Origin of the sequence: Lentzea sp. NBRC 102530 (assembly GCF_030269365.1) — a bacterium.
Lineage (GTDB): Bacteria > Actinomycetota > Actinomycetes > Mycobacteriales > Pseudonocardiaceae > Lentzea.
The window spans coordinates 675,504-731,360 of sequence record NZ_BSTF01000003.1; the positions used below are offsets into that span (position 1 = coordinate 675,504).

Here is a 55,857-nt window from a genome sequence, read left to right on the forward strand (position 1 = left end):
GCGCCCGGGACCGACGACGGCGAAGTTCCTGATCACCGCCCAGATATACCAACAGCCCCGGTAGCCCCGCAGCCCCTTCGCTAGGGTGGGCGACGTGCCAGCGAAGCCCGTCGACCCGGCCGAGATGCGAGCCGCCGTGCAGGCCGTCCTCCCGTGGCTGCACGGCGAGGCCGACCAGCCGGAACGCCCGGTCCTGGCCGCCGCCGTCCGCCTGAGCCTGCGCACCCTGGAACACATCGCCCCAGGCCGCAGCGTCGAGGTCCGCGTCCCGCCCTTCGCCGCCGTCCAGTGCGTGGAAGGTCCCCGCCACACCAGGGGAACACCCCCGAACGTGGTGGAAACCGACCCCCGCACCTGGCTCGAACTGGCGGTGGGCGCGCTGACCTGGCCGGACGCCCTGGACGAGGCCCGGGTCACCGCCTCCGGCACCCGAGCCGACCTGTCCGCGCTGCTGCCGGTCGTGAAGTTCTAGCGTTCTAGAACCACGACCCGATCGTCTTCACCGCGCCACCGACACCCTCGACGACATCGCGCCCGAGCTCGACCGCGTTGCCCACGGTGTCCACCACGACGTCCCCGGCGTCACTGGCCAGCTCACCGACGGTGCCCAGGGCGTTCCGCCCGGCATCCCCCCACCGCCCGTTGGCGATGTCGTCCACGACCTGCCCGCCACCGCGCCAGACGTCCTCGCCCATGTCGACGACCTCCTTGCCGGTGTTGACCCCCCAGTCGATGACGGGGCCCACCCCGGGCAGGTCGGAACCGGGCACCTCGACGGGCACCGGCGAGTCCTGCCAGCGCTGCTCGCTGACCGAACCGCCCTGGCCGGTGGCGATCTTGGCGAGGTTGTCCAGCGACTCGGAGCCCTTGTCGTAGTAGGCCGAGTGCGCGTGCCCGATCCAGCTCTCGCCGGACGTGCCGAACTGCGTCGCACCGAACGAGGAGTCGTACGGCCCGGTCGACGAGCCGTCCTTGGTGAACCAGTCGCCGCTGGTCCCCTGGATCACCGGGTCGTGCTCGGTGCCACCGACGTACACGTGGCCCGCGCCCGGTCCGAGCTGGTTCACGTTGGACGCGCCGACACCCGGCGACCCGACGAACGCGATGTCGTCCGCCTTCAGGCCGTTGTCCATCGCGGAATAGCCGACGACCGTGCTGCCGTAGCTGTGGCCGATCACCGTGACGTGCGCGTTGGGGTTCGCGACGCGGTAGCCCTCGACGTCCGCGGCCAGGATGCGGCCGCCCTCGATGGCCTGCGCCGGGTCGTTGACCTGGCCGAGCGCGGCGGCCGGTGCGTCGTAGCCGAGCCACTGGATCGCGGCGCCGTCCGGACCCATGGCCTGACTGAGGTTCGCGGCCTGCGACATGCTGAAGCCCTTGAGGTCCGATGTCGTGCCGGGGACGGCGACAGCGAGGTGCTTGGCGGTGTCGGGGTTGCCGAACGCCACCGCCATCGTGCCTTCCTTGTTGCCGGGACCGTCCGGGCTCCAGTGCAGGAGGTACACCGGCTTCCCGCCCGACACCTCGGGGGTTTCCGCCTCCCGGAGCCGGGCGGCGGCGTCGTTCGAGTTCTCGAGCCGGCGAGCCGCTTCGGCGTGCTGCTCCATGAGCTGTGACCCCTGCGGGTCGTTGCGCAAGGCTCGCTCGGCTTCTGCGGTCCGCGGCGTGACGCCGAGTTCGCGAGCGCGGGCGTCGAGCTGCGCCTGGAGGTCCTTCTCCTGTTGCCCGAACCGCCCGATGTCGTCGGTGATGCGCTTGCGGTTCGCGTCGTTCAACACGTCGGCGGGGAGGCCGCGGAGCTGGCCGAGCTCCTGGAACTTGGTGTTCTTGAGCGCGTCCTGCTGTTCCTTGCTCAGGGACTTCCACCAGTCGGCGACCGCCTTGGGGTCGCTGCCCGGTGGTGGCACCGGAGGAAGCGCGCCGCCGAGGGCACCGAGCTGGACGGCCTTGCTCCAGCCGCTGTCCGAGCGTGCCGACTCCTCGAAGCCCGGTGGGATCTTCGTGAGAGCACTCGCGTAGGAGCGCAAGACGTTGTCGTAGCCCGACTTCACCTTGTTGAGCTGCTCGTTGACCTGGTTCGCGAGCTGACGCGTCTGCTGCTCGTCCAAGCCGGGGGGACGGCCGCGCCACACGCCGATCGCCTGGTCTGCCGCGCCGCGCATCTGGCCGTAAGCGCGCGACGCAGCCTGCACGATGTCGACGCCCGCGCCCAGTCGTTCGACGGCGGCCTTCGCGGCGGTGGCGGACAGTTCAGCACGCGCCGTGAACCTCGCGGCGGCGTCGCCGGTCCAGTTGCTGACCGCGGTCTTGCCGCCGTTGGCGACCAACTCGCCCGCACGCCCGACCGCGCTGATCGCGCCGGTGATGGGGTCGGCGGCGGAGGCGATCCGGCCGACGTCACCCGAGGCGAGCCTGCCGTACAGGCCTTCCGGATCGGTGTAGCTCACTGTCCGCCCCCAAATCCGGAGAAGAGCTTCTTCAGCGACGTCGCGTGGTCCTCGTCGGTGCGCTGGTAGGCCTCGGCGTTCGACACGAGACCCTCCGCCGCGTCGGTCATCCAGGCGGATCCGCGCTGGAGGTCCTGGGAGTGGGTACCGACGAACTTCGCCAGCGCGTCCGCGAACTCGCCGGCGGCGTCCACCTCGCCGAGCGCGCTCGCGTCGAGCCTCAGCATCGAGATCATCTCCGCCGCCTCGCGCACCGCGTCGGAGCCGTTGCCGAACTCCTTGGACGCGTTGCGCAGCAACTCTGGCTCAACGCCGAACATCGCCACCCCCCTGTAGGTCCTCAGCCACTGCGACGCGAATACATCATCGCCGGTTCCCCACTCGCCGGTGGACGGTTTCGGGCACGATGTCGTTCATGGTGCAGACGGGGTGGACGGCTCAGCGGTGGACCGCTGTGTTCATCGAGCAGGCGGAGTTGTTCCGCAGGGCAGTGGCGGAGGCGGACCCGGCGGCCGAGGTGCCGACCCGCCCTGGGTGGACCGTTCAGGACCTGGTCATCCACGTCGGCAGGTTCCTGGAGACCTCCACCGAGTACCTGCGCACCGGCAGCCGCAACCCGATCAAGCCGACGCCCCCGCAGAGCGGTTTGTCGCCGCTCGAGTACCTCGACCTCCAGTTGGTCGGCGCGGCCGAGGTTCTGACCGCAGTGCCGGGGAACCGACCGGTGTGGACGTTCTCGCCGTCCGCCCCTGATCTGGCGTGGGTGTGGCATCGGCGCATCGCGCACGAGACGGTGCTGCGTCGCTACGACGCGCAGACGGTCGTCCGTCAGGTAGGTGCCACAGACCCTGACCTCTGCGTCGACGGCATCGACGAGGTGCTGACGACGATCGTCGCGGCGAAGCTCGACGGCGACAGCCCGCACGACGTGACTGGCTCTGCCCTGGTCCGGTCGACCGACGTACCGGAGTCCTGGCTGATCTCGCTGACCGCCGGAGAGGTGCCGGAGGTCCGTTCCGCCGCGCCTGGCGAGGAGGGCGACGCGCAGGTGGTCGGGGAAGCCGAGCTCGTCTACTTCTGGCTCTGGAACCGGATGAACCTCAAGGAGATGGCCGGCGACAAGCAGGTGCTGGACGTTCTTCGGGTCGGACGGGGGCACTGATGCGCAAGCTCGCTGCGGTCGTGCTCGGCTGCCTGCTGCTCACCGGATGTGCGGCGAACTGGCAGCAGGAGGTTCGCTACAAGATCGTCTCCATTCACCAGGGCAATCCGACCGAGTACTTCAACCTGGAGTTGGTGGGTGAGGCGCCATCAGGAGCGCTGGCGCCCGAGAAGCTGAAGAACATGATCAAGGAGACGGCGACGCTCGAAGGCGCTCAGATCGGCGACGAGGTGATTTGTGTCGTGGAACAGAGGAAGCGCAGCGCCATCGAGGACTCGAACGTGGTGACCGACCTGACGAGCTGCAAGAAGGCGTGATGCGCAAGGTTGTCGCAGTCCTCGCGTTCGGCTGCCTCGCACTGACCGCCTGTGGCAACGGGCGATTCGAAGGCGACGTCAAGTTCAAGGTCACCGAGAAGGACGCCCTGGGGTACGAGCTCGTCCTGGCGCAGAAACAGCCCGTCGACATGGTCAGCGACTGGTACTCGGGCCGCGTCAACATCAAGGACTTCACGGAGACCGTGGAGGTCGGCGACGAGGTCGTGTGCCACGTCGTGCAGCAACGCGTCAACGAGAAGCACATCGCTACCCGCAGCGAGACCACGAACTGTAAAAAGGCGTAGTGCGGAAGACCGTCCTGGCCTCACTGGCCCTGTTAGTCCTGTCCGGCTGCGCCTCCACCTGGCAGTCCGAGATGACCTTCAAGGTCACCGAGTTCTACGTCCACGAGGCCGGCGGCGGTACCGAACAGCGGGTCCGCCTCGAACCCGTCGGCGACCTCCCAGAGGACGCGGGCCAGGAGGACCTGAAGGGCGTGTCGATCCTGGAGACCGACATGCCCGGCAACGTCGGGCTCAACGACGGTGTGGTCTGCACCGCGCGCCACGACTCCGGCACCACCACGCTCAGCGGGTGCAAGAGGGCCTGAAACACCGCCAATGGCATGAGTTTCATCACCTCACCAGGGGTCGGAGGGGGGTCTACCACGGGGTGCTCCACTTACACTCGGGGTGCAGCCAGCCCCATCGTGAGGGAGCCAATTCGGTGGTCGACGACCATTCCCAGTCCGAACAGGAACCCCGTGAGGAGTGCGGCGTCTTCGGCGTCTGGGCTCCCGGTGAAGACGTCTCCAAGCTGACCTACTACGGCCTCTACGCCCTGCAGCACCGCGGGCAGGAGGCGGCGGGCATCTCCGTCGGCGACGGTTCCCAGGTCGTCGTGTTCAAGGACCTCGGGCTCGTCAGCCAGGTCTTCGACGAGCAGGTCCTGCAGAGCCTCAAGGGACACGTCGCCGTCGGGCACTGCCGTTACTCCACGACGGGATCCACGACCTGGGAGAACGCACAGCCGACGTTCCGGACGACGGCGGCCGGCAGCGGGTTGAGCCTCGGCCACAACGGCAACCTGGTGAACACCGCCGAGTTGCAGGAGAAGGCGAAGGCGCTGGGCATCACCAGCCGCAACGGCGCCACCACCGACTCGGACATCCTCACCGCGCTGCTCGCCCACGCGGCGGCGGACAAGGGCATCGAGCAGGCCGCCCTGGAGCTGCTGCCGACCGTCAAGGGTGCTTACTGCCTCACGTTCTCCGACGAGTCGACGCTGTACGCGGCGCGCGACCCGCACGGTGTGCGGCCGTTGGTGCTGGGCCGGCTCGAACGCGGCTGGGTCGTGGCGAGCGAGACGGCGGCGCTGGACATCGTCGGCGCGAGCTTCGTGCGCGAGGTGGAGCCCGGTGAGCTGATCGCGATCGACGAGGACGGCCTGCGGTCGACCCGGTTCGCGACGCCCGAGCCCAAGGGCTGCATCTTCGAGTACGTCTACCTGGCGCGGCCGGACACCACGATCTCCGGGCGCGGCGTGCACGCCACGCGCGTCGAGATCGGGCGCCGCCTCGCCAAGGAACACCCGGTCGAGGCCGACCTGGTCATCCCGGTGCCGGAGTCCGGCACGCCGGCGGCGATCGGGTACGCGCAGGCCAGCGGCATTCCGTACGGGTCGGGCCTGGTCAAGAACGCCTACGTCGGCCGGACGTTCATCCAGCCGTCGCAGACCATCCGCCAGCTCGGCATCCGGCTCAAGCTGAACCCGTTGCGCGACGTCATCCGCGGCAAGCGGCTGGTCGTCGTGGACGACTCGATCGTGCGCGGCAACACCCAGCGCGCGCTCGTCCGCATGCTGCGCGAGGCCGGTGCCCTCGAGGTGCACGTCCGGATCGCGTCGCCGCCCGTGAAGTGGCCGTGCTTCTACGGCATCGACTTCGCCTCGCGCGCGGAGCTCATCGCGAACGGCCTGGACGACGACGGCATCCGGCGTTCGGTCGGTGCCGACTCGCTCGGGTACGTGTCGCTGGAGCAGCTCGTCGCGGCCACCGAACAGCCCAAGACGCGGCTGTGCTCGGCGTGCTTCGACGGCGAATACCCCATCGAACTGCCGCAGGACGCGCTCATCGGCAAGCACCTGCTCGAAGGCCTCAAGGGCGTGTCGGGCTCGGCGGCTCCCGTCCTGCCGAACGGCTATGGTGCCGAAGACGCCCTGCGTCGTCCCTAGGCACCCAGATCCAAGTGGAAGAAGTTGACGTGACCGACAGCGCCAAGGCCACCTACGCCGCCGCCGGAGTCAGTATCGCCGCAGGTGACGAGGCGGTGGAGAAGCTCAAGCCGTGGGCGGCCAAGGCGCACCGGCCCGAGGTGCTCGGTGGCATCGGCGGGTTCGCCGGCCTGTTCCAGCTCAAGCTCGACCGCTGGAAGGAGCCGGTCCTCGCCTCCTCCACGGACGGCGTCGGCACCAAGATCGCGATCGCGCAGGCGCTCGACAAGCACGACACCGTCGGCATCGACCTGGTCGCCATGATCGTGGACGACCTGGTCGTCTGCGGTGCCGAGCCGCTGTTCGTGCAGGACTACATCGCGGTCGGCAAGGTCGTGCCGGACCGGATCGCGTCGCTGGTCAAGGGCATCGCCGAGGGCTGCGTCCAGGCCGGCTGCGCGCTGCTCGGCGGCGAGACCGCGGAGCACCCCGGCCTGATGGGCGACGACGACTACGACATCTCCGGCACGGGCGTCGGCGTGGTCGAGCAGTCCAAGCTGCTCGGCCCGGACCGCGTCCGCGACGGCGACGTCGTGATCGCGATGGGTTCGTCCGGCCTGCACTCCAACGGCTACTCGCTCGCGCGGCACGTGCTGCTGGAGATCGCGCGGATGCCGCTCGAGGGCCACGTCGAGGAGTTCGGCCGCACCCTCGGCGAGGAGATGCTGGAGCCGACCAAGATCTACGCCAAGGACTGCCTGGCGCTGATCGCCGAGACCGAGGTCCGCGGGTTCTCCCACGTCACCGGTGGTGGCCTGGCCGCGAACCTGGCCCGCGTGCTGCCGGAGGGCCTGCACGCGAAGCTCGACCGCGGCACCTGGACCCCGGCGCCGGTCTTCCAGCTCATCGCCCAGCGCGGCCGCGTGGAGCGCGAGGAGATGGAGAAGGCGTTCAACATGGGTGTCGGCATGGTCGCCGTCGTCGCGCCCGAGGACGTCGACCGCGCGCTCGCGGTGCTGACGGCCCGCCACGTCCCGGCGTGGGTGCTGGGTGAGATCACCAAGTCCGAAGAGGGCGGCGCGGCTCTCGTCGGCGATCACCCCCGCTTCTGAGGCAACCTCCTGAGCCGGTCGCCGCGTACTAAGCGGCGACCGAGGAGGGGGCACTTGGACCGCGATCGCGAGTTCGGGGAGTTCGTCGACGCACGCGCGCTCGTCATGCGCCGCACGGCCTACCTGCTGTGCGGCGACTGGCACCGCGCCGAGGACATAGTCCAGCAGGCGTTGATCAAGATGTACGTCGCGTGGTCGCGCGTGCGCAAGGACAGCGTCGACGCCTACGCCCGCAAGGTGCTGGTGCGCACCGCCATCGACGAGACCCGGCGCGGGTTCTTCCAGCGCGAACGCACCGTGGACGCCGTACCGGAGAGCGCGGTCACGGACGCCACCACGGACCTCGACCTGCGCGGCGCCCTCGACGCCCTGCCCGCCGGGCAACGCGCCGTCGTCGTGCTGCGGTACTGGGAGGACCTGAGCATCACCGAGACCGCCCGCATCCTCGGCAGGACGGAGGGCACGGTGAAGAGCCAGGCCGCCAAGGGACTCGCCGCGTTGCGCGACCTGCTGGAGAACGAGCCGGTGTCGCGGATCTACACCTCCGAGGTGATCCGCAAGGGCAGGACCAGGCTGGTCCGCCGGCGCACGGCGATCGCGGGCGCGCTGGCGTTCGTGCTGCTGGTGGGGGCCGGCACGGTCGGGTACCTGGCGGCGCCGCACAAGACCGCAGACAACGCGGCGGCCTCGGCGGGTGGCAACGTCGACCGCAACGCCCAGCTCACCGCGATCCTGCGCGACGCCGACCTGATCCCGGCCGGAGTCACCGTGCAGGACGCTCAGGGAGTCCCGGCAGGCGCACTGCAGTTCTTCGACCTCATCGGCACCCGCCGTGCAGTGGCGCTGGTGACGGACGCTCAGGGCACCAGCGCGCTGACGATCGAACTCCACCGCGACAACGCCACGGACTTCAGCACGTGCTTCGAGCCCGAGGTGGCGCCCTGCGAGCTGCGCGAGATCGACGGCATCAAGGTCAGGTCCAGCATCGCGGGTAGGCAGGACGGCGTCCACATCTACCAGGTCGAGGCGCTGCGCACCGACGGCACGTACGTCAAGGCCAGCAGCTTCAACGTCGGCGGGTTCCGCACCAACGCGGTCGGCACCCCGGACCTGGAGGGCCCGAAGAGCCGTCCGGCGCCGCTGCCCGACCGCGAGACGCTGATAAAGATCGCGACACTTCCGGGTCTGACCTTCTAACCTGGAGGCATGAACGACGTGACCGTGACTCGGACGCTGGTGCTGCCGGCGTCCGAGTTGCGCGAGCGTTTTTCCAGGTCAGGTGGGCCGGGCGGGCAGGGGGTGAACACGGCGGACAGCCGTGTGGAGCTCTCGTTCGACCTGGCTGCCTCGCCGAGCGTCCCCGAGCACCTCAAGGCCAGGATGCTCGAACGGCTGGCCGGTCGCCTGGTCGACGGCGTGATCACGATCGCCGCCTCCGAGCACCGCGCGCAGCTGCAGAACCGGGCCGCGGCGCGGGAACGGCTCGCGGCGATCCTGCGGGCAGCCGCCGCTGCGCCGCCTCCGGTGCGCCGGGCCACCAAGCCCACCAGGGGTTCCAAGGAACGCCGCATCGCGGGCAAGAAGCGGCGCGCCGAGACCAAGCGCGGCCGTTCAGGCTCCTGGGACTAAGCCGTAGATCCGTTCCGGGCGACCGGTTCCGCCGTACCGCAGCCGCACCTCGGCCCGTCCCGTCGACACGAAGTGCTCCAGGTACCGGCGTGCGCTGACGCGAGCCACCCCCGTCGAGGAAGCGCACTCCGACGCCGACAGGCCGTCCGGGTGCGACCTCAGGGCGTTCTCCACGAGCCGCGCGGTTTCCGGCGTCAACCCCTTGGGTAGCAAGGGTTTCGAGGTCGGCCGCGCGCCGAACACCTGGTCCACGTCGGCCTGCCCGGCCGAGTCGAGCCGGTGCAGCTTCTCCCGCAACGACGCGAAGTGCGCGAGCTGGTCGCGCAGCGCCGGGTAGTCGAACGGCTTGATCAGGTAGTGCAGCACGCCACCGCGCATCGCACCGCGCACGGTCTCGACGTCGGTCGCCGCCGTGATCACGATGACGTCCACGTCCTCGTTGGCGCGCAACGACTTCAGCACTTCGAGCCCGCTGACGTCCGGCAGGTAGACGTCGAGCAGCACCAGGTCGGGCTTCAACGACGCGACCAGCTTCAGCGCGTCCCCGCCGGTGTGCGCCACCCCGGCGACCTCGAACCCGTCCGTGCGTGCGACGTATCCACTGTGGACCTTCGCGACCATGAAGTCGTCGTCGACGACCAGCACCCGGATCACCGCGGCAGCCTTGCCGTGAAGACCGACCCGGACACGCTGACCGCCCCGCCGCGCCGCAGGCACGCCCGCCTGATCAGCGCGAGCCCGATGCCTCGTTCGCCGTGCGATGCCGCCTTGGTCGTGAACCCGTGCCGGAACACCTCTTCGGCGAGTTCCGGCGCCACCCCGGGACCGGAGTCGCGCACCACGACCTGGACCTCGTCGTCCCTCTGCACCACACCCACCTCGATCCACTTGCCGCCACCGTTGGTGCCGCTCAACGAGCTGAGCGCGTCCAACGCGTTGTCGACCAGGTTGCCCAGCACCATCACCAGGTCCGCGGACAACGCCTCGTCGGCCCTGCCCAGCACGCTGTCCGGGGCCATCCGCAACGCCGTGCCGCGTTCGGCGGCGAGCGACGCCTTGGCGATCAGCAGCGCGGCCACGGCGGGGTCGCCGATCGACGAGCCGACCTCGGCCCGCCACTGGTCCTGCGCCGAGCTGATCTGGTGAATGTAGTGGGTGACCTCGTCGTACTCCTTGAGCGAGATCAGCCCGGCGATCGTGTGCAGCCGGTTCGCGAACTCGTGCGCCTGCGCCCGCAAGGTGTCCGTCGCGTGCTGCGAGGCGTCGAGTTCGTGTTGCAGCGCAAGGAGTTCCGTGCGGTCCCGCAACGTGACGACCGCGCCCTCGCCGCCCTCGATCGGCATCCGGTTCAACGTCAGCACGACGCCCTGGCGCAGCACCAGCTGGTCGACACCGGTCGCGCGGCCGGTCAGCACGTCGCGCAGGCGGTCGTTGAGCTCCAGTTCCTCGACGGACCGGCCGACGGCGTCCTCCGGCAACGCCAGCAGGTCGCTCGCGTGGTCGTTGACCAGCGTGATCCGGTTCTGCCCGTCGAGACCGACGACGCCCTCGCGGATGCCGTGCAGCAACGCCTCGCGGTTCTCGACCAGCGCGGTGATCTCGTGCGGCTCCAGCCCGAGCGTCTGGTTCTTCACCCTGCGCGCCAGCAGCAACGACCCGGTGACGCCGATGATCAGCGCGATCGCCAGGTAGCGCAGCACGTCGACGGGTTGCTCCAGGGCGCCCGCGAAGATGCCGGGGTCCTCGGCGCCCGCGATCACCATGCCGTTGACCTGGCGGCTCGTCGGGTCGAACACCGGCACGTGCGCCTCGATCGAGTCACCGGTGCTGCCCGTCCACGACCTGCCTTCGAGAGCGGTGGAGCGGGTGTCCACAGTGGTCCCGATCTGCGCCGGGTCCGGTGAGGCGATCACGAGCCGCTTGTCGTTGAGGATCAGCACGTAGGAGGCGCCGGAGAGGCTGCGCGCGGTCTCGGCGGGCGCGGACAGCAGCCGCCAGTTGCCCATCTCCTCCTGGACCAGCGTGTTCGCCGCCACCGTCTCGGCGACCGAGAGCATCCGGCGTTCCTCGTTGGAGCGAAAGTTGTTGCCCGTCTGGACGACCGTCAGCGCGCCGACTGCGCAAAGTAGCAGCGTGACGACTACGAGTTGCCAAGCGAGGAGCTGACTGGCCAGGGAACGGCGGCGACGCATGAGACCTCCCGTGACCAGAAAGACCGAAAGAAACCTTAGAAGCGCAAGAGCGACATCAAGGTTTACACCAGAGCAACATGTTCAACCACGCGGATGAGAGGCGGGGATCACAGTGCCGGTGAAGGTGTGGGTGTCGGTGGCGACGGCGTTGCTCGCCGTCCTGCTGGTGCCGCCGCTGCTGTCGCCCGGTGCGGACAGCGGTGAGAGCAGTCAGGTGCGGTCGCTGCGCGTGCTCGTGCCGAACGCGCCCGGCGGCGGTTACGACATCACCGCCCGCACGGCGGCGAAGGCCATGGAGGACGCCGACCTGCTGCGCAACGCCGAGGTGTTCAACCTCCCCGGCGCGGGCGGCACGGTCGGGCTCGGCCGCACGGTCGGTGAGCGCGGCAACGGCAAGCTGATCATGTCGATGGGTCTCGGCGTCGTGGGCGCGGTGTACACGAACAAGTCGCCGAACTCGCTGCTCGACACCACGCCGATCGCGAAGCTGATCGAGGAACCGGACATCGTCGTGGTCGCGAAGGACTCGCCGTTCACGTCGATGCAACAACTCGTCGACGCGTGGAAGGCGAACCCCGGCACGGTGACCGTCGGCGGCGGCTCGGCTCCCGGCGGCCCCGACCACCTGGCGCCGATGCTGATGGCGAAGGCCGTCGGCCTGCAGCCCAAGACCGTCAACTACATCCCGTTCGACGGCGGCGGCGAACTGCTGGCGTCCGTGCTGGGCGGCAAGGTCGCGTTCGGCGTCTCCGGCGTCGGCGAGTACCGCGACCAGATCCAGGCCGGCACGTTGCGCGTGCTCGCGGTGACCAGCAAGAACCGCATCGAGGGCATCGACGCGCCGACGTTGCGGCAGTCCGGTGTGGACGTCGAGTTCACCAACTGGCGCGGCATCGTCGCGCCGCCCGGCATCTCGCCGACCGACAAGGCGAAGCTGGTCGAGGTGTTCCAGAACCTCCAGAGGACGCCGCAGTGGGCGGAAGCCCTGCAGCGCAACGGCTGGACGGACGCCTTCGCGCCGGGAGACGAGTTCAGGACCTTCCTGGAGAACGAGAACAAGCGGGTGGCAACGGTGCTCAAGGACTTGGGGCTGGCATGACGACCGTGACCGAGCCGGAACAGCGCAAGGGCTGGTTCCGCGAACACTCCGAGCTGGGCATCTGCGTCCTGCTGGTCGTGCTCGGCGTGCTGGTGCTCACCGACGCCGTGCAGATCCCGACCGACTTCGCCCAGCGCGGCCCCGTGGGCCCGAAGGCGGTGCCGATCCTGGTCGGCTCGCTGCTGCTGGTCGTCGCCGCCCTGCTGGCCCGCGACGTGCTGCGCGGTGGCAAGGGCGAGGCCGAGGGCGGTGAGGACGTCGACCTGTCCGCACCGGCCGACTGGAAGACCGTTCTGCTGCTGTGCGGGGCCTTCCTCGCGAACGCCGCGCTCATCGGCGTGGTCGGGTTCCCGATCTCCGGCGCGATCCTCTTCTGGGGGTCCGCCTACGCGCTCGGCAGCCGCAACCTGGTCCGCGACCCGTTGATCGCGGCAGGTCTGTCGATCTTCACCTTCGTCATGTTCAACAACCTGCTCGGCGTCCCGCTCCCCGGTGGCCCGTTGATGGAGGTGTTCTAGGTGGAACAACTGCTCGACGGTTTCGCGACCGCGCTGACGCCGACGCACCTGCTGCTCGCCGCGGTCGGCGTGCTGCTGGGCACCGCGATCGGTGTCCTGCCGGGCATCGGCCCGGCCATGGCGGTCGCCCTGCTGCTGCCCGTCACCTACGGCATGGAGCCGACCGGCGCGTTCATCATGTTCGCGGGCATCTACTACGGCGGCATGTTCGGCGGTTCCACCACGTCGATCCTGCTGAACACACCCGGCGAGAGCGCTGCCGTCGTAGCCGCGTTCGAAGGCAATCCCATGGCCCGCAAGGGACGGGGAGCGCAAGCGCTTGCCGCCGCCGCCATCGGTCACTTCACCGGCGGCATCATCGGCACGATCCTGATCGTCCTGCTGGCCCCGTTCGTGGCCAAGCACGCCGTCGACATCGGCGCACCCGACCTGTTCGCCGTCATGGTGCTGGCGTTCATCGCCGTCACCTCGGTGCTCGGCGCCTCCCGCATCCGCGGGTTCGCGTCGCTGCTCATCGGCCTGACGCTCGGCCTGGTCGGCCTGGACGAGATGACCGGTCAGCAACGCCTGACGTTCGGCTCGCTGCACCTGGCCGACGGCATCGACATCGTCGTGGTCGCGGTCGCCCTGTTCGCGGTCGGCGAGGCCCTGTGGGTAGCGGCCCACCTGCGCCGCAAGCCGTTCGAGCCGATCCCGGTCGGCCGTCCGTGGCTGTCCCGCGCGGACCTGAAGCGCACCTGGAAGCCGTGGCTGCGCGGCCCGGTGATCGGCTTCCCGTTCGGCGCGATCCCGGCAGGCGGCGCGGAGATTCCGACGTTCCTGTCGTACGTGACGGAGAAGCGCCTCTCCAAGCACAAGGACGAGTTCGGCAAGGGCGCCATCGAGGGAGTCGCGGGCCCGGAGTCCACGGCCTCCGCCTCGGCCGCCGGCACCCTCGTCACGATGCTGACCCTCGGCCTGCCGACCACGGCCGTCGCGGCCGTCATGCTCGCCGCGTTCCAGCAGTACGGCATCCAGCCGGGCCCGCTGCTGTTCCAGCGCGAGTCGAGCCTGGTCTGGGCCCTGATCGCGTCGCTGTTCATCGGCCTGACCCTGCTGCTGGTGCTCAACCTGCCGCTGGCCCCGCTGTGGGCGAAGCTGCTGCGCATCCCGCGGCCGTACCTGTACGCGGGCATCCTGTTCTTCGCCTCGGTCGGTGCCTACGCGGTCAACGCGGACATCTTCGACCTGCTGCTGATGTTCGTGATCGGCCTGCTGGGCTTCGGCATGCGCCGCTACGGCCTGCCGGTGCTGCCCGCGATCATCGGCGTGATCCTCGGTCCGGCCGCGGAACAGCAGATGCGCCGGTCGTTGCAGCTCTCCGACGGCTCGCTGACGGGCCTGGTGAACAGCCCGATGGCCGTTGTGGTGTACGTGGTCATCCTGCTGATCCTGTTCTTCCCGCTCATCAAGCGGTTCCTGCCGAAGCCGGCGCCTCCTGCTGCGGCGGCGGAGGAACGCGAGAAGGTCGACGCCTGATCGCGGCTTGCGACGAGGAAGCCCCCGCTCTCCCGGCGGGGGTTCCTCGTTGGCTCAGCCGTGGGGAAGCCCAGGTTCACGGCTGAGCCGATGCGGATCCAGCAGGTTATGAAGCGCGCGACCCCAGGATGTTTGACCAGCGAACCCGCGGTGCGTAGTCCTCGTGGAACTTGCCGTGCAGCTCGACGTTCGTCACCCAAGCGCCACAGATAGGACACTCTGTGCCGGTCGATGGGCTGGTTGGTGATTCGGACTGAGGGTCTGCACCCTGACTTCGTGTCCGGCGTCGAATGGGATCTTTGAGACTCTTGATCTCGGCCCAGCGAGGCAGCCAGTCCTCGGCGATGGTGCTCTCGCTGACCCCGAAGGCGTTCAGCAATGCCGCGACCACTCGCCACTCCGGAAGCGTGGTGGTGCTCTTGAGTGCACGGTGGATGGTTGAGACCGAGTAACCAATCCTGCGCTCGAGGCTTCGGTACGACTCAGCACCCGAGTAGCGATGCAGATGGCAGAGGTCACTGGTGAACTGGCCACTGTCGACCATGTACTGCGGCAGATTCAGATGATCTTGTGGGACGCCCATGGCGACCTTTCAGATGAGGTGTCGGGGCGCCTGGGCGTACGGCGCTGACGCCCCGACACGTGAGATCGGTGATCAGGAAGGCAGGGCCTGCGGGCCGCCGAGGCCCCGGCCGTCGTCGCCACCGAAGTAGCGGTGAACGAACTCCAGCAGGAACGTACAGATCGCTGCTGCGGCGACAGCTGCCTCGTTCGTGCTGATGTTCATGTCAGCCAGTGCGTACATGATCAGGGGGAAGTATCCCAAGATCAACAACTGCGCCAACCGGCGCTCGTCCATTCGAAAGTTCCCTTCGGATACTGACCTGTGGCGTGGGTGAGGCAAATTCGGATCAACAAACTGCGGCTTGGACGTGTCCGCAGCAAAGAGGTATCACGACAGTGATCGTCTCGGCAAGGTTTGCCCTTGTTTCATTGCTTTTCTCGCCATGCAACGGCTGCGTCGGCGAGTTGATCACACAATACCCCATGGTTCGCGGATCTACCTGTACAAGACTTGCTGAAACTGGTTAGCGAAGCGCACAAAGTCGCGAGTCTGGTCCAGCGGATCGAGATGGGATTGCTCGGCCACGCCAGGTGGTCTGTGCTTGGAAAGCCCAACGGCGCGCCCGGTTGGAATAAATGGATCGCTGCGGTCTCGCTACTATTTCCATTCCGATTGGAATGTTGGTTTGATGGACTACGGACTGCTATGCCTGTGGCGCTCGGTGGTCTATGCCAATATCGGGCGTATCGATGATGAAGCGTGATTCCATGTCCGCATGGAATCACGCTTCGCTCAGTGATGGTGATCTTCTACCTGTTCTGATTAGCAAGAAAGGCCCTCCGGTGTCCAAGCCGGAGGGCCTTCCCTATTAACCCGAATGCCTCACCCACGCCAATAGGTAAGTGTCCGGGAGTCTTCTGTTATGGAGACACGAGTTGATCAGGAGATTCTGTCTTGTGGCAACTTCAAGTGTCCGCTGTGACTCTCGCTCGTCGCCGCTGTCTCCAGTTGTCCTGCATCGTAACGCTCGGAGGCGGCAGAAAATCAAGTCCTAGGGAAGAGCTCGCATGCTGACCTGCGGTTATCCCTATGTTCACCCGCGGTGACGGCGCGGCTTGCTGCCATGCTCGCTCACCTGGAGGGCGCAATCCGCGCGCGGGTACTCGAGATCGATTCACATTTCAGCGCGGTTTCAGGCCGGCTTTTTTGCGAAGGTGGTCAAGTCGCGTTGCTGGTTGGCGACATTCAATCGCCTCGTTGATCGCCGTCGCGCCCGTTGGGGAAAAAGTGCCGTGAACAGGAGATGAATTATCTCGACCGGTCACAGGGATTGTCGCGTGCAGTATCCGGTGTTGCGTAGTGCTTGCCTGTCCCGCCGTCTTGGAATTTGATGCGACCGGCAATGGAAGGAGTATGAATGATTGGAGTCTGCAAAAGTATTGATGCGCTTTGCATGCGGGTTTCGTCGGGTGTGCGTGGTTTCGGGACTTTGTGGTGGTGCTTGGCCATTTGCAAGAAGAGGCGGGAACAAGAAAAAAGACCGACGGAACCTTTAAGATTTGCCGTATTCGGTTGATGAAAAGTTTGAACTGAAGCTCTGAAGCTACAAATATTCGATTTATTGGAGCAATCTCGAAGAGTCTTGCGGTATATGTGCGACGGCGTGTGAAAGAAGATGCAACTAGCCTCAGTCTTGCGAATGCAAGCGCAAGAGCAGATTTTGGCATTGGCTTCACCTCTTTCGGTACAATCGCTGCGACAACTAGAAAGTTGGACCCGGATTGGGTGTTGTGAGTGCAACAGAGCTATCGGGCTGGGTCAACCGGATGTTGATGCCGTGAAACGATATGACTGCAAAGTGGCACGATCTGACCACTGCTTGGTACGGTCTGACTATAAAGTTCTCGGGCGACAGCGAGTGATCATATTCCTCGCGGGCAAGAATGAGCTTCGTTGGGGTTGATTGTCGCAGTCTTTGTATTGGCCTGCTATGGACTCTAGTGTGCCGGAATTTAATTCCGGCCAGTGCGGTTGTGTCAGGGAGGTGCTGTGGCGGGGCATCTCTTTTGGAAAATACCTTTTCGTTGTGAACGTGTTGCTGCATGCGTGTGCTGTTTTGATATCTGGTTGCGGTGATGCCTTGATTAATGGCGGCCACCCCTGGGGGTAGCCGCCTTCGCAAGGTTGTTTCAGCCGTGGGTCGGGAAGCCGAGGTTCACGCCGTGCTGCTGCGGCCACCGCGCCGTCACGGCCTTGGCCCGCGTGTAGAACTTCACGCCCTCAGCCCCGTGCACGTGCGTGTCCCCGAACAGCGAGTCCTTCCACCCGCCGAACGAGTAGTAGGCCATCGGTACGGGGATCGGCACGTTGATGCCGACCATGCCGACCTGCACGCGCCGCTGGAACTCCCGCGCCGCCAGCCCGTCGCCGGTGTAGATGGCCGTGCCGTTGCCGTACTGGTTGGCGTTCACCAGCTGCAGCGCGTCCTCGAACGTGTCGACGCGCACCACAGACAGCACCGGCCCGAAGATCTCGTCGGTGTAGATCGTCATGTCCCGCGTCACGTGGTCGAACAACGTCGGCGCCAGCCAGAACCCGTTCTCGGCCCCGGCAGGCGCATGCCCACGGCCGTCGACCACCAACGAGGCACCGGCGGCCTCACCCGCGTCCACATAGGACTGGACGCGGTCCCGGTGCACGCCGGTGACCAGCGGTCCCATCTGCGCGGACGGGTCGGTGCCGGGCAGCACGGACGGGTGCAGGTCGCGGGTGCGAGAAGCGATCTTCGCAACCAGCTCGTCTCCGGTGTCGCCCACGGCAACGACGACCGAGATGGCCATGCAGCGCTCGCCCGCGGAGCCGTAGCCGGCCGACACGGCGGCGTCGGCGGCCACGTCGAGGTCGGCGTCGGGCAGCACGACCATGTGGTTCTTGGCGCCGCCGAGGGCCTGCACGCGCTTGCCCGCCGCCGTGCCGCGCGCGTAGACGTGCCGGGCGATCGGGGTCGAGCCGACGAACGAGGCGGCCGAGACGTCCGGGTGGTCCAGCAGGGCGTTGACCGCGAAGGCGTCGCCCTGCAGGACGTTGAGCACGCCGTCGGGCAGCCCGGCCTCCTGGAAGAGCTCGGCCAACAGCAGCGAAGCCGACGGGTCGCGCTCGGAAGGCTTCAGCACGAACGTGTTCCCGCATGCGATGGCGACGGGGAACATCCACATCGGCACCATCACGGGGAAGTTGAACGGCGTGATGCCCGCGACGACTCCGAGCGGTTGCCTCAACGAATAGGCGTCGACACCTCGCGAGACCTGCTCTGAGTGCTCGCCCTTCAGGAGCTGCGGGATGCCGCACGCGAACTCGACGACCTCCAGCCCGCGCTGCACCTCGCCGGCCGCGTCCGACAGCACCTTGCCGTGCTCGGACGTGATGATCGCGGCCAGTTCGTCGCGGTGCATGTGCAGCAGGTGGCGGTACTCGAAGAGGATGCGCGAGCGCGTCGACAGAGACGACTCCGACCACGACTGCGCTGCCTTCAGAGAAGAAGACACGGCGAGGTCGACGTCGGCCTGCTCGGCCAGCACGACCTGGGCGGCGACCGCACCGCTGGCCGGGTTGAAGACGTCAGAGGTCCGGGACGACACCCCGGTGGTGCGGGCGCCGTCGATCCAGTGGGGGATGGTGCTCAACGCAAGCCTCCTGGCGGTGCGGTGGTGTTGCGAACAACGAGCGAGGGGGTGAGGAGATGGCGCACGGGCTCGGTGCGCTCCGAACGGACGCGCTGCAGAAGCGCGTCCGCGGCCAACCGGCCGAACTCGGCACGGGGCTGGTCGATCGTGGTCAGGGAGACGTGCCGCAACGCGGCCAACGAGGTGTTGTCGTACCCCACGACGGAAACGTCCGAAGGAACGCGCAGCCCGGCGTCTTCGAGAGCCGAGATCGCGCCAACGGCGTTGAAGTCGTTGCAGGACAGGATCGCGGTGGGCAACGCGTCCTCAGCGATCAGCGAACGAACCGCCCGCGCACCAGCGGCGTCGGTGTACTCGGAGGGAACGACCTGAGGCGCGAGCCCGAAGGACTCCATCGCCGCGACGTACCCGCGCCGACGCGGGCCAGCCTGAGTGCCTTCACCGCCGTCCAAATGCGCAATGCGCTGATGCCCCAGCGAAACCAGGTGCTCAACGGCCAGCCGCGCACCGACCTCGCCGTCGTCGTTCACGGTGTCCACAGAGGACACACGGGACGAGCGGGCGACCAGGACGATCGGAAGTTGTTCCGCCGCCTTGCCGATCGCGCCACCGGGAACGACCGGTGACAGCAGGACCAGGCCCGCGGGCCGGAAGGAGAGCAGCGACTCCAAGGCACGGCGTTCGCGGGCGGGTGAGCGGCCGCCGGTGTTGATGATGATGTCGAAGCCCTGCTCGCGCGCCACCTCGTCGATGCCGTCCACGACCTCCGCGAAGAACGCGTTGTGCAGATCGGACACCATCACGCCCAGCACGGTCGACGTGCGCGAGGCCAGTGAACGGGCCATGGCGTGCGGCGAGTACCCCAGCTCCTCCGCGGCCTTCAGCACCGCGCTGCGTCGCATCTCGCTCACCTTGGGTGAACCGCGCATCACCAGGGACACCAGTGCACGGGACACCCCGGCGCGCAGTGCGACGTCCTCCATCGTCGGTCTGACCACTTGAAACACCTCCCCTCGCGTTACGGGCAGGAAACGGACCCTTGACACCCGTGTGGCCGAAGTTACAGCATTGGAGCGCTCCAACCAATAGAGCGCTCTAACAGTTCAAGGCGATGAACAGGGGAAACCTGCGATGCGGATCGGAGTAGCGGGTGTCGGCAGGATCGGCACCATGCATGCGACCAACCTCGCCGCACTGGATCGGGTCGACGAGGTGCTCCTCTTCGACCCGGTGCCCGGCAGGGCAGCGCAGGCGTCGGCCGAGCTGAGCGGCACCAAGGCGGTCGACGATCTCGACACGTTGCTGGGCAACGTCGACGGCGTCCTGCTCGCCACGCCGACGAACACCCACCCCGAGATGCTGCGCGCGGCCATCGCCAAGGGCGTGCCCACGCTCTGCGAGAAGCCGATCGCGAGCGACGTCGCCGAGATGGCCGCGCTGATCGAGGACGTCGAAAAGTCCGGTGTCGAGGTGCTGGTGGGCTTCCAGCGCCGCTTCGACCCGGCCATCTACGAGCTCAACCGCCGCATCAGGGCCGGCGAGGTCGGGGACGTCTACCTGGTCAGGGCCGTCGGCAACGACGCGAACCCGCCGGACTTCTCCTACCTGCCCGCCTCCGGTGGCATCTTCCGCGACCTGCTGATCCACGACCTCGACTGCGTGCCGTGGCTCGTCGGCGAGCCGGTCGTCGAGGTCTACGCGAGCGGGTCCGTGCTGGTGCACCAGGCGTTCGCGGACGCCGACGACGTCGACAACGCCGTCGTGATGCTGAAGTTCGCCGGTGGCGCGCACGCCACGCTCGCCGGCGGCCGGCACGACCCGGTCGGCTACGACCACCGCATCGAGGTGCTGGGCAGCAAGGACTCGCTGGTCGCGGGCGTCGACCCGAAGACCCCGCTCAACTCGCTGGAACCCGGCGGCCACGTCGCCGGACCGGACGCCTACCCCGGCTTCCCGGAGCGCTTCCACCGCGCGTACGTCAACGAGATGAACCTGTTCACGCAGGTCATCAAGGGCGAGGTCGCGAACCCGTCCCCGGCGCGGGAGAGTTTGATCAGCCTGCGCCTGGCCGAAGCATGTGAGCAGTCGCGTCGCACCGGCGCGCCGGTGAAGATCGAGGAACCGCGTCGGTCGTCCGGTCACCCGCTCTCACCGAATTCGGCGGAGCCCAATTCGGTGAGAGCGAGTCGGCCGGACGACCGACTGGAAGGCGGTTCCTCCGCGACGCCGGAGGCGGCGCAGTTCAACACAGAGGGGAACTGAGGGCATGGCGAAGATCGCGGGAGCACCCATCTCCTGGGGCGTGTGCGAGGTGCCGGGCTGGGGCGACGTCCTCCCGTCCGAGACGGTGCTGAGCGAAATGCACTCCCTCGGCCTCATCGCCACCGAACTCGGCCCGCCGGACTACCTCCCGGCCGACCCCGAGCAGCTCAAAGCGCTCCTCAGCGGCCACGAGCTCACCCTCGTCGGCGGTTTCCTCGCCGTGACGCTGCACACCGACGTCCAGTCCACTCTGGACGAAGCCGACCGCGTGGCCGCGATCCTCAAGGCGGGCGGGGCCGAAGTGCTCGTGCTCGCCGCGGCCACCGGCCTCGACGGCTACGACGAGACGCCGAAGCTCAGCGACGACGAGTGGAACACGCTCGTCGACACCTGCGCGAAGATCCGCGAGATCGCCGCCGGGCACGGGCTCAGGACCGTGCTGCACCCGCACGTGGGCACCCACGTCGAGCGGGAGGCGGAGGTCGACAGGTTCCTCGCGGACTCCGATCTCCAGCTCTGCCTGGACACGGGCCACCTCCTCATCGGTGGCACGGACCCGGTCGAGCTGGCGCGCCGCTACCCGGACCGCATCGGTCACGTGCACCTCAAGGACGTGCGTGACGAGATCGCGGCGAAGGTGCGCAGCGGCGAACTCAGTTACACCGATGCCGTGGAACAGGGCATCTACGTGCCGCTCGGGGACGGCGACGTGGACGTCGAAGCGCTGGTGCAGCTCGTTCAAGAGGCGGGTTACACCGGTTGGTTCGTGCTTGAGCAGGACACCCAGCTCAAGGATGGAAGTCCCGTGGACAAGCCACTTCAGGACACCGCGCGCAGCCTTGCGCACCTCAGCAAGATCCTCTGAAGGGACTGGAGACGATGAAGTCTCGTCTGGTTCTCCGTGCGGGCGTCGCGCTCGCCGGGGTTGCTCTGCTCGCCGCCTGTAGCGGTCCCACCGGTACGAACACGCAGAACACCGGCAGCAACAACAGCTCGCAGGCCTCGGGCGACCTCAAGGTCTCCGTCATCACCCACGGCACCGCGGGCGACGCGTTCTGGAGCGTCGTGAAGGTCGGCGCCGAGGACGCGGGTAAGCAGCTCGGCGTCGGCGTCACCTACAACTCCGACGGCGACCCCGGCGCCCAGGCCAAGCTGATCGACAACGCCGTGTCGCAGAAGGTCGGCGGCATCGTGGTGTCGATGGCGAACCCGGACGCGCTCAAGACGTCCATCGAGAACGCCGTGAAGGCGGGCATCCCGGTCATCACCATCAACTCCGGCAGCGCGAAGAGCGCGGAGTTCGGTGCCATGGCGCACGTCGGCCAGGAGGAGACGATCGCCGGTGAGGAAGCCGGCAAGAAGCTCAAGGCCGCGGGCAAGACGAAGCTGCTCTGCGTGATCCACGAGGCCGGCAACTCGGGCCTCAACCAGCGCTGCGACGGTGCCCGCTCCGGCTTCGGCGGCGCGGTGGAGAACCTCCAGGTCGACATCTCCAACCCGACCGACATCGAGGCCCGCATCAAGGCGAAGCTGCAGTCCGACGCCGCCGTCGACGGCGTGCTGGCGCTGAACCCGCAGGTCGCCGTGAACGCGGCCGCCGCCATCAAGGGCGCGAGCTCGAAGGCCCAGGTCGCGACGTTCGACCTGAACGCCGACGTGGTCACCGCGATCAAGGCCGGCGAGGTCCTCTTCGCCGTCGACCAGCAGCAGTACCAGCAGGGCTACCTGCCGATCGTGATGCTGAAGCTCTTCAAGGACAACGCCAACACCCTCGGTGGCGGCAAGCCCGTCCTCACCGGCCCCGGCTTCGTCGACAAGGACAACGTGGACAAGGTCGCGGAGTACGCCAAGAACGGCAAGAGGTAAGGAGGAGGCGGGGAGATGACCGTGACAGCCACAGCTCCACCGGCTGCCGACGAACGGCTGGGCAAGCCGAGGGCGATGGATCAGCTGATCAAGCGCCCCGAGATCGGCGCGATGCTCGGCGCACTGCTCGTGTTCCTGTTCTTCTCCGTGGTCACCGAGCAGTTCCTGAGCGTGGGCGGCGCGGCCACCTGGCTGGACGACGCCTCCATGCTCGGGATCATGGCGGTCGCGGTGGCACTGCTCATGATCGGCGGCGAGTTCGACCTGTCCGCCGGCGTCATGACCGCGTCGACCGCGCTCGTCACGGCTCTCCTCGCCACCCAGCTCGGACTGAACGTCTGGCTGGCGTTGCTGGTGTCGCTCGCCTTCGCGCTGTCGGTGGGCGCGCTGAACGGCTGGCTCGTGATGCGCACGGGCCTGCCGAGCTTCATCGTGACGCTGGGCAGCTTCCTCGCGCTGCAGGGCCTGAACCTCGGCATCACGCGCCTGGTCACCGGCAGCGTGCAGGTCTCGGGCATGCGGGAGACCGCCGGCTACGAGTCGGCGGGCTTCCTGTTCGCCTCGACGTTCCAGATCGGCGGCACGAGCTTCTACGTGTCGATCATCTGGTGGGTGCTGTTCACCGTGGTCGCGTCGACGTTGTTGATGCGCACCAGGTTCGGCAACTGGATCTTCGCGATCGGTGGCGCCGCGCAGAGTTCGCGCGCGGTCGGCGTGCCGGTCGTGCGGTCCAAGATCCTGCTGTTCATGACCACGGCGTTCGCCGCGTGGCTGGTCGGCTCGATCAACATCCTGCGATACGCGAGCGTGCAGGCGAACCAGGGCATCGGCCTCGAGTTCCAGTACATCATCGCGGCGGTCATCGGCGGCTGCCTGCTCACCGGTGGCTTCGGTTCCGCGGTCGGTGCGGCGATCGGCGCGCTGATCTTCGGCATGGCCCGGCAGGGCATCGTCTACGCGGGCTGGAACAGCGACTGGTTCCAGCTGTTCCTCGGCGTGATGCTGCTGGCCGCCGTGCTGGTGAACAACATGCTGCGCCGCCGCGCGGAAAGGGTCAGGCGATGACGTCACTCATCGAGACCGAGAACATCGGCAAGACCTACGGCAGCGTCATCGCGCTCAGCGACGTGTCCACCGTGGTCAACGCGGGTGAGGTCACCTGCGTGCTCGGCGACAACGGCGCCGGGAAGTCGACCCTGATCAAGATCCTGGCCGGTGTCCACCAGCACGACCAGGGCTCGTTCCGGGTCGAGGGCGAGGAGATCCGCTTCTCGTCGCCGCGCGAGGCCCTGGACCACGGCATCGCGACCGTCTACCAGGACCTCGCGGTGGTGCCGCTGATGTCGGTGTGGCGCAACTTCTTCCTGGGCTCGGAACCCACCACGAAGTTCGGGTTCCTGGACCGCAAGAAGGGCAAGGAGATCACCAAGAAGGCGTTGTCCGACATGGGCATCGACCTCCGCGACGTCGAACAGCCCGTCGGCACGCTCTCCGGCGGTGAACGGCAGTGCGTCGCCATCGCCCGCGCCGTGCACTTCGGCGCCAAGGTGCTGATCCTCGACGAACCGACCGCGGCGCTCGGCGTGAAGCAGGCCGGTGTGGTGCTGAAGTACGTGGCCCAGGCCCGTGATCGTGGCCTCGGCGTCGTGCTGATCACCCACAACCCGCACCACGCCTACCCGGTCGGCAACCGGTTCCTGCTGCTCAAGCGGGGCCGCGCGCTGGGCTCGTACGAGAAGTCCGAGATCGACATCAACGAGCTGACCAAGCAGATGGCCGGCGGTGCCGAACTCGAGGCGCTGGAGCACGAGCTGCGGGGTGTCGAGGCGTGACGTCCCTGGAAGTGCTGACCGTCGGCCGGGTCGGGGTGGACCTCTACCCCGAGCAGTCCGGGGTCCCGCTGGCCCGGGTCAGCACCTTCGCCAAATCGCTCGGCGGCACCGCGACCAACGTCGCGGTCGCCGCCGCGCGCCTCGGCCGCCGGGCCGGTGTGCTCACCAAGGTCGGCCCGGACGGGTTCGGCACGTACGTCCGCGAGGCGCTGGAGAGCTTCGGCGTCTCGTCGCAGCACGTCGGCACCTCGCCGGACCTCCTGACGCCGGTGGTGTTCTGCGAGCTCAACCCGCCCGCCGACCCGCCGTTGCTGTTCTACCGGCTGCCGATCGCGCCCGACCTCACGATCTCCGAGGACGACGTGCCGTGGTCGGTGGTGCGGGACGTCCCGTTGTTGTGGGTCACCGGCACGGGCGTCTCCGCCGAGCCTTCCCGTGGCTCGCAACGGATGATGCTGGCTTCACGGGCCCGCCACGGCCACACCGTGCTGGACCTGGACTACCGGCCGATGTTCTGGCCCGACGTCGAGACCGCGCGCGCCGAGATCGGCTGGATGCTCGACCACGTCACGGTCGCCGTCGGCAACCGGACCGAGTGCGAGGTCGCGGTCGGCACGTCCGACCCCGACGAGGCCGCGGACCGGTTGCTGGCACGTGGGATCTCGTTGGCGCTGGTGAAGAAGGGCGCTGACGGCGTGCTCGTGGCCACGCCGGAGGGACGCTGGACGGTCGCCCCGAACCCGGTCGAGGTGGTGTGCGGACTCGGTGCCGGCGACGCGTTCGGCGGGTCGTTGGTGCACGGCCTGCTCTCCGGCTGGGACCCGGTCAAGATCGCCCGCTACGCCAACGCGGCCGGCGCGATCGTGGCGTCCCGGCTGGCCTGCGCCGACGCGATGCCGGACCAGGAAGAGATCGAGGAACTGCTGTGATCACCGATGGCCAGTGGCGCGAGTTGTTGTGGCGGCGGGCGGAGGACCCCGGCTCGATCCGGCGGGCCTACCAGTCCCGCAAGCGCCGGCACTCCTTGCTGAACGGCAAGTCCACGCTGTTCCTGGTCGCCGCGGACCACCCGGCCCGCGGCGCGCTGGGCGTCGGCGGCGACCCGCTCGCGATGGCCGACCGCCGCTCGTTGCTGTCCAGGCTGCTCACGGCGCTGGCCAACCCCGACGTCGACGGGGTGCTCGGCACGCCGGACGTGATCGAGGACCTGCTGCTGCTGGACGGCCTGAACGACCGCGTGGTCATCGGTTCGATGAACCGCGGCGGCCTCGCCGGGGCGGACTGGGAGATCGACGACAGGTTCACCGCGTACGACGCGGCGTCCATCGCGACGTTCGGCCTCGACGGCGGCAAGATGCTGCTGCGCCTGGTCGACTCGGACCCCGGCACGATCCCGACCCTGGAAGGCTGCGCGCGGGCCGTCACCGAACTCGCCGAGCACGGCCTGATGGCGATGGTCGAGCCGTTGCCGTACAAGCGCGACCACAACGACAAGCTGGTGCTGCAGAAGGATTCCGCGGCTCTCTCGCGGGCTTCGGCCGTGGCCGCCGGGCTGGGCGCGACCTCCGCGTACACCTGGCTGAAGCTGCCCGCGCCGGAGGAACCCGAGGTCGTGCTGGACACCACGGCGTTGCCCGCGCTGGTGCTCGGCGGCGTTCCGTCCGAACGGCCGGAGGACGACCTCGAGTCGTGGGGACGCTCGCTCAAGCACCCGACCGTGCGCGGGCTGGTCGTCGGTCGCGCGCTGCTCTACCCGCCGGACGGTGACGTCGCCGCCGCGGTCGCCGCCGCCGCCGAAATCCTCCGCACCGCGAAGGGACCCACGGAATGACGCTGCACCGTCCACACGGGACTCTCTCGACCGACACCGACGTCGTGTGGCTGACGCCGGAGGACGCGGAGTGGACCTACACCGGTCTGCGCGTGCTGCGGATCGAGCCCGGCTGGGTGCGCACCGTCGAGACCGGCGAGTTCGAGGCGTTCGTGCTGCCGCTGGCCGGATCGCTGACGGTCGAGGTCGACGACGAGCGGTTCGAGCTGCAGGGCCGTGACTCGGTGTTCACCCGCGTCACGGACTTCGCCTACGTGCCGCGCGACGCCTCCGTCCGACTGTCCTCAGAGGACGGCTGCGAGATCGCGCTGCCGATGGCGCGCTGTGAGAACCGCCTGACGCCGAAGTACGGTCCGGCCGAGGGCGTCCCGGTCGAGGTGCGCGGCTCCGGCAACGCCACCCGCCAGGTCACGAACTTCGGCGTCCCCGGTGTCTGGGACCACGCGGACAAGCTCAACGCGTGCGAGCTGATCACCCCGGACGGCAACTGGTCCTCGTACCCGCCGCACAAGCACGACGAGTCCGAGCCGTGCGAGGTGAACAACGAGGAGATCTACTACTTCCGGATCGCCGACCGCGACGGCGTCACGCCGTCCAGGACAGGATTCGGGTTCCACCGCACCTACACCGACGACGGCACGATCGACGAGGACGTGACCGTGCGCGACGGCGACGTCTTCCTGATCCCGCGCGGCTACCACGGTCCGTGCGTCGCGGCGCCGGGCTACCCCATGTACTACCTGAACGTTCTCGCCGGTCCGGGCACCGAACGCTCGATGGCGTTCTGCGACGACCCGGCCCACACCTGGATCAGGGACAGCTGGGCGACCCAGGAACTCGACCCGCGCTGCCCGGTCACGACTGCCGAGGGGCGGACCAAGTGAGGCTCACGACCGCGCAGGCGCTGGTCCGCTGGATGCTGGCGCAGCGCACCGAACTGCAGGACGGCACCACCGCACCGCTGTTCCCCGGGGTGTTCGCGATCTTCGGCCACGGCAACGTGCTCGGCCTCGGCAACGCCCTGGAGGAGGTCCGCGACCGCCTCCCGGTGTGGCGCGGCCAGAACGAGCAGGGCATGGCGCTCGCGGCCGTCGGCATCGGCAAGGCCACGCACCGTCGCCAGGTCGGCGTCGCCACGTCGTCCATCGGCCCCGGCGCGCTGAACATGGTCACCGCGGCCGGCGTCGCGCACGCCAACCGCCTGCCGCTCCTGCTGCTGCCCGGCGACACGTTCACCGGCCGCGCGCCCGACCCCGTCCTCCAGCAGGTCGAGCACTTCCACGACCCGACCGCGACGGTCAACGACGCGTTCCGCGCGGTCAGCCGCTACTTCGACCGGATCACCAGGCCCGAGCAGCTGCTCTCGACGTTGCCGCAGGTCGCGCGCGTCCTGACCGACCCCGCCGACTGCGGCCCGGTCACGCTCGCGCTGCCGCAGGACGTCCAGGCCGAGTCCTGCGACTTCCCCGACGCCCTGTTCGCGCCGGTCGTGCACCGCCCGTTGCGGCAACGCCCGGACCTGACCGCACTGACCGAGGCCGCGACCGCGATCCGCAACGCCACCAAGCCACTCCTGGTCCTCGGCGGCGGCGTCCGCTACTCGGGCGCGGCGGGCCGGGCTCTGCGGTTCGCCGAGCAGCACAACATCCCCGTCGTCGAGACCACGGCGGGCCGCACGCTCGTCCCGCACGAGCACCCGCTGCACGCCGGTCCGCTCGGCATCACCGGCTCGACCTCGGCCAACGTCCTCGCGGGCGAGGCCGACGTGGTGATCGCCGTCGGCACCCGCCTGCAGGACTTCACCACCGCGTCCTGGACCGTCTTCTCCCCGGACGCGCACCTCGTCTCGCTGAACGCGGCCCGCTTCGACGCCGTGAAGCACGGCTCGTTCGCCCTGGTCGCCGACGCCGACGAGGGCCTGCGCGAACTGACCGACGCCCTCGCCGACTGGCAGGCCCCGGCGACCTGGTCCGCCCGTGCCGAAGCCGAACGCACGAAGTGGGACGCCCACATCACGTCCCTGCGCACCCCTGGCGCCGGCCTCCCGACGTACGCGCAGGTCGTCGGTGTCGTGAACGACGTCAGCGAGCCCACCGACTACGTCATGACGGCGTCCGGCGGCCTCCCCGGCGAACTGATCGGCGGCTGGCGCGCGACCGGCGAGTCCACGATGGACGTCGAGTACGGCTTCTCCTGCATGGGCTACGAACTCGCCGGTGCCTGGGGCGCCGCGATCGCCCACACCCGGGGCGTCGTCACCACGCTGCTCGGCGACGGCAGCTACCTGATGCTGAACTCCGAACTGTTCAGCGCGGCCTTCGCGGGCCACGGCTTCGTCGCCGTCGTCTGCGACAACGACGGCTTCGCGGTGATCCACCGCCTCCAGACGGGCCAGGGCGGCGCGGGCTTCAACAACCTGTACGCCGACTGCACCACCTCCCACGCCGAACCGCCGCGCACGGACTTCGCGGCGCACGCGGCGGCGCTGGGGTGCGCGGTGTTCGCCGTGGACTCGCTCGCCGACCTGGAAGGCGCTTACCGCAAGGCCCGCGAGGTGGCCGTGGCCGAGCACCGCCCCGCCGTGGTCGTGATCCGCACGCACCCGTCGTCGTGGACGGAGGCCGGGGCGTGGTGGGAGGTCGGTGTGCCGGAGGTCTCACACCGCGCGGAGATCGCCCAGGCCCGTGAGGACGTGCTCGGAGGCAAGGCCAAGCAGGTCCGCTATCTGAGCTGAACTCCAACAGCGGATACCGCGACACCGAGGACTGTGGCGAAGATGGCCTGCAGTGAACAAGCGGATGTTCCGGCTCGGGGCCGTCGCCCTGGTCGTACTCGGTGTCGCCCTGGTGGTGCCGCAGGCCTCTCCGCGATCGATGGTCTTCGGTGGACTGCTGGTCGTCGCGGGGGCCGCGCTGGCCTGGCGCCAGGTCAGGGACGGCCAGTTCGTCGACCGCTACCGCAGGGCGATCGAGCTCCTCGGCAGTGAGCTCACCGAGGACCGGATCGAGGGACTGGGCCTGCTCGACCAGATCGCGAAGGACTCGGCGCGCAGCCGTCCGCTGGTGGACGACACGGTGTCCGACTTCCTGCGCGACCGCTCACCCTGGCCGACCGAGGAACCGCCGTCCGGTGACCGCCCGGACGTCGAGGCCGCCCTCGCGCTCCTCACCCGCTGGCCCGCCGTGGGGCTCGACCTGTCGCACGTCGACCTGCGCGGCGCCGAACTGGGCAAGCTCGAACTCGCGGGTGCGGTGATCCGCCGGTCCAACCTCACCGGCGCGCGGCTGCTCGGCACGTGCCTCGACGGGTGTGTGCTCGACGCCAGCGAACTGCGGGACGCGGACCTGCGCGGAGCCTCGTTGCGCAACGCCTCGCTGCGGGTCGCGTGCCTCGAGGGAGCAGACCTCCGGGCCGCTGACCTCACCGACGCCGACCTGCGCGGCGCCGACATGCGGGCAGTCAACCTGGACAAGGCGGCGCTGGCGGGCGCCAGGGTCAACCGCGGGACGCTGTGGCCGCCCAACTTCACGCCGGCCCGCGTCTCCGCGTCGCTGTTCACTGACTGAGACGCCCCACACGCCGGGAACAACCCGCCTGCGCCGTCCCTTGAACGATTCGTCAGGACTCGAACGTTCTCAAGGGAGCCCCGAAGTGAGCCAGCTCTTCTCCCCGTTGACCCTGCGCTCGGTCACGTTGCCCAACCGCATCGCGGTCAGCCCGATGTGCCAGTACTCGGTGTCGAAGGAAGACGGCGTGCCCACCACCTGGCACCTCGTGCACCTGGGTTCCCGGGCGGTCGGCGGAGCGGGTCTCGTCATCGCCGAGGCCACCTCCGTCGAGCCGCGCGGCCGGATCTCGCCGCAGGACACCGGCATCTGGAACGACGAGCAGGTCGAGGCGTGGAAGCCGATCGTGGCGTTCATCAAGGAGCACGGCGCGGTGCCCGCGATCCAGCTCGCGCACGCCGGTCGCAAGGCCATCGGCGACTGGGTGCCGGTGTCGTCCACGACCGAGTCGTTCCCCGGCGGCAACCAGCCGGAGAAGCTGACCGGCACGTCCGAGATCGTCAAGGCGTTCGTCGACGGCGCGCTGCGGGCGCGTGAGGCGGGCTTCGAGGTCATCGAGATCCACGCCGCCCACGGCTACCTGCTGCACCAGTTCTACTCGCCGCTCACGAACGAGGGCAGCCTGGAAGAACGCATCGCCCTGAGCGTCGAGGTCACCGCGGCCGTCCGCGCGGCCGTCGGTCCCGAGGTGCCGCTGTTCGTCCGGATCACCGGCAGCGACTGGGTCGAGGGCGCGTGGACGTCCGACGACAGCGTCGTGCTGGCACAGGCGCTCAAGGCCGCGGGCGCGGACCTGATCGACGTGTCCAGCGGCGGCATCGTGGCGCACGCGGACATCCCCGTCGGCCCCGGCTACCAGGTGCCGCTCGCCGAGGCGGTGCGACGCAAGGCAGACGTGCCCACGGGTGCGGTCGGCCTGATCACCGAGGCGGTTCAGGCCGAGAAGATCGTGACGGACGGCTCCGCCGACCTGGTCCTGCTCGCGCGCGAACTGCTCCGCGACCCGTACTGGCCGCTGCACGCGGCACAGCAGCTGGGTGTGGAGGTCAGGGCGCCGAAGCAGTACGCCAGGGCGTTCTGAAAAAGCCCTCAGAGTTCAAGGGCTGGGCGCCGGGGTTACCGGATGCCCAACCCTTGAACTCCGAAGGCTGAATTCAGCGACGGTAATCGTCGTAGTCGTCGTACGGGTCGTCGTGTGGCTCGTCGCCACCACCACTCCCGTTCGCCGACCTTTCATCAGTCGACAGCTCGCGCTGCAACGCAGCGAAGTCGGTCTCATGAGAGCTGTATTTGAGCTCCCTGGCGACCTTCGTCTGCTTGGCCTTCGCTCGGCCGCGCCCCATGGCTCGACCCCCTCGCACAGGGACGGGGGCGGCCGGGGGAACGGCGGCCCCACTCGTCTCGACAACTGATTCCTGGTAACTACCGTACCGTGCCGATGGGGTTCCTCGCGACGCGGTAGGCATGAGACGTACCGCCGAATCTCGCGGTGGCCCCCGAGTGGAAGGATGCACAGGTGCCAAGACCGTTCGTCGCCTACCTACGGGTGTACGAACCGTTATCTGTGTTGGACGCACCGCTAGCCTCCAAGGTGGAAAAAGCCCTGGAAGCAGGCCCCGTCCCCCGCTCGGAGGCAGGCGAGAGGGAACGGGAGCTGTGGTTGCGATCACAGTTGGGACAAAAGCTGCTCCCGGGCGAGTCGTTCGACGTGATGACGATCAGTCCGGCCGAGGTGCCGACCTCGGAGGCCGCGCGCGTCGGGCCCGGTCCGCTCGTCTGTCCCCTCGACCTCCGGGCGCGCTCCGCCGCCGCTCTGGTCGGCTTCCTGGCCACCGCGCCGCCGATCCTGCAGGACGCCGCCCTCGACCTGAGCGCCGAAACGGTCCGGGCGCGCGCGTCCGCCGTGATGGCCGAACTCTCCGGTGGTGCGGTCCACGTGATCTCCACGACCTGGACGGTCCCGCTGCCGTGGTTCGCCCTCGTCGACCCCGCCCAGCGCCGCGTCGTGCTGGCGAGCGCCCAGGACGACCCGGAACGGCAGGTGTCGTGGCGCGTGGCGATGGCGGACGCCCGGCGCAGGGTGGCGAGGGCGCACAAGATCGTCAAGGGCTCCCTGGGCGACGAGGGGCCCGCCAAGATCCTCGCCGACACGGGCCGCTGGCTCGAGCACTTCCACCCGCACTCCGCCGTCGAACTCGACTACGGCGGCCTCGTGCAGCTGATGCAGGACAAGGACCTGCTGGAGGACAGCTCGGCGGCCGACGTCAACGCCATCGTCGACGCCCTCGAAGCGGACGACGCCGAGGAGGTCGCGCTGCGCTACGAGGCGTTGCGCGAGTTCTGGGCGGAGCTCGCCCGCAGGGAACGCCACGGCTGAAGCAGCACCCTCGCGGTCACGGCCGCGATGGCCGCCAGCGCCATCGCCGCCGGCCAGCCCACCGTCACCGCCACGAAGCTCGCGACGAACGGGGTGACCGCCGCGCTGAGGTAGTTCGCTGAGTTCTGCATGGCGATGGCGGTGGCGCTGCGGCCCTCCGGCGCGAGCTCACCGGCTTCGGTGACCGCGAGCCCGTTCCAGCACAGCGCGAGCAGCGAGGTCGGCACCAGCGTCGCGACCAGCACCGGCAACGGCGCCTGGTCCAGCGCCGCGACCAGCACGAACCCCACCGCGGTGAGCAGCGAGACGATCTTCAGCGGTCCGACCCGGCTGCGCGCGCGGTCCGACCACACCCCGGCCGCCAGCCGTCCGGCTCCGCCGAGCACCTGGGCCACGGCGAAGACCGCAGCGGCCGCCGTCACGCTCATGCCGCGGTGTTCGTGCAGCAGCGGCACGGTCAGGGCCGTGGCGGTGAACTGGGGCACCACCAGCAGCCCACTGGCGAGCGACAGCCGGAGCAGCCGGGGGTCCCTGAGCACCAGCCCGTGGTCCGACCCCGCCCGGACCGCGCCGGGTGGTTCCCGGACCAGCAGGGCCACCGCGAGCGCCACGAACGCCGTCACCCCCGCCAGCACGACGAACGCGACCGGCACGCCCGACGAGATGGCGATGCCGGGCAGGACGGCCGCGGTGAACGCCGCCCCGAGCGGGGTCGCCGTCTGCCGGACGCCCATCGCGAGCCCGCGCGACTCCTTGCTGAACCACGACATCACCGCGCGCCCGCTGGCCGCGTTGACGCTGGCCCCGAACAGGCCGGCGCCGAGCAGGGCGAGCCCGGCGATCCAGGCGTTGCCGAGCGCGACCGACAACAGGCACGCGGCGGCCCCGACACCACCGATGGTCATCACGAGCCGTTCGCCACGCCGGTCCGCGACGACCCCCCACGGCACAAGAGCGATCATCGTGCCGAGGTTGACGGCGCCGAGCAGCAGCCCGACCTGGGGCAACGTCAGCGAGAAGTGCTGCTGGAGCTGCGGGCTGATGGCGGGCAGACCGAGGAAGACGGCCGCGTTCGTGCCCTGCGCCAGAGCCCCGATGCACAGAACGACCCAGCGGTACCCCATGAGGGCACGCTAGGTCGCCTGTTCAGAAAGTGGAACTTCCGTCTTATCTCTTGGGACGGTGGTGGCCGCGCTCCGCAGCCAGCAGCTCGTCCACCGAGGCACTCCCGCGCTGGTAGCGCGAGGCGATCTCGGCGTTGAGCTTGTCCACCACCACCTGCACCTCACGCCGGCGCACCGACACGGACGCTTCCTCCGAGATGAGCGTCTCCAGCACCTCGCCGAGCTTGGGATCGGCCAGCGAGCTCACGTCGGAGAGGTCCACGTCGGAGATGAGCGCCTCGACGTGCCGTTGATGCGCATCAGCCCGTGACGGCTCATGGGTCTGGTAGCGACCGAGACCGGTCGCGGGACCCACGGCGTTCGTGGAGAGAATCGTGGCCAGCTGCTCTACGACGGCCGAGCCACCGGAGCTGCGACGCTCCTGCTCCGCGCGCACGATGTCGATGCGCGCGTGCAACAGCCGTCGCAGGTAGGACAGATCTGTCTCTTCCTGCGCAGCCTCGTCGCGGAGTTCGCGCACCTCGACGAGCGGGCGCTGCTCGACGCCCTCCGTGTAGTCGGGGGCGAGCACCCTGTCGATTCGGCGGCGCCCGCCAGGACGCACCTCGATCACGTGTCCATCCTGCGGTAGATCCTCCTCACCCGCCAACACATCCCATGCACCAAACTTGTCTCAAATGTGCACGCCCAGGAGCTTTCGCGCCTCGTCCGGTGTCAGAGCGGGTCGCTGGGCGATCTTGGACAAGCCCGCGGCACGTGCCACGAGCTGTGCGTTGTCCCGCACCGGCACCCCCCGCGAGTAGCTCACGGTGTCTTCCATACCCACTCGGAGGTGCCCACCCGCACCCAAAGCGGTGAACATCACGGGCAGGGTCGTCCTGCCGATCCCCGTGGCGGAGAACGTCGCGCCGTCCGGCAGCGCGTTCACGGCGGCGACCAGCGTCGCCGCGTCACCGGGCATGCCGCCGGGCACACCCATCACGAAGTCGACGTGCACGTGCCCGCCGGCGGGCAGGCCGTGCTGGTCCAGCAGGCGCTTGAGCGACGCGAGCTGCCCGATGTCGAAGATCTCGTACTCGGGCACGATGCCGCGTTCCTGCATGCCCTTGTGCAGGGAGACGATGAACTCCCAGCGGTTCATGAACACGTCGTCGCCGAAGTTGACGGTGCCCATCGTGCAGGAGGCCGAGTCCGGTGCCGCCTCCAGCACGCGCAGCCGATCGGCCTCGGGGTCGTGCACCGAACCGCCGGTCGACAGCTGCACGACGAGGTTGGTCTCGCTGCGCAGGGCGTCGACGGTGGCCTTCAACCGGCCGAGGTCCAGCGACGGCTTGGTGTCCTCGCCACGGATGTGGACGTGGATCATCGCCGCGCCGACCTGCTCGCAGCTCTGCGCCGTCGAGACCAGCTCTTCCAGGGTCACCGGAAGCTGCGGGACGTCGGCTTTCGCGTGCTCCGCTCCTGTTGGAGCGACAGTGATGAGCGTGCCCAGGGACATGTCCCGGGACTTTAGCGGTCCGCCGGGGTCATCCCCTCAGGTTGCGCACCGCTTCGCGGCCCAGTCCGGGGGTGTCCGCGGGCACCGAGTCGGGGTCGATTCGTGCCGGAACCTCCCGTTCGGGGGCTCCCGCGAGCAGTTCGGCGTCGACCGGCACGGACCGCTTGACCAGCGCCAACGCGATCGGACCCAGCTCGTGGTGCTGCACCACACTGCCCACTCGGCCCACCGCGCGGCCGTCCAGCGTGACCGGGTCACCGGTCTCCGGAGTGCCGTCCGCAGAACCATCCAGGTGGAGTAGGAGCATCCGCCTGGGCGGGCGTCCCACGTTGTGGACCTTGGCGACCGTCTCCTGGCCGCGGTAGCACCCCTTGTTCAGGTGCACGGCCGGGTCGATCAGGCCGACCTCGTGCGGGATCGTGCGTTCGTCGGTGTCGACGCCTTGGCGTGCGCGCAGCGACTCGACCCGCAGCGCCTCGAAGGCGAAGCTGCCGGCCGGGCGCGCGCCCGCGTCCGTGATCCGCTGCCACCACGCCGCCTTCTCGGCGCGCGGGACGAGCAGGTCGAACGAGTGCTGACCGGGCCACGACGTGCGGCGCACGAAGCCCTCGCCGAGCACGTCGGCGTCGGCCGGCACCGGGACACCGAGCTTCTCCAGCACCGCGGGTGCGTCGGGTCCGGTGATCGTCAGCAGCGCGAACTCCGCCGTCGCGTCGCGCGGCTCGACCTTCGACCAGAAGACCATCTTCTTCAGGTACGCGAGCAGGTCGTCGACCTTCTCCACGTCCAGGAACACGGTGCCGCCGACGTTCGCGACGACCATGTGGTGCTCCAGGCGGCCCTGCGCGTCCAGGATCAGCGCCTCGGTCGCCGCGCCCTCGCCCAGCTGCTCGAAGTGCTGGCTGGTGAGCTGGTGCAGCCACGTGAGCCGGTCCACGCCCGGGATCGCGATGACACCGCGGTTCGAGCGGTCCACCACGACCACCGAACGGGCGGCCGAGCGCTGTTCGGCGAACGGGTCCCCGTAGTGCCAGGCGACGCCGGCGTCGGTCGTGTCGTCGGGCGGCGGGACGGCTCCGGGGAGAGTCACTCGGTCTCCTGGTTCAAGCAGTCGCGGCACGTGCCGGACAGGGCGAGGTGGGTTGCATCAAGTTCGAACCCGTCTCGCGCCCGCAATGTTCCGACCAACGGGTCGAGAAGCTCACACGGGATCTCCTCCACCGAGCCGCACACGTGGCACACGAGGTGCACGTGCTGGTGGTCGTCGACCGAGTAGCTCGGCGCACCGTGGCCCAGGTGCGTGTGCCGGACCAGCCCGAGCCGGTCGAGGAGGTCGAGCGTCCGGTAGATCGTCGTGATGTTGACCGTCGGCGCCGTCTCCTGGACGCGCTGACAGATCTGCTCGGGCGTCGCGTGTTCCAGCGACCTGACCGCGTCCAGCACGAGCTGACGCTGCGGCGTCATCCTCATGCCGCGGTCGTGCAGTGTTTTGCGCAGCCCTCTTGCGGTCTCCACACCACCGATGTTAGTAGGCTCGCTCACATGCGCGTGCTGGCACTGCTCGACGGAACCCTCGCTGACCCCGACTCGCCGCAGATCCGCGTCGAGGACCTCGGGCTCATGCGCGGTGACGGCGTGTTCGAAACGATCCTCGTGGTCGACGGGAAGCCCCGCGAACTCACGCCCCACCTGGACCGGCTCGACCGGTCCGCGGCCATGCTCGACATGCAGCCCCCGCCGCGGGCGGAGTTCGAGCGCGCGGTCGAGCTCGTCATCGGCAACTGGGCCGGCGGCGCGGAGTTCGCCCTCAAGCTCGTCTACACCCGCGGCGTCGAGGGCGGCGACGGCACGCCCACCGGCTTCGCGCTGGGCATGGAGATCGGCGCGAAGGTGTTCAAGCAGCGCGCCGAGGGCCTGTCCGCCGTGACGCTGGACCGCGGCATCGACGCCGACCTCGCGTCGCGCGCGCCGTGGCTGCTGCTGGGCGCCAAGTCGTTGTCGTACGCGATCAACATGGCCGCGTTGCGCGAGGCCGAGCGCCGCGGTGCCGCCGAGGTCGTCTTCACGACGTCCGACGGCTCGGTGCTCGAAGGCCCGACGTCGACGTTGATCCTGGTCCGTGGCAAGACCCTGGTGACGCCGCCGTCCGAGCTCGGCATCCTGCCCGGCACCACCCAGTACGCGTTGTTCCGCGCCGCCGAGCGCGCCGGCTGGACCGTCTCCGTGGAGCCGATCCAGACCAGCGAGCTCTACGACGCCGAGGGCGTGTTCCTGGCTTCCAGCGTCCGCAAGATCACGCGGGTGAACGTGCTGGACGGCAAGCAGCTGGCCGACTCGTCGGCCCTGCTCACCGAGCTGCAGGGCCTGTACGAGTCGGAGTACTGATCTTCTAGCGGAGACCCGCGTCGACCGCGGCCATCAACGGGCCGCGGTCACCCGACATCTCCCAGAACATCGCGCCCAGCAGGTTCTTCGACTTGAGCCACGCGGTCTTCTTCTGGATCGACCAGGCGTCGTCGAAGGTCCACCACTGGTTGCCGGTGTAGCAGGACGTCGCGACCGCCACCTCGTCGTGGAAGACGGTGCAGTTCGGCACCGACGCGACGAGGTTGGCGTACCCGCGCGTGCCCGCCTCCTCGGGGAACTGCCCGGGAGCCGCACCTCCCGCGGTCTGCCACTCGCCGTTCTTGCCGCCGTTGGCCACGTTCTGCCAGCCACGCCCGTAGAACGCGAGCCCGAGCGTGATCTTGCGGGACGGCACGCCCGCGTCGAGGTAGGCCTGCACGGTGCTCTCGACGCTGAACTTGGTGGTGTACGGGTCGTCCGGGTCCGGGTAGAGGTTGCCCTGGTGGCCGGTCCGGTTCGGCTCCCACGAGTTGTCGCTGCCGGAGCCGTGGAAGTCGTAGCCCTGGACGTTGAGGATGTCCATCGACTGCGCGACCCGCCCGAGTTCCCACCCGGCGTCGATCTTGCCGGGGTCGGCCGGGGTGAACGCGGTGAGCTGGTAGCGCTTGCCGGTCGTGGTGCTGTAGGCGTCCATCTGCCGGCGGAACTCCTCGATCAACAGGGTGTTGTTGACCTTGTCCTGAGGCCCGAAGTGGTTGCCCGCGTGGCCTTCCGCGCCCGGCCACTCCCAGTCGAGGTCGAAGCCGTCGAAGATGTTCGCCGCCGTGCCGGGGCCGCCCGCGCCGTTGTAGACGGGCAGGTTTCCCTTGAGGTAGATGTCGATGCACGACGCCACGAACTTCTTGCGCGCCGCGTCCGTCGCCGCCACGTCGGAGAAGTACTTGGAGTACGTCCACCCGCCGAGCGAGATCAGCACCTTGAGGTTCGGGTGCCGGGCCTTGAGCTTCTTGAGCTGGTTGTAGTTGCCGCGCAACGGTTCCCAGCCGCTGTCCGCCACACCGTCGACGGATTGCGCCGCGCTCATCGGCCTGCTGTAGTCGGCTTCCGCGTCGCCCGCGCCGTCACCCTGGTTCGGGTCCTGCGGGTTCGGGCTCGTGCCCTTCGTGACGCCGTGCAGACACGTCAGGTTGACCGGGTCGATGTTGCCGAACGCGTAGTTGACGTGCGTCATCTTCGCCGCGTCCATGTCCTTCACGAAGTACTGGCGTCCGTAGATGCCCCACTGCACGAAGTACCCGACACGGGCATAGCCGCCGACGATGTCCCCCGTGCGTTCGTTCAGCGCGTTGCTGGGCTGCGAGACGTTGTCGTAGACGTCCCTCGCCCGGACGGTGAACGTGTAGTCGGTCGACGGCGAGAGGCCCGCCACGACCGCGGTGGTGCCGGTGACCGTCGTTTTCAGCGTGCTGCCCACGTAGACGTCGTAGTTCGCGACGCCCCTGTTGTCCGTGGAGGCGTTCCACGCCAACGTGATGCTGCCCGCGTCCTTGGCCGTCGCCCGCAGGTTGCCCGGCGCGGACGGCGGCGTCGTGTCGTCGGCGGGGTTGTTGGTGGTGACGCTAAGGGCGTTGCTCGCGGGGCTTTGTGTGCCCTTGGAGTCCTTGGCCCGCACCGTGAACGTGTACGCGGTGTTCGGGTTCAGGCCCGTGACGGTCGTGGACGTGGTGGTGGAGGTGCCCACGACGTTCGTGCCGCTGTAGACGTCGTAGCTCGAGACGGGCAGGGACCCCGGCATGGAGGCGTTCCACTGCAGGCTGACCGTGCGCGTGGTCTTCGACGGCGACGTGAGGTTCGTCGGCGCGGTCGGCGGGGTGTCCGCACTACCGTCGCAGTTGGCGTTGCTGATGCGGCACGTCACCGGGTCGACGTTCTGGCTGATGGAGAACGTCGGGCTGTACGGCTCAGTGCTCGCACCGGGGTTGATGGTCTTGTTGTAGAAGGCGGGGGTCACGGTGACCTGGTTGCCGTTCTGCGCGACCGTGCCGTTCTGGCCGTTGCTCACCGTCACGCCGCTGGGCAGCGTGAACTGGATCGACCAGTCGCTCACGGCCGCACTGCCGTGGTTGCGCACGACGAACTTCGCACTGCCACCGGCGACCGAGTACTCGGCGGTCAGCCCGGTCGGAGGCGGCGGCGCGGTGCCACTGCCGTCGCACGCCATGTTGTTGATGGTGCAGGCGGTCGGGTCCACCGCCTGGGTCATCGTGAACGTGGGGCTGTACGGCTCGGTGTTGCGCCCGGCCGGCAGGTTGTTGATGTAGAAGGCGGGAGTGAGCGTCACCCGCGTGCCGTTCTGGGTGATCGTCGCGTTCTGCGGGTTGCTCGCGGTCACCCCGGCGGGCAGGTCGAACTTGACCGACCACCCGTTGAGCGCGGCCGTGCTCGCGTTGGCGACCACGAACTTGCCCGTGGTGCCGGAGCGCGAGAAGGTCGCGGTGATGCCCGTGTCGGCCTGTGCAGGGACCGCCAACGCGAGGAGCGCGACCAGACTTGTTAGCAGGGCAGGGATTCGGCGCATGCGGAACTCCAGTTTGGTAGAGATTCCGCGGCGGCCTGGACGTTACGGTATTTGGTCTGGACCACTGACGTCAATGGCCTTCGAGCTCAGTCGACGGGCTTGAACCGGACGGTCGTCCCGGGTCGCGCCTGCCCGAGAAAGTGCAGGTGGTGGTGGTCGACGACGCCGATGACGGGATAGCCACCGGTCGTCGGGTGGTCGTTGAGGAACACCACGGGCTGCCCGTCCGGCGGCACCTGCACCGCGCCGGTGATCATCCCTTCGCTGGGAATCTCCCCGTCACGACGATTCAGCTTGGTGCCGTTGAGCCTCGCGCCGACCCGGTTGCTGCGGTCCGACACCGTCCACACGCCTTGCCGCAGCTGGGTTTCGGCGTCCTCGAACCAGTCGTCCCTCGGGCCGAGCCGGATCGGGATGACCAACGTTTGCAGCGCCTGTGCCGGTGGCACGACATCCGCGTGATTCGGTTGCCCCGGTGTCCCAAGTCGTAGGACGTCGTTGTCCCGCAACGGGTCTGGACCGATTCCGCTGAGCAGGTCGGTGGACCTGCTGCCCAGTTCCTCCTCCGCGTCGATGCCGCCGGAGATGGCGACGTACGTGCGCAGCCCGGTTGCCGGCGTGCCGATGCTGACCGTCCGGCCGGGGGCGAGGTGGAGCGGCTGGTGCGAGTCTTCGAGCCTGCCGTCGACGCGTACCTCTGTGCTCGGCCCGGTGACCGCGATCGTGCAGGCCGTCTCGGTCCGCAGTTCCGCGCCGCCGAGGAGCAGTTCGAGTCCGGCGGCGCCTTCCTCGTTGCCGACGAGGCGGTTGGCGAGCTTGAGGCTCTGCTGGTCCAGTGCGCCTGACGGCGGTACGCCGAGGTGGGCGTTGCCCGGCCTGCCGAGGTCCTGGACCAGTGCCTGGGGGCCGGTCTTCAGGATGGTGACGGTTCTGGTGCTCGTGTTCCCGCTCATGCGATCACGAACCTGACCTGGTCGCCCGGCTGCATGAGGGCCGGGGTCTCGGCCTTGGCGTCGAACAGGGTGATCTCGGTGCGGCCGATGAGCCGCCAGCCGCCCGGTGTCGACCTCGGGTAGGCGGCGGTGAACTCGCCGGCGATGCCCACCGAACCCTGCGGCACCTTGGTCCGCGGCGAGTCGAGCCTGGGCTGCCGGAGTTGTTGCGGGAGCCCGGTGAGGTAGGCGAAGCCGGGGGCGAAGCCGCAGAACGCGACCTCGTAGGTGGCGGCGGTGTGCTGCTTGACGACGTCGTCCGGGGTGGTGCCGGCGGTTTCGGCGACCATGTCCAGGTCGGGGCCGTCGTAGATGACCGGGATGGTGATCTCGCGCGGGGTCGTCGGCGGGACGTTGGCGAGGTCGACGGTCCTGAGGACGTTCCTGACCTCGGTGAGCGCGCCCTTGACCAGGACTGTTCGTGCCGCCGGGACGAGTTCCTCGATGCCGTCCAGGTGCTGGAGGGCCGCGCGGACGGCCGCCACCTCGCTCAGGGAGTCGACCTCGACCAGGAGGGCGTCGGTTCCGCAGCGCCGCAGAAGCATGCGCCCATGTTACGGGGAATCGTGGGATTGTTGAACAATCCGACACGCGGATCGTTGAACGATCCTGCGATCTGGTGGGTTGGGGCTGGTTCGGTGGGTCCGTGAGGGTGCCTCACACACCTGCTCTGGGGCTCCGGCTCCGGCACCGACTTCGGATCTCCGGCTGCGGCGCCTGCTTCAGGCCTCCGGCCGCACCGCCTGCTCCAGATTTCCAGTCGTAGCGTTCGCCCCGGACCTCCGGCCACAACGCCCGCTTCGGATCTCCAGCCGCAGCGCCGGCTCCGGACCTCGAGTCGTGGCGTCCGCTCCAGGCCTCCGGCCGCGGCGTCGGCTCCGGGCCTCCGGTCGCGGCATCGGTTCCGGACCTCCAGCCGAAGGCACCTGCCGAAGGCCCATCGGTGCCTCATGCCCCCGGTCCGGCGAGCCTCGTGTGCTGCTCCTGACCACCCTGCGCCCTGTCGGCCGGGCTCAACAGGCGTGCACCGGATCGCCGGATCGTTCGACGATCCGGCGATCCAACAGCCCGAAGGCTGCCCGGCGAGCTAGCCGACGATGCGCTTGAGGTGCGCCGAAGCGTGCGGCTGCATGTCCTGCCCGACCATGGCGCGCTCCTCGACGTACGCGAGGTCGCCGTTCACCACGCCGTACAGGCGCTGCGCGGCCTTGACCTCCTTGGCCGTGGCGGAGCGGATGACGGCGTCCGTCTCGAACTCCCACGACGTCTGCGTGCGCACCTTGCCGTAGTACAGCTCCACGACACCCGTGTTGTGCGTCAGCAGCAGCTCGATCGAGTCGTCCGCCTGCGGTCGCCAGAAGCCCTGCTCGCGTGCGGCCGGGCGGATGACCTCGCCGGCCTCGTTGAGCAGCCAGGAGCGTGCCTCGTACACGAGGAACGGCCGGCCGTCGTGGGCGAACGTGATCTGCTGGCCGAAGCGGAACGGGCCCTCGATCGTCGGGTAGACGATCTCGCCCTCGCCTCGCCAGACACCCACCAGGGGGAGGACGCCCAGCAGCGCGTCGTTCAGGTCCGCGCCCTCGCGGAGGTTCGCCGTGTCGCCCGGGATGGGCATGTCGGCGAACTGCGGGAGGTTGCGTTCCCTCGTGGCGGCTGCGCGTTCCTCGGCCAGGCGGATGGCCTCGTCGCCGCTGCTCATCGCTGGTCGGAGTAGAGGCGGTAGACGACGTAGCCGGCGAACCACATAACGGCGATCGTCACTAGCACCAGGAGTCCGGTGAAGATGTGTTCCACGGGGAGAGGATATCTCGGGTGGGTTGACGTGCAGGGTTGTGGTGGTGGACGACACCGGGCCGGGGGCGCCTGGGGTGGTTGCGGGCGGCCTGTCGCGTTGGTGGGGTGGCTTCACCGCCCCACCCGACCTGTTCCAGGAAAGACGGCTCGCCGTCGACTTCGCACGTGGAAGACCCCGGCACGGGGAAGGCCCCGGCGGTGAGACACCGCCGGGGCCCTCGTCATACCGACCGGGTCAGGTCAGGCGACCGCGATCTCCACCGCGTGCACGCCGGGGCCGGAGGCCGACACGTCGGCCTGCCCGTTGCCGGAACGGTGCAGCGCGCGGACGGTCCAGCTGCCCGGTGCGGCGAAGAAGCGGAAGTCGCCCTCCGGGGAGGTGACCACCTCGGCGGTGAACTCGCCGGTGGAGTCGAGCAAGCGGACGAACGCGCCGCCCACGGGCGTGCCGGAGGACAGGACCTTGCCTTCCAGCACCGTCTCCGTCGTGGAGACCTCGATCGTGCCGCCCTGAGCGGGGGCGCCGCAGCCGTTGGTCATGGTGATCAGGCCTCCTTGCCGGAACCGAGCTCGATCGGCACGCCGATCAGCGAGCCGTACTCCGTCCAAGAACCGTCGTAGTTCTTGACGTCTTCGTGGCCGAGCAGCTCGCGCAGGGCGAACCAGGTGTGCGAGGAGCGCTCGCCGATGCGGCAGTAGGCGATGGTCTTGCGGCTGCCGTCGAAGCCCGCCTCGGCGTAGAGGGCGCGGAGTTCGTCGTCCGACTTGAAGGTGCCGTCCTCGTTGGCCGCCTTGGACCACGGGACGTTCACCGCGGACGGGATGTGGCCACCGCGCTGCGCCTGCTCCTGCGGGAGGTGGGCCGGGGCGAGGAGCTTGCCGGAGAACTCGTCGGGGGAGCGGACGTCGACGAGGTTCTTGTTGCCGATGGCGTCGACGACCTCGTCGCGGAACGCGCGGATCGACAGGTCCTGCTCCTGCGCGGTGTAGGAGGTGGCCGCGCGGACGACCTCTTCCTTGTCGAGCGGGCGGCCGTCGAGCTCCCACTTCTTGCGGCCGCCGTCGAGGAGCTTGACGTTGGTGTGGCCGTAGAGCTTGAAGTACCAGTACGCGTAGGCCGCGAACCAGTTGTTGTTGCCGCCGTAGAGGACGACCGTGTCGTCGTTGGAGATGCCCTTGGCCGAGAGCAGCTTCTCGAAGCCCTCGCGGTCGATGAAGTCGCGGCGGACCGGGTCCTGCAACTCCGTCTTCCAGTCGATGCGCACGGCGCCGGGGATGTGGCCGCCTTCGTACGCGGTGGTGTCCTCGTCGACCTCCGCGAACACGACGCCGGGCGCCTGGAGGTTCTCCTCGGACCAGGCGGCCGAGACCAGCACGTTCTCACGGCTCATGGGAAGTTGCTCCTGTTAGTAGTGCGTGTGTCTATTGCGGTCGAGCGAGGGCAGGTACGTACCTGCGCAGAACGAGGTACATCTCGCACCCGAGGCACAGGCCCAGCGCGGCGTTCAGGAGCGCTGCCACCAGTGCCAAACCGGTCGCCACCATGCCGAGCGTGGTGAGGCCCGTGGCGTAACCGAGGGTGCCGATCAGGGCGAAGACGAAGCCGACGCCTTGCGCGAACCGCAACGGGGCGGCTTCCTCGCGTTCGGTGGTCGGGGTCAGGCGGGGCTGGATCGCGTAGCGGTAGACGTGACCCCACGGGTTCAGCTTCAACGAGATGAACGCGCACATCGCGAAGAGCACCGTCTGGGCGGCGAGGAGACGCCACCAACCGGTGAGCAACACGATCGCGAGGATGACGGTGGTCATCCAGGCGGAGAAGCGCGGTCCGCGCGGGTCTACAGGGGAGTCTTTGAGCACGACGACCTCCGGGCAAACGGACGAGAGGAAATCAGTCCGGCAGAGGTAGCTGGTGGGCGTCAAGCAGCCCAGTCAGCTCGTCGTGCGACACAGGCTGCTGCGCACGCGGCACAGGTCAACCGCGCGTCGCTTCGTGAGCAGCATGGTCATGGCAGCGAGGGTAGCCCTCAATCCCTCGGTGCGGGAGGTATGTCCATCTGGTGGAACAACGCAGGTTCACCCGACCGGATTAGGGCAAATGCGGGCGCAGCGCGGCGAGCAACGTGTCGCGTTTCGGCACGCCGCCGACCCGCAACACCTCGGTGCCGTCGGCCGTCAGGGCCAGCGTCGTGGGGGTGCGCATGACGCCCAGCGACGCGGCCACGTCCGGGAGGTTCGTGACGTCCAGTTCGGCGTGGGTGAGGCCGTCGGTGCGGTCGGCCAGGTCGCGCAGGACGACCTTCGCGTGCCGGCAGGGCGCGCAGAACGTCGTGGAGAGCTGGACCAGCGTCACCCCCGGCGCGACCAGCAGGTCGCGCACGGGAGCGGGCAGGTCGGGAACCGCGGAGGCCTTCGACGAGGAGATGCGGCCCTCGCGGACCTTGAGCAGCACACCGATCGCACCGGCCACGGCCAGCGCGCCCAGCAGCGCCCACACACCTGTCATCGCTGGACCAACGGTACATCCGCGATCTGGCCCGACAGCTTGAACGAACCGCTCTCCACCTCGACGGCGGTGGGCACGGCGCCGAACGGCAACGTGCCCGGGTCGATCTTGATCGCGAGCGCCTGGCGCAGCTGCGGGATGATCTGCTTCAACGACGCGTCGTTCAGCTCGATGTCGTCGATGTTGATCTGGATGGCACCGCTGACCAGCGCGATCTGCCCGTACGCGGTGAGCGTCACGACCTTGCCGGCCACGTTCGTCTCGCCGGAGAGCTTGATCGCGGCCGTGGTCTTGGGGGCCGCGGGGTCGGTCTGGGCGGGCGTGGCGACGCGGTTGTCCGGCTCGATCGAGAGCTTGTCGAACGGCGTCACCTGGTTCGCGAGCCGGTTCAGGTCCAGCGCCTTGATCCGCACGCTGCCCTTCACGGTGTCGATCGTCGCCTTGGAGACGTTGCCCGCCAGCAGGTCCGCGAGTTCCACGCGGGTGTGCAGCAGGTCGGCCTCGACGTCCAGGTCGCGCAGGTCGACGCCCTGCTGCTCGTCCTTGACGGGCACGCCGGACGCGCGGATCTCGACGTGCTGGTAGTCGCCGCGCAACGCCTGCAGCGCGAACGGGAACCCGTTGATGCGCACCGACGGGTCCTCGCTGAGCTGGAGCTTCTCCCGCATCCGCTGCGCGATCTGGTACTCGCCCGCCGCGGCGAGCGCGAAGTCGGCCGCCACGAGCAGCACGCCGAGCACGATCACGGTGACGATGAGGAACTTCCCGCGCCGGGACTTCTTCTTTCGCGGCCGTGCAGGGGTCTGGGCAGTCATTCCTCGTCCTCGACGTTAACGGCGATCCATGCCGCCATCCGGTCTACCAGGTCTGGAGTCGCGGCCGATTCGGCGTGCCGCATGCCGGGTTCGATCCACAACTCGGCATGTCCGGAGGACGCGCGGTGCAGCGACCTGGCGTGCTCCACGGAGAAATAGTGGTCCAGGTCACCGTGCACGATCAGCAGTGGGGTCGGTGTGATGCGCCCGACCACCTCCAGCGGACTCTCCGGCGCCTGTACCCAGCTCTCGCCCAGCCGAACCCCGAGCGCCCGCGCGGCGAGCTTGCCGTGGGGTTGTTCGAGCAGCCAGTGCACCCGCCGCATGGGAGCGGTCTCGCGCGACCACCAGCGGGCCGGGCCGCTCACCGACACGACCGCGTCCGGCCTCGTCTCCCCCAGCGCCGCGTGCCGCAGGACGATCGACGCGCCCATCGAGAACCCGATCGTGGCGATCTTCGAGTAGCCCAGCGACCGGGCCAGCCGCACGCCCGCCTCGATGTCGTGGACCTCGTCGGCGCCGACCGTGGAGCGTCCGCCGGACCGTCCGTGGCCGCGGAAGTCGAACGCGACGACGCCGGCGTTGCGAGCCAGTCGGGCCAGCACACGGGCCACGTACGGGCGCCGCACGTTGTTCGTGAACCCGTGCCCCACAACGAAAGCGAGGTCGCTTTCGCTCTTGTGGTGGACGCCGTGCAGCAGCACCCCGTCGTGTGACATCGATGTAACAGGCATGACGCCTGTGGAAACAAATGTGAGCACGGCTTCTTGACCTGGGACTTTCTCGACCGGCACCGGTAGTCTCTCCGTCATCCGCAGGCAACGGGGCCCGGTCACCGTACGCCGCTGGTCTGGTCGTGGGTGACCGACCACGGCCGATTTGGAGGGCGCCGCGATGAGCATCGACGTGCTTCTGCTGACGACAGACCCGGACCCGGAGGCCGTGCTTCCCGCGCTGGCCCTGCTGCCGCACGCGGTACGCCCGCTGCGTCCCGAGGTCTCCGCGCTCCTCGAAGCCGGACCCCACGACATCGTGTTGATCGACGCCCGCACCGACCTCGTCGGCGCGCGCTCGCTGTGCCGCCTGCTCGACTCGTCCGGCGTGGACGTGCCCGTCGTGGCCGTCGTCACCGAGGGCGGTCTGGTCGCGGTCAACTCCGACTGGTCGGTCGACGAGATCCTGCTGCCGAACTCCGGCCCCGCCGAGGTCGACGCCCGCCTGCGGCTGGTCCGCTCGCGCCGCGGCACGGCGGCCCCCGGCGGCGACGGCGCGTTGCAGCTCGGCGACCTGGTCATCGACGAGGCCACCTACACCGCGCGCCTCAAGGGCCGCCCGCTCGACCTCACCTACAAGGAGTTCGAGCTCCTCAAGTACCTCGCGCAGCACGCGGGCCGGGTGTTCACCCGCGCGCAGCTGCTGCAGGAGGTCTGGGGCTACGACTTCTTCGGTGGCACCCGCACGGTCGACGTCCACGTGCGACGGCTGCGCGCGAAGCTCGGCCCCGAGCACGAGGCGCTCATCGGCACGGTCCGCAACGTGGGCTACAAGTTCGTCCGCCCGCCGCGTCCCGGCTCGTCGCGCCGTCCCGAGGTCAGCGAGGTGGAGATCGACGACTCCGCCCGCGTCCTGGATGAGCGTTTGATCGCGCGGTAGGTTCGCCTGTGTGGCGCAACTGAGCTGGTTCGAGGAGCTGTCGGCCGAGCAGGCCGCCGAGGTGACGGGGCTGTTGCAGGCCGCCGAGAGCACCGACGGCGTGCCGCCGGTCGGCGAGGCCGTGCGGCTGCGGATGCGTCCCGGTGCGACGGGCAGCCGGCACCTCCTCGCGCACGTGGACGGGGAACTCGCCGGGTACGCGCACGTCGACCTGGTCGGCGACTCGGCGGGCAACAAGGTCGCCGAACTGGCCGTGCACCCGAAGCACCGCCATCAGGGCGTGGGCGCGGCGCTGGTCGACGCGCTGCCGCGGGAGACGCTGCGGATCTGGGCGCACGGCGGGCACCCCGACGCCGAGAAGCTCGCCCAGAAGCTGGGCTTCCGCAAGGTGCGCGAACTGCTGCGGATGCGGTTGCGCGTCGAGAACGACCTGCCGGAGCCCGTGCTGCCCGAGGGCATCACCATCCGCCCGTTCGTGCCGGGGCAGGACGAGGCCGCGGTCGTCTACGTGAACCACCGCGCGTTCGACTGGCACCCCGAACAGGGCGCGATGTCGGTCGAGGACGTCCAGGCCAAGGAAGAAGAGGACTGGTTCGACGCCGGGGGCTTCCTGCTCGCGGTCGACGCCGACGACCGGCTGGCCGGCTTCCACTGGACCAAGGTGCACACGCCGAAGCTCGGCGAGGTCTACGTCGTGGGCGTCGACCCGGACCGGCAGGGCGGCGGCCTCGGCAGGGCACTGACCCTCGCGGGCCTGCGGCACCTGCGCGAACAGGGCGTCAAGGAAGTGATGCTCTACGTCGAGTCCGACAACACCGCCGCGGTGCGCGTCTACACGAAGCTCGGCTTCACCCTTTGGGATGCCGACGTCCAGTACGCCCGGTAGTCAACGGACCGTCACAAAACGCATACGCCCAGGTCACGCAGTCACTCATTCGGCCGTGTGACCCGTCACTTCCCGTCCTGTGTTCACCTTCCGTTCACCTTGTCTAGGTGGGTTGTCCACTCTGGCTACCTACCTTCCACAGCGAGCGGCGACGCCCGTCGCGACTCGCTAATGCTTCCGCAAGGTGGAGGACCAAGGTGAAGATCCAGCGGCACGGTGCCGTGCTCGGCCTCGTCGCGGCCAGCGCGCTGCTGCTCGGTGCATGTGGCAGTGACAACAACGCTCCGGCGGGTGGTGACAACGCCGCGTCGAACGCTGCCGCGGCGCCCGTCGAGTGCGGTGGCAAGACCAACCTCAACGCCGAGGGTTCCTCCGCGCAGAAGAACGCGGTCGACGCGTTCGTGCAGGCCTACCAGGCCGCCTGCCCCGGCGTGAACGTCGCGTACAACCCGTCCGGCTCCGGCGCGGGCGTGAAGAACTTCAACGCCGGCCAGGTCGACTTCGGTGGCTCGGACTCCGCGCTCAAGGAAGGCGCCGAGACCGAGGCCGCCGCCAAGCGCTGCCAGACGAACCCGGCCTGGAACCTGCCGCTGGTCTTCGGCCCCGTCGCCGTCGGCTACAAGGTCTCCGGTGTGGACAGCCTCGTGCTGGACGCCAAGACCACCGCCGCGATCTTCTCCGGCGCGGTCAAGAAGTGGAACGACCCGGCCATCAAGGCGCTGAACGGCTCCGCGACCCTGCCGGACAAGGACATCGCGGTCATCTACCGCTCGGACGAGTCGGGCACCACCGACAACTTCCAGAAGTACCTCAAGGTCGCCGGTGGCTGGACCAAGGGTGAGGGCAAGCAGTTCAAGGGCGGTGTCGGCGAGGGCAAGGAGAAGTCCGCCGGTGTCGCGCAGGCCGTCGGCTCCATCGACGGTGCCATCACCTACGTCGAGTGGTCGTTCGCGCAGGACAACAAGCTCTCGATCGCCAAGATCGACGCCGGTGCCGGCGCCGTCGAGCTGACCGCCGAGTCGGCCGGCAAGGCCATCGACGAGGCCAAGATCAAGGGCCAGGGCAACGACCTCGTCCTCGACCTCGACTCGATCTACGGCACCAAGGCCGCCGGTGCGTACCCGCTGCTGCTCGCGACCTACGAGATCGTGTGCTCTAAGGGCTACGACGCCGACACCGCTAAGGCCGTCAAGGCGTTCCTCACGGTCGCTGCCACCACCGGTCAGGCCCAGCTCGCCGAGGCCGGCTACGTGCCGCTGCCCAAGGCGTTCCAGGAGAAGATCCTGACCGCCGTGAAGGCGATCGCCTGAGGTTGATGCGAGACTTCGGCCAACGCTGACGCGATGAACGATCCCGTCGTGGCCAAGCGCCCCGCCGGTTCCGGTGACACCGGAACCGAGCGGGGCGTCGCGGCTGCTCACACCGCCTCGGAGGCTCCGATTCCCCCGACACCGGAAGCTTCAGCTACCACCAAGGCACCTCACGTCCGGCCCGGTGACCGCATCTTCCGCGGCCTGGCGACGGGATCCGGTGTCTTCATCGTCGTCCTCATCGGCGCGATCGGGCTGTTCCTGATCCTGCAGGCCATCCCGTCGCTCGGGCTGGACAACGTCAACTTCCTGACCAGCCGCGAGTGGAACACCACCGACCCCACCAACCTGCGGTTCGGCATCCTCGACCTGACGCTCGTCACGGTCGTCGTCGCGCTGCTCGCCCTGCTGATCGCCATGCCGATCGCGCTGGGCATCGCGTTGTTCCTCACGCAGTACGCGCCGCGCAACCTCGCCCGGCCGTTCGCGTACGTCGTCGACCTGCTCGCCGCGGTCCCCTCGATCGTCTTCGGCCTGTGGGGGCTGTTCGTGCTCGGCCCGGTGCTCTTCCCGTTCTCGGAGTGGCTGATCGAGAACCTCGGCTGGATCCCGCTGCTCGCCAAGGGCAACGTGAACGTCCAGCTGGGCGGCACCATCTTCACCGCGGGCATCGTCGTCGCGGTGATGATCCTGCCGATCATCACGGCCGTCAGCCGCGAGGTCTTCGAGCGCACGCCCACGATGCACATCGAGGGTGCGATCGCGCTCGGCGCGACCAAGTGGGAGGTCGTCCGCACGACCGTCCTGCCGTTCGGCAAGGCCGGTTACGTCAGCGCCTCGATGCTCGGCCTCGGCCGCGCGCTCGGTGAGACCATCGCGGTCGCGATCATCCTGAGCACGGCCACCAGCGCGTTCGGCTGGTCGCTGTTCGACGGTGGTTCGACGTTCGCCTCGAAGATCGCCCTGGCCGCACCCGAGTTCAACGACCCGCGCTCGGCAGGTGCCTACATCGCCGCCGGTCTGGTGCTGTTCGTGCTGACCTTCGTCGTGAACGCCATCGCGCGTTCGATCGTCGCCGGCCACAAGGAGTACGAGTGAGCACCAACCTCGCTGACCCCCAGCGCCTCGCGACGCCGCCGACGTTCCAGGCCGTCAGCGTCTCCCGCCGGATCAAGAACGGCATCGCCACCGGGCTCGTCTGGGGCGCGTTCCTGATCGCGGTCATCCCGCTGGTGTGGGTGCTCTACACCGTCATCCAGCGCGGCTTCCCGGTCATCCTCGACGGTGACTGGTGGCAGAAGTCGATGTCCGGTCTGCTGGCCCGCCAGCAGGGCGGCGGCGCGTACCACGCGATCTACGGAACGCTGGTCCAGGGCCTCGTCTGCGCCGTGATCTCGGTGCCGATCGGCATCATGATCGCCATCTACCTCGTCGAGTACGGCGGCCGCTCGAAGCTGGCGAAGGCCACGACGTTCATGGTCGACATCCTCACCGGTGTCCCGTCGATCGTCGCGGCGCTGTTCGTCTACACCGTGTGGATCACGTACTTCGGCCTCGGCCGCAGTGCGCTCGCCGTGTCGCTCGCCCTGGTGCTGCTGATGGTGCCGGTCATCGTGCGCACGACCGAGGAGATGCTCAAGATCGTCCCGGACGAGCTGCGCGAGGCCTCGTACGCGCTGGGCATCCCCAAGTGGAAGACGATCGTCAAGATCGTCATCCCGACCGCGCTCTCCGGCATCCTGACCGGCATCATGCTGGCCCTCGCCCGCGTCATGGGCGAGACCGCGCCGGTGCTGGTGCTCGCCGCGTACGCGCCGTTCATCAACTACAACCTCTTCGACGGCCCGATGGCCTCGCTGCCGTTGATGATGGTGAACGAGCGCAACAACCCGACGCAGGCGGGTTTCGAGCGCATCTGGGGCGCGGCGATCACCCTCGTCGTCCTCATCACCCTGTTCAACCTCCTGGCGACCGTGATCTCGCGGGCGCTGGCGCCGAAGACGAAGTGAGCGGGCGGACATGGCCAAGCGACTCGACATCAAGGACCTGAACCTCTTCTACGGCAAGTTCCACGCCGTGGAGAACGTCTCGCTCGCGGTGCCGCCGAAGAACGTCACGGCGTTCATCGGCCCCTCGGGTTGCGGCAAGTCGACCGTGCTGCGTTCGCTGAACCGCATGCACGAGGTCGCGCCCGGCGCCCGCGTCGAGGGCAAGGTGCTGCTGGACGGCGAGGACATCTATGCGTCCACTGTGGACCCGGTCGAGGTGCGCCGCACCATCGGCATGGTCTTCCAGCGCCCCAACCCGTTCCCCACGATGTCCATCCGCGACAACGTGGTGGCGGGTCTGCGCCTCGCGGGCGTGAAGGACAAGAAGAAGCTCGACGAGGTGGCGGAGCGCTCGTTGCGCGGCGCCAACCTCTGGAACGAGGTCAAGGACCGGCTGGACAAGCCGGGCGGCGGCCTCTCCGGTGGTCAGCAGCAGCGTCTGTGCATCGCGCGTGCCATCGCGGTGCAGCCGGACGTCCTGCTCATGGACGAGCCCTGCTCGGCCCTGGACCCGATCTCCACGCTGGCGATCGAGGACCTGATCACGGAGCTGAAGAAGGAGTACACGATCGTCATCGTGACCCACAACATGCAGCAGGCCGCGCGCGTCTCGGACCAGACCGCGTTCTTCAACCTGCTGGGTGTCGGTCAGCCCGGACAGCTGATCGAGGTGGACGACACGGAGAAGATCTTCTCCAACCCGAGCCAGAAGGCCACCGAGGACTACATCTCCGGCCGGTTCGGTTAAGCCTTCTGGTTGCACTAGATTGCTGCGGGTGAGCCCGCAGAGCAAGAGCCGTAAGAAGAAGCAAGGCAAGGCGCCCGGCCGCAGGCCCGAGCAGCAGTCCCCGTACGGGGCGCTCCTCGAGTCGGCGGCCGCTGTGCGTTCCGAGTCCTGGTTGCTCGCGGACGCCTGGGCGAGCGAGCTGTACGCCACCCTCTGGCTCGCGGGTGCGGGCCACGCGCCGATGGTCGAGGCGTTGCGGGCGATGGACGACCCGGCGGCGCTCACCGCACTGCGCGCGCTCGCCGGCGTCGGTTCCGCCGAGCACCGCGCCGAGGCGTTCGCCGCCGCGGAAACCGTTGCGGCCCGCGGAGTCGCCGAGCCGTCCTGGTACGTGCCGGGCGTCGTGCCGGACTTCCGCGACGCCTTCCTCGTCACGAACCTGCTGGGCGACGTGGAGGTCATCGCGATCACCCAGGAACGCGCGGGCGTCGGCGAGACCGTGCTGTTCATGCGCCAGCCGGTGCTCGGTGCCACCGCGATCGAACTCTTCTCCACGCCGGACGAGGGCACCGTCGCGTTGCTGGAGGACATGATCGCCTCCACGCCCGAGGCGTTCCGCGACGAGATCACGCCGCTCAGCGCGACCGACGTCTACGACCGCGTGTGGCCGGACATCGAGCAGTTCTGGGAGGACGGCCCGGACGAGGAGGCCGAGGAAGGCCTCATGGGCGACGAGGACGTGCGGCACCCCGTGCAGCTCATCGCCCTCGCCGACGCGCGGGTGAGCTCGCTGGTGCCCAGCGAGTACGCGATTCCCGTCATCGGTCCGGAGAGGACGGACGAGGTCGTCGAGGCGTTCCTGGCTTCACCGCATGGAATCGCGGACGTCGAGGCGGCGCGGGCGTTCGCGCGGGTCGTCGTTTCCGCTGCGGTGGACCAGAACCGCGACCCGGTCGTGTACGGACCGGCGTCGCTGACCGCCGTGCTGATCCTCAACGTGGCGGCGAAGCTGCACGTGTCCGAGGCCGATCTGGCGTTGCTGCCGGAGCTCGTGCGGGCGTGGGCCTACTTCACCGTGGACGCCAGGGACCTGCCGCGGGACGAGGCGCGGGCGGAGTGGGACGAGGAACTGCCCACCGTGCTCGCCGAGTTCTCCGAGGCCTACGCCGATCCGGAGCTGGTCGCCGAACGCGACGGGCAGTTCCGCTGAGCTGGAGATGACACCGGCCCCGCACCCGTGGAGGGTGCGGGGCCGGTGCCGTGAAGGGACCCTAGAGGTTGTCGTCGCCGCCGTAGCCGGGCATCCGGCCGGTGACGACGAACACCGTGCGCTTGGCGACCGACACGGCGTGGTCGCCGTAGCGCTCGTAGAAGCGGCCGAGCAGCGTCACGTCGACGGCCGCCGCGACACCGTGCTGCCACTCCTTGTCCATGATCACGGAGAACAGGTGGCGGTGGATGTCGTCCATCGCGTCGTCCTCGGCCTCGAGGCTGCGCGCGCGGTCGACGTCCTTGGCGCGGATGATCTCCGCGGCCTCGGTCGCGAGCTTGACCGCGATGCGGCCCATCTCCTCGAAGTACGGCTTCACGTCGTCGGGCAGCGCCGACGCCGGGTGACGGCGCCGCGCGGCCTTCGCCACGTGCAGGGCCAGGTCGCCCATCCGCTCGACGCTCTCCGCGGCGTGGATCACCGCGAGCACGGTGCGCAGGTCGGTCGCGACCGGTGCCTGGAGTGCGAGCAGTGCGTACGACTGCTCCTCGATGCTGGAGCGGACGTCGTCGACCTTCTGGTCGCCGCTGATCACCTGCTCCGCCAGGCCGAGATCGGCCTGCAGCAGTGCCGCAGTCGCGTTCTGCATCGCCTCGGCGACCATGCCGGTCATGTCGGCCAGTCGTTCGGCGAGCTCTTCTAGAGAGTCGTGGTAGGCCTCGCGCATGGCGCTCAGCCTACGTCCCGACCATCGCGGCAGCGACATGCCAGCATGAACCGCAGGTGAACCCCAGGCGAATCACTTCGCCGCGCAGGGGTCCTGGGCCGCGTTCACAATGGACAGATCGCTGCCCGCCTGACCTTGGCCTTGTCCCTGCTGGTTGCCCGGCTTGGGGGCCCCGATCCGCTCGTCGAAGTTGGCACCGATCACCAGCTGGACCGCGCCGCCCATCTCGGGCGCCTCGACCAGTTCCGCGATGGGCACGGCCGCCTTGAGCGTGGCCGCCTTGTTCTCGTTGCCCTTCGAGTACCTGATGATCGTCTTCGGCGCCTGCTCCGGTGCGTTGCCCTGGCGGACGACCTTGAAACCCTGCTGCTGCAGGGCGTTCGAGGTGCTGGCGGCCGCACCGCCGTTGCTCGAGTCGCCGTTGAGCACCTGGATGCTGACGTCCTTGGGATCGACCACGGTGCCGGGCTGCGCGGGAGCGTTGTTCTCGCCGGGCTTCGGTTCCGCGACCTTCTCCTGCGGCAGCGGCGTTCCGTCGATGATCGTCTGGAACAACGCCTTGATGTCGTCCATCTTGAGGCGCTCGATGTTGTCGTCGTTCGACTTCGTCGGGCCCTCGTCGGTCCAGTGCGGCATCGTCACGAACGACACGCGGCCCGCGTCGAGGCTCTGCAACGAGTTCGCGAGCTCCAGCAGCGAGGCGACGTCGATGTTGTCGCCGACCGTGGACTTCGTGAGCGCGTTGATGAAGTTGTTGAGCTTCGTCGGGCTGAGCAGCACCTCGTTCGACAGCGCCTGGCGCAGCATCGCCGACAGGAAACCCTGCTGCCGCTTGATCCGGTCGAAGTCCGTGCCGCTGTCACCCTTCGCCTGCACCTTGCGGGCCCGCACGTAGGACAACGCCTGGTCGCCCTTGAGCGTGTACTTGCCCGCCTTGTCCAGGACGACACCGAGTTCGTCGTCGATGATCGGCGTGGGCGAACAGATCTCCACGCCGCCGATCGCCGTCGACATCTCGCGGAAGCCCACGAAGTCGATGCTGACGAAGTGGTTGATCTTCAGGCCGGACAGCTGCGTCATCATGTTCGCGACGCACTCGGGACCACCGTCGTTGTAGACGGAGTTCGCCATGACGTCCTTCGCCGGCTCCAACGGGCCCGCGTACTGCCCGTTGTCCGGGTTCCACTGCCGGCACGCGGGCCGGTCGACCCGCACGTCACGCGGCAACGACACGATGACCATGCGCTTACGGTCCTTGGGGATGTGCGCGAGCATGATCACGTCAGACCGCGCGCCACCCTCCTGCGCCTGCGTGCCGACGTTGTCGCCCGCCTTCGCACCGGCCCGCGTGTCCGAGCCGACCAGCAGGAAGTTCTCGTCACCGAGCTGCTTCTCGGCCTGCTGCACGGCCTGCGAGTTGCCGCCGAGCGCGTCGATCCGCTGGATCTTGGAGTCG

60 protein-coding genes (2 of these 60 running past the window's edge) are annotated in these 55,857 nt (G+C 68.8%); 32 read left to right on the forward strand and 28 right to left on the reverse strand.

The features are described 5' to 3' along the window. A protein-coding gene (locus QSK25_RS10955; protein WP_285637369.1) for a type VII secretion protein EccC crosses the window boundary here: on the reverse strand, positions 1–36 show its 5' portion. The gene continues 1,431 nt to the left of window position 1, outside the view; the window shows 36 of its 1,467 coding nt (coding positions 1–36); the start codon lies at positions 34–36; its stop codon lies off the left edge, out of view. An 88-nt stretch (positions 37–124) separates the two neighbouring features. Here QSK25_RS10955 and QSK25_RS10960 point away from each other — a divergent pair, with 88 nt between their 5' ends. Continuing rightward, positions 125–472: a sterol carrier family protein gene (locus QSK25_RS10960; protein WP_502881828.1), complete on the forward strand. Its 348-nt coding sequence runs from the start codon at positions 125–127 to the stop codon at positions 470–472. A gap of 4 nt (positions 473–476) precedes the next feature. On the opposite strand, the gene QSK25_RS10965 is transcribed toward QSK25_RS10960, so the two are convergent. Together QSK25_RS10965 and QSK25_RS10970 are read right to left on the reverse strand one after the other, a co-directional pair. Further along, positions 477–2,447, reverse strand: coding sequence for an alpha/beta hydrolase (locus QSK25_RS10965; RefSeq protein ID WP_285637375.1), 1,971 nt, complete (start codon positions 2,445–2,447; stop codon positions 477–479). Next, positions 2,444–2,767 carry a DUF2563 family protein gene (locus QSK25_RS10970; protein WP_285637378.1) on the reverse strand — a complete coding sequence of 108 codons (324 nt, stop codon included), beginning with the start codon at positions 2,765–2,767 and terminating at the stop codon, positions 2,444–2,446. The genes QSK25_RS10965 and QSK25_RS10970 overlap by 4 nt, the downstream gene beginning before the upstream one ends. A 95-nt stretch (positions 2,768–2,862) precedes the next feature. Here QSK25_RS10970 and QSK25_RS10975 point away from each other — a divergent pair, with 95 nt between their 5' ends. From QSK25_RS10975 to arfB, 8 genes are all read left to right on the forward strand, one after another. Then, positions 2,863–3,609 (forward strand): maleylpyruvate isomerase N-terminal domain-containing protein, encoded by a 747-nt coding sequence (locus QSK25_RS10975; RefSeq protein ID WP_285637381.1) that lies wholly within the window; start codon positions 2,863–2,865, stop codon positions 3,607–3,609. Next, a complete protein-coding gene (locus QSK25_RS10980; RefSeq protein ID WP_285637384.1) occupies positions 3,609–3,926 on the forward strand; it encodes a hypothetical protein in 318 nt (105 codons plus the stop codon). Before QSK25_RS10975 ends, QSK25_RS10980 begins: the two co-directional genes overlap by 1 nt. Beyond that, entirely contained in the window at positions 3,926–4,231 is a 306-nt protein-coding gene (locus QSK25_RS10985; protein ID WP_285637387.1) for a hypothetical protein, read from the forward strand. The genes QSK25_RS10980 and QSK25_RS10985 overlap by 1 nt, the downstream gene beginning before the upstream one ends. Continuing rightward, a complete protein-coding gene (locus QSK25_RS10990) occupies positions 4,231–4,536 on the forward strand; it encodes a hypothetical protein (RefSeq protein WP_285637390.1) in 306 nt (101 codons plus the stop codon). The genes QSK25_RS10985 and QSK25_RS10990 overlap by 1 nt, the downstream gene beginning before the upstream one ends. Before the next feature lie 116 nt (positions 4,537–4,652). Further along, on the forward strand, positions 4,653–6,158 hold the full coding sequence (gene purF / locus QSK25_RS10995) for an amidophosphoribosyltransferase (RefSeq protein WP_285637393.1): 1,506 nt from the start codon (positions 4,653–4,655) through the stop codon (positions 6,156–6,158). Positions 6,159–6,187: 29 nt separating this feature from the next. Further along, the gene (purM, locus tag QSK25_RS11000) at positions 6,188–7,249 is read left to right on the forward strand and encodes a phosphoribosylformylglycinamidine cyclo-ligase (protein WP_285637397.1); all 1,062 of its coding nucleotides are present in this window, start codon (positions 6,188–6,190) and stop codon (positions 7,247–7,249) included. Between the two features lie 54 nt (positions 7,250–7,303). Continuing rightward, on the forward strand, positions 7,304–8,446 hold the full coding sequence (locus QSK25_RS11005; protein ID WP_285637400.1) for a SigE family RNA polymerase sigma factor: 1,143 nt from the start codon (positions 7,304–7,306) through the stop codon (positions 8,444–8,446). A 9-nt stretch (positions 8,447–8,455) separates the two neighbouring features. Further along, a complete protein-coding gene (arfB, locus tag QSK25_RS11010) occupies positions 8,456–8,878 on the forward strand; it encodes an alternative ribosome rescue aminoacyl-tRNA hydrolase ArfB (protein ID WP_285637403.1) in 423 nt (140 codons plus the stop codon). Here arfB and QSK25_RS11015 read toward each other — a convergent pair. Together QSK25_RS11015 and QSK25_RS11020 are read right to left on the reverse strand one after the other, a co-directional pair. Further along, entirely contained in the window at positions 8,861–9,532 is a 672-nt protein-coding gene (locus QSK25_RS11015) for a response regulator (RefSeq protein WP_285637405.1), read from the reverse strand. The two genes, arfB and QSK25_RS11015, sit on opposite strands and share 18 nt — an antisense overlap. Beyond that, positions 9,529–11,070, reverse strand: a complete 1,542-nt coding sequence (locus QSK25_RS11020; protein WP_285637408.1) for a sensor histidine kinase — start codon at positions 11,068–11,070, stop codon at positions 9,529–9,531. The genes QSK25_RS11015 and QSK25_RS11020 overlap by 4 nt, the downstream gene beginning before the upstream one ends. Positions 11,071–11,200: 130 nt before the next feature. Here QSK25_RS11020 and QSK25_RS11025 point away from each other — a divergent pair, with 130 nt between their 5' ends. The 3 genes from QSK25_RS11025 to QSK25_RS11035 are packed head-to-tail and all read left to right on the forward strand — an operon-like array spanning position 11,201 to position 14,205. Next, positions 11,201–12,169 (forward strand): Bug family tripartite tricarboxylate transporter substrate binding protein, encoded by a 969-nt coding sequence (locus tag QSK25_RS11025; protein ID WP_502881829.1) that lies wholly within the window; start codon positions 11,201–11,203, stop codon positions 12,167–12,169. Further along, on the forward strand, positions 12,166–12,687 hold the full coding sequence (locus QSK25_RS11030; protein ID WP_285637411.1) for a tripartite tricarboxylate transporter TctB family protein: 522 nt from the start codon (positions 12,166–12,168) through the stop codon (positions 12,685–12,687). The genes QSK25_RS11025 and QSK25_RS11030 overlap by 4 nt, the downstream gene beginning before the upstream one ends. Beyond that, the gene (locus QSK25_RS11035) at positions 12,688–14,205 is read left to right on the forward strand and encodes a tripartite tricarboxylate transporter permease (protein WP_285637414.1); all 1,518 of its coding nucleotides are present in this window, start codon (positions 12,688–12,690) and stop codon (positions 14,203–14,205) included. 106 nt (positions 14,206–14,311) lie between these two features. On the opposite strand, the gene QSK25_RS45355 is transcribed toward QSK25_RS11035, so the two are convergent. The 4 genes from QSK25_RS45355 to QSK25_RS11050 all read right to left on the reverse strand — a co-directional run bounded on the left by QSK25_RS45355 (position 14,312) and on the right by QSK25_RS11050 (position 19,451). Then, positions 14,312–14,788: a helix-turn-helix domain-containing protein gene (locus QSK25_RS45355; protein WP_352235729.1), complete on the reverse strand. Its 477-nt coding sequence runs from the start codon at positions 14,786–14,788 to the stop codon at positions 14,312–14,314. 72 nt (positions 14,789–14,860) lie between these two features. Next, positions 14,861–15,064 (reverse strand): hypothetical protein, encoded by a 204-nt coding sequence (locus tag QSK25_RS11040; protein ID WP_285637417.1) that lies wholly within the window; start codon positions 15,062–15,064, stop codon positions 14,861–14,863. A gap of 1,895 nt (positions 15,065–16,959) precedes the next feature. Next, a complete protein-coding gene (locus tag QSK25_RS11045) occupies positions 16,960–18,453 on the reverse strand; it encodes a CoA-acylating methylmalonate-semialdehyde dehydrogenase (RefSeq protein ID WP_285637420.1) in 1,494 nt (497 codons plus the stop codon). Continuing rightward, positions 18,450–19,451: a LacI family DNA-binding transcriptional regulator gene (locus QSK25_RS11050; RefSeq protein ID WP_285637423.1), complete on the reverse strand. Its 1,002-nt coding sequence runs from the start codon at positions 19,449–19,451 to the stop codon at positions 18,450–18,452. Before QSK25_RS11050 ends, QSK25_RS11045 begins: the two co-directional genes overlap by 4 nt. Before the next feature lie 133 nt (positions 19,452–19,584). Here QSK25_RS11050 and QSK25_RS11055 point away from each other — a divergent pair, with 133 nt between their 5' ends. From QSK25_RS11055 to QSK25_RS11105, 11 genes are all read left to right on the forward strand, one after another. Next, entirely contained in the window at positions 19,585–20,715 is a 1,131-nt protein-coding gene (locus QSK25_RS11055) for a Gfo/Idh/MocA family protein (RefSeq protein ID WP_285637426.1), read from the forward strand. 4 nt (positions 20,716–20,719) lie between these two features. Continuing rightward, complete coding sequence (locus QSK25_RS11060; RefSeq protein WP_285637429.1) at positions 20,720–21,580, forward strand: TIM barrel protein; 861 nt, start codon at positions 20,720–20,722, stop codon at positions 21,578–21,580. A gap of 14 nt (positions 21,581–21,594) precedes the next feature. Then, a complete protein-coding gene (locus QSK25_RS11065) occupies positions 21,595–22,581 on the forward strand; it encodes a sugar ABC transporter substrate-binding protein (RefSeq protein ID WP_285637430.1) in 987 nt (328 codons plus the stop codon). Positions 22,582–22,656: 75 nt separating this feature from the next. Further along, entirely contained in the window at positions 22,657–23,646 is a 990-nt protein-coding gene (locus tag QSK25_RS11070) for an ABC transporter permease (RefSeq protein WP_502881830.1), read from the forward strand. Next, positions 23,643–24,413 (forward strand): ATP-binding cassette domain-containing protein, encoded by a 771-nt coding sequence (locus QSK25_RS11075; protein WP_285637436.1) that lies wholly within the window; start codon positions 23,643–23,645, stop codon positions 24,411–24,413. The genes QSK25_RS11070 and QSK25_RS11075 overlap by 4 nt, the downstream gene beginning before the upstream one ends. Next, positions 24,410–25,342 carry a 5-dehydro-2-deoxygluconokinase gene (gene iolC, locus QSK25_RS11080; protein WP_285637439.1) on the forward strand — a complete coding sequence of 311 codons (933 nt, stop codon included), beginning with the start codon at positions 24,410–24,412 and terminating at the stop codon, positions 25,340–25,342. Before QSK25_RS11075 ends, iolC begins: the two co-directional genes overlap by 4 nt. Beyond that, entirely contained in the window at positions 25,339–26,244 is a 906-nt protein-coding gene (locus tag QSK25_RS11085; RefSeq protein WP_285637443.1) for a Cgl0159 family (beta/alpha)8-fold protein, read from the forward strand. Before iolC ends, QSK25_RS11085 begins: the two co-directional genes overlap by 4 nt. Then, the gene (gene iolB, locus QSK25_RS11090; protein WP_285637446.1) at positions 26,241–27,128 is read left to right on the forward strand and encodes a 5-deoxy-glucuronate isomerase; all 888 of its coding nucleotides are present in this window, start codon (positions 26,241–26,243) and stop codon (positions 27,126–27,128) included. Before QSK25_RS11085 ends, iolB begins: the two co-directional genes overlap by 4 nt. Further along, positions 27,125–28,978 carry a 3D-(3,5/4)-trihydroxycyclohexane-1,2-dione acylhydrolase (decyclizing) gene (iolD, locus tag QSK25_RS11095; RefSeq protein WP_285637449.1) on the forward strand — a complete coding sequence of 618 codons (1,854 nt, stop codon included), beginning with the start codon at positions 27,125–27,127 and terminating at the stop codon, positions 28,976–28,978. The genes iolB and iolD overlap by 4 nt, the downstream gene beginning before the upstream one ends. 52 nt (positions 28,979–29,030) lie before the next feature. Further along, positions 29,031–29,810, forward strand: a complete 780-nt coding sequence (locus QSK25_RS11100) for a pentapeptide repeat-containing protein (protein ID WP_285637451.1) — start codon at positions 29,031–29,033, stop codon at positions 29,808–29,810. An 85-nt stretch (positions 29,811–29,895) separates the two neighbouring features. Next, complete coding sequence (locus tag QSK25_RS11105) at positions 29,896–30,891, forward strand: NADH:flavin oxidoreductase/NADH oxidase (RefSeq protein WP_285637454.1); 996 nt, start codon at positions 29,896–29,898, stop codon at positions 30,889–30,891. 73 nt (positions 30,892–30,964) lie between these two features. Here the strand turns inward: QSK25_RS11105 and QSK25_RS11110 are convergent, their stop codons facing one another. Next, entirely contained in the window at positions 30,965–31,153 is a 189-nt protein-coding gene (locus QSK25_RS11110) for a DUF3073 domain-containing protein (protein ID WP_191297952.1), read from the reverse strand. A gap of 173 nt (positions 31,154–31,326) precedes the next feature. On the opposite strand from QSK25_RS11110, the gene QSK25_RS11115 reads away from it, so the two are divergent. After that, positions 31,327–32,187 carry a DUF8083 family protein gene (locus tag QSK25_RS11115; RefSeq protein WP_285637459.1) on the forward strand — a complete coding sequence of 287 codons (861 nt, stop codon included), beginning with the start codon at positions 31,327–31,329 and terminating at the stop codon, positions 32,185–32,187. Here QSK25_RS11115 and QSK25_RS11120 read toward each other — a convergent pair. Genes QSK25_RS11120 through QSK25_RS11140 form a run of 5 tightly spaced genes read right to left on the reverse strand, consistent with a single transcriptional unit; the run spans position 32,130 to position 36,279 of the window. After that, positions 32,130–33,311: an MFS transporter gene (locus QSK25_RS11120; RefSeq protein ID WP_285637461.1), complete on the reverse strand. Its 1,182-nt coding sequence runs from the start codon at positions 33,309–33,311 to the stop codon at positions 32,130–32,132. The genes QSK25_RS11115 and QSK25_RS11120 overlap by 58 nt on opposite strands. Positions 33,312–33,354: 43 nt before the next feature. After that, a complete protein-coding gene (locus QSK25_RS11125; RefSeq protein ID WP_285637463.1) occupies positions 33,355–33,924 on the reverse strand; it encodes an RsiG family protein in 570 nt (189 codons plus the stop codon). A gap of 60 nt (positions 33,925–33,984) precedes the next feature. After that, positions 33,985–34,809 carry a beta-keto acid cleavage family enzyme gene (locus QSK25_RS11130; protein WP_285637467.1) on the reverse strand — a complete coding sequence of 275 codons (825 nt, stop codon included), beginning with the start codon at positions 34,807–34,809 and terminating at the stop codon, positions 33,985–33,987. Positions 34,810–34,837: 28 nt separating this feature from the next. Beyond that, on the reverse strand, positions 34,838–35,899 hold the full coding sequence (gene ygfZ / locus QSK25_RS11135; protein WP_285637469.1) for a CAF17-like 4Fe-4S cluster assembly/insertion protein YgfZ: 1,062 nt from the start codon (positions 35,897–35,899) through the stop codon (positions 34,838–34,840). Further along, the gene (locus QSK25_RS11140) at positions 35,896–36,279 is read right to left on the reverse strand and encodes a Fur family transcriptional regulator (protein WP_502881831.1); all 384 of its coding nucleotides are present in this window, start codon (positions 36,277–36,279) and stop codon (positions 35,896–35,898) included. Before QSK25_RS11140 ends, ygfZ begins: the two co-directional genes overlap by 4 nt. A gap of 72 nt (positions 36,280–36,351) precedes the next feature. Here QSK25_RS11140 and QSK25_RS11145 point away from each other — a divergent pair, with 72 nt between their 5' ends. After that, positions 36,352–37,194, forward strand: coding sequence for an aminodeoxychorismate lyase (locus QSK25_RS11145; RefSeq protein WP_285637474.1), 843 nt, complete (start codon positions 36,352–36,354; stop codon positions 37,192–37,194). A gap of 4 nt (positions 37,195–37,198) precedes the next feature. Here the strand turns inward: QSK25_RS11145 and QSK25_RS11150 are convergent, their stop codons facing one another. The 11 genes from QSK25_RS11150 to QSK25_RS11195 all read right to left on the reverse strand — a co-directional run bounded on the left by QSK25_RS11150 (position 37,199) and on the right by QSK25_RS11195 (position 46,559). After that, on the reverse strand, positions 37,199–39,733 hold the full coding sequence (locus QSK25_RS11150) for a glycosyl hydrolase family 18 protein (RefSeq protein ID WP_285637476.1): 2,535 nt from the start codon (positions 39,731–39,733) through the stop codon (positions 37,199–37,201). Positions 39,734–39,819: 86 nt separating this feature from the next. Further along, positions 39,820–40,686 (reverse strand): 5-oxoprolinase subunit C family protein, encoded by an 867-nt coding sequence (locus QSK25_RS11155; RefSeq protein ID WP_285637478.1) that lies wholly within the window; start codon positions 40,684–40,686, stop codon positions 39,820–39,822. Then, complete coding sequence (pxpB, locus tag QSK25_RS11160) at positions 40,683–41,270, reverse strand: 5-oxoprolinase subunit PxpB (RefSeq protein WP_285637480.1); 588 nt, start codon at positions 41,268–41,270, stop codon at positions 40,683–40,685. The genes QSK25_RS11155 and pxpB overlap by 4 nt, the downstream gene beginning before the upstream one ends. Positions 41,271–41,812: 542 nt before the next feature. Next, positions 41,813–42,424: a heme-binding beta-barrel domain-containing protein gene (locus QSK25_RS11165; RefSeq protein ID WP_285637482.1), complete on the reverse strand. Its 612-nt coding sequence runs from the start codon at positions 42,422–42,424 to the stop codon at positions 41,813–41,815. 335 nt (positions 42,425–42,759) lie between these two features. Then, on the reverse strand, positions 42,760–43,059 hold the full coding sequence (locus QSK25_RS11170) for a DUF1416 domain-containing protein (RefSeq protein ID WP_285637484.1): 300 nt from the start codon (positions 43,057–43,059) through the stop codon (positions 42,760–42,762). Between the two features lie 5 nt (positions 43,060–43,064). After that, positions 43,065–43,910, reverse strand: a complete 846-nt coding sequence (locus tag QSK25_RS11175) for a sulfurtransferase (protein ID WP_285637486.1) — start codon at positions 43,908–43,910, stop codon at positions 43,065–43,067. Between the two features lie 31 nt (positions 43,911–43,941). Then, positions 43,942–44,379, reverse strand: coding sequence for a DUF4395 domain-containing protein (locus QSK25_RS11180; RefSeq protein ID WP_285637488.1), 438 nt, complete (start codon positions 44,377–44,379; stop codon positions 43,942–43,944). A gap of 72 nt (positions 44,380–44,451) precedes the next feature. Continuing rightward, positions 44,452–44,529, reverse strand: a complete 78-nt coding sequence (locus tag QSK25_RS45360) for a putative leader peptide (protein WP_352235731.1) — start codon at positions 44,527–44,529, stop codon at positions 44,452–44,454. Positions 44,530–44,608: 79 nt separating this feature from the next. Then, positions 44,609–45,025: a thioredoxin family protein gene (locus tag QSK25_RS11185; protein ID WP_285637489.1), complete on the reverse strand. Its 417-nt coding sequence runs from the start codon at positions 45,023–45,025 to the stop codon at positions 44,609–44,611. After that, positions 45,022–45,840: an LmeA family phospholipid-binding protein gene (locus QSK25_RS11190; protein WP_285637491.1), complete on the reverse strand. Its 819-nt coding sequence runs from the start codon at positions 45,838–45,840 to the stop codon at positions 45,022–45,024. Before QSK25_RS11190 ends, QSK25_RS11185 begins: the two co-directional genes overlap by 4 nt. Continuing rightward, positions 45,837–46,559, reverse strand: coding sequence for an alpha/beta hydrolase family protein (locus QSK25_RS11195; protein ID WP_285637493.1), 723 nt, complete (start codon positions 46,557–46,559; stop codon positions 45,837–45,839). The genes QSK25_RS11190 and QSK25_RS11195 overlap by 4 nt, the downstream gene beginning before the upstream one ends. A 175-nt stretch (positions 46,560–46,734) precedes the next feature. Here QSK25_RS11195 and QSK25_RS11200 point away from each other — a divergent pair, with 175 nt between their 5' ends. The 7 genes from QSK25_RS11200 (at position 46,735) to QSK25_RS11230 (ending at position 53,674) form a co-directional block, all read left to right on the forward strand. After that, the gene (locus tag QSK25_RS11200) at positions 46,735–47,493 is read left to right on the forward strand and encodes a response regulator transcription factor (protein ID WP_285637495.1); all 759 of its coding nucleotides are present in this window, start codon (positions 46,735–46,737) and stop codon (positions 47,491–47,493) included. Between the two features lie 10 nt (positions 47,494–47,503). Next, entirely contained in the window at positions 47,504–48,379 is an 876-nt protein-coding gene (mshD, locus tag QSK25_RS11205; protein WP_285637497.1) for a mycothiol synthase, read from the forward strand. A gap of 197 nt (positions 48,380–48,576) precedes the next feature. Further along, a complete protein-coding gene (pstS, locus tag QSK25_RS11210) occupies positions 48,577–49,689 on the forward strand; it encodes a phosphate ABC transporter substrate-binding protein PstS (protein WP_285637500.1) in 1,113 nt (370 codons plus the stop codon). 33 nt (positions 49,690–49,722) lie between these two features. Further along, positions 49,723–50,787 (forward strand): phosphate ABC transporter permease subunit PstC, encoded by a 1,065-nt coding sequence (pstC, locus tag QSK25_RS11215; protein ID WP_285637502.1) that lies wholly within the window; start codon positions 49,723–49,725, stop codon positions 50,785–50,787. Beyond that, positions 50,784–51,698, forward strand: a complete 915-nt coding sequence (gene pstA / locus QSK25_RS11220) for a phosphate ABC transporter permease PstA (protein WP_285637504.1) — start codon at positions 50,784–50,786, stop codon at positions 51,696–51,698. Before pstC ends, pstA begins: the two co-directional genes overlap by 4 nt. Before the next feature lie 10 nt (positions 51,699–51,708). Beyond that, on the forward strand, positions 51,709–52,485 hold the full coding sequence (gene pstB / locus QSK25_RS11225; RefSeq protein ID WP_285637506.1) for a phosphate ABC transporter ATP-binding protein PstB: 777 nt from the start codon (positions 51,709–51,711) through the stop codon (positions 52,483–52,485). A gap of 28 nt (positions 52,486–52,513) precedes the next feature. Next, positions 52,514–53,674 carry a hypothetical protein gene (locus QSK25_RS11230; protein ID WP_285637508.1) on the forward strand — a complete coding sequence of 387 codons (1,161 nt, stop codon included), beginning with the start codon at positions 52,514–52,516 and terminating at the stop codon, positions 53,672–53,674. Positions 53,675–53,735: 61 nt separating this feature from the next. Here QSK25_RS11230 and phoU read toward each other — a convergent pair whose 3' ends face one another. Further along, a complete protein-coding gene (phoU, locus tag QSK25_RS11235; protein WP_285637510.1) occupies positions 53,736–54,401 on the reverse strand; it encodes a phosphate signaling complex protein PhoU in 666 nt (221 codons plus the stop codon). A 72-nt stretch (positions 54,402–54,473) separates the two neighbouring features. Next, a protein-coding gene (locus tag QSK25_RS11240; RefSeq protein ID WP_285637512.1) for an LCP family protein crosses the window boundary here: on the reverse strand, positions 54,474–55,857 show its 3' end. Its footprint extends 1,745 nt past the window's final position; only the last 1,384 of its 3,129 coding nucleotides appear in the window; its start codon lies beyond the right edge, outside the window — the gene reads right to left on this strand; its stop codon occupies positions 54,474–54,476.

Coding starts and splice junctions, on each gene's coding strand:
- QSK25_RS11030 (WP_285637411.1), top strand. CDS start 12,166: ATGACGACCGTGACCGAGCCGGAACAGCGCAAGGGCTGGTTCCGCGAA.
- QSK25_RS11170 (WP_285637484.1), bottom strand. CDS start 43,059: ATGACCAACGGCTGCGGCGCCCCCGCTCAGGGCGGCACGATCGAGGTC.
- QSK25_RS11020 (WP_285637408.1), bottom strand. CDS start 11,070: ATGCGTCGCCGCCGTTCCCTGGCCAGTCAGCTCCTCGCTTGGCAACTC.
- pxpB (WP_285637480.1), bottom strand. CDS start 41,270: ATGCTTCTGCGGCGCTGCGGAACCGACGCCCTCCTGGTCGAGGTCGAC.
- QSK25_RS10975 (WP_285637381.1), top strand. CDS start 2,863: ATGGTGCAGACGGGGTGGACGGCTCAGCGGTGGACCGCTGTGTTCATC.
- QSK25_RS11110 (WP_191297952.1), bottom strand. CDS start 31,153: ATGGGGCGCGGCCGAGCGAAGGCCAAGCAGACGAAGGTCGCCAGGGAG.
- QSK25_RS11065 (WP_285637430.1), top strand. CDS start 21,595: ATGAAGTCTCGTCTGGTTCTCCGTGCGGGCGTCGCGCTCGCCGGGGTT.
- QSK25_RS11140 (WP_502881831.1), bottom strand. CDS start 36,279: ATGAGGATGACGCCGCAGCGTCAGCTCGTGCTGGACGCGGTCAGGTCG.
- QSK25_RS10980 (WP_285637384.1), top strand. CDS start 3,609: ATGCGCAAGCTCGCTGCGGTCGTGCTCGGCTGCCTGCTGCTCACCGGA.
- QSK25_RS11155 (WP_285637478.1), bottom strand. CDS start 40,686: ATGAGCGGGAACACGAGCACCAGAACCGTCACCATCCTGAAGACCGGC.
- QSK25_RS11075 (WP_285637436.1), top strand. CDS start 23,643: ATGACGTCACTCATCGAGACCGAGAACATCGGCAAGACCTACGGCAGC.
- QSK25_RS11070 (WP_502881830.1), top strand. CDS start 22,657: ATGGATCAGCTGATCAAGCGCCCCGAGATCGGCGCGATGCTCGGCGCA.
- QSK25_RS11190 (WP_285637491.1), bottom strand. CDS start 45,840: ATGACTGCCCAGACCCCTGCACGGCCGCGAAAGAAGAAGTCCCGGCGC.
- QSK25_RS11165 (WP_285637482.1), bottom strand. CDS start 42,424: ATGAGCAGCGGCGACGAGGCCATCCGCCTGGCCGAGGAACGCGCAGCC.
- QSK25_RS11120 (WP_285637461.1), bottom strand. CDS start 33,311: ATGGGGTACCGCTGGGTCGTTCTGTGCATCGGGGCTCTGGCGCAGGGC.
- QSK25_RS11060 (WP_285637429.1), top strand. CDS start 20,720: ATGGCGAAGATCGCGGGAGCACCCATCTCCTGGGGCGTGTGCGAGGTG.
- QSK25_RS45360 (WP_352235731.1), bottom strand. CDS start 44,529: ATGACCATGCTGCTCACGAAGCGACGCGCGGTTGACCTGTGCCGCGTG.
- phoU (WP_285637510.1), bottom strand. CDS start 54,401: ATGCGCGAGGCCTACCACGACTCTCTAGAAGAGCTCGCCGAACGACTG.
- QSK25_RS10970 (WP_285637378.1), bottom strand. CDS start 2,767: ATGTTCGGCGTTGAGCCAGAGTTGCTGCGCAACGCGTCCAAGGAGTTC.
- pstB (WP_285637506.1), top strand. CDS start 51,709: ATGGCCAAGCGACTCGACATCAAGGACCTGAACCTCTTCTACGGCAAG.
- QSK25_RS11145 (WP_285637474.1), top strand. CDS start 36,352: ATGCGCGTGCTGGCACTGCTCGACGGAACCCTCGCTGACCCCGACTCG.
- QSK25_RS11175 (WP_285637486.1), bottom strand. CDS start 43,910: ATGAGCCGTGAGAACGTGCTGGTCTCGGCCGCCTGGTCCGAGGAGAAC.
- iolB (WP_285637446.1), top strand. CDS start 26,241: ATGACGCTGCACCGTCCACACGGGACTCTCTCGACCGACACCGACGTC.
- arfB (WP_285637403.1), top strand. CDS start 8,456: ATGAACGACGTGACCGTGACTCGGACGCTGGTGCTGCCGGCGTCCGAG.
- QSK25_RS11040 (WP_285637417.1), bottom strand. CDS start 15,064: ATGGACGAGCGCCGGTTGGCGCAGTTGTTGATCTTGGGATACTTCCCC.
- QSK25_RS11200 (WP_285637495.1), top strand. CDS start 46,735: ATGAGCATCGACGTGCTTCTGCTGACGACAGACCCGGACCCGGAGGCC.
- QSK25_RS11185 (WP_285637489.1), bottom strand. CDS start 45,025: ATGACAGGTGTGTGGGCGCTGCTGGGCGCGCTGGCCGTGGCCGGTGCG.
- QSK25_RS11195 (WP_285637493.1), bottom strand. CDS start 46,559: ATGTCACACGACGGGGTGCTGCTGCACGGCGTCCACCACAAGAGCGAA.
- QSK25_RS10960 (WP_502881828.1), top strand. CDS start 125: ATGCGAGCCGCCGTGCAGGCCGTCCTCCCGTGGCTGCACGGCGAGGCC.
- QSK25_RS11055 (WP_285637426.1), top strand. CDS start 19,585: ATGCGGATCGGAGTAGCGGGTGTCGGCAGGATCGGCACCATGCATGCG.
- QSK25_RS11150 (WP_285637476.1), bottom strand. CDS start 39,733: ATGCGCCGAATCCCTGCCCTGCTAACAAGTCTGGTCGCGCTCCTCGCG.
- QSK25_RS45355 (WP_352235729.1), bottom strand. CDS start 14,788: ATGGGCGTCCCACAAGATCATCTGAATCTGCCGCAGTACATGGTCGAC.
- QSK25_RS11130 (WP_285637467.1), bottom strand. CDS start 34,809: ATGTCCCTGGGCACGCTCATCACTGTCGCTCCAACAGGAGCGGAGCAC.
- QSK25_RS10985 (WP_285637387.1), top strand. CDS start 3,926: ATGCGCAAGGTTGTCGCAGTCCTCGCGTTCGGCTGCCTCGCACTGACC.
- pstC (WP_285637502.1), top strand. CDS start 49,723: ATGAACGATCCCGTCGTGGCCAAGCGCCCCGCCGGTTCCGGTGACACC.